Origin of the sequence: Acetobacter sp. DmW_125128 (genome assembly GCF_008704325.1) — a bacterium.
Lineage (GTDB): Bacteria > Pseudomonadota > Alphaproteobacteria > Acetobacterales > Acetobacteraceae > Acetobacter > Acetobacter oryzifermentans.
The window spans coordinates 1-57,671 of record NZ_VHOP01000013.1; the positions used below are offsets into that span (position 1 = coordinate 1).

General features: G+C 51.6%; 49 protein-coding genes, 2 tRNA genes and 1 pseudogene (1 of these 52 running past the window's edge). 25 read left to right on the forward strand and 27 right to left on the reverse strand.

Annotated features, from left to right (window positions below):
* Positions 1-328 precede the first annotated feature (328 nt).
* Genes eat through FKW19_RS05770 form a run of 3 tightly spaced genes read right to left on the reverse strand, consistent with a single transcriptional unit; the run spans position 329 to position 3,884 of the window.
* Positions 329-1,681 (reverse strand): ethanolamine permease, encoded by a 1,353-nt coding sequence (eat, locus tag FKW19_RS05760; protein WP_063353304.1) that lies wholly within the window; start codon positions 1,679-1,681, stop codon positions 329-331.
* Between the two features lie 32 nt (positions 1,682-1,713).
* Positions 1,714-2,499 carry an ethanolamine ammonia-lyase subunit EutC gene (eutC, locus tag FKW19_RS05765; RefSeq protein WP_089178374.1) on the reverse strand — a complete coding sequence of 262 codons (786 nt, stop codon included), beginning with the start codon at positions 2,497-2,499 and terminating at the stop codon, positions 1,714-1,716.
* Positions 2,496-3,884 (reverse strand): ethanolamine ammonia-lyase subunit EutB, encoded by a 1,389-nt coding sequence (locus FKW19_RS05770; protein ID WP_089178373.1) that lies wholly within the window; start codon positions 3,882-3,884, stop codon positions 2,496-2,498. The genes eutC and FKW19_RS05770 overlap by 4 nt, the downstream gene beginning before the upstream one ends.
* A gap of 92 nt (positions 3,885-3,976) precedes the next feature.
* Here FKW19_RS05770 and FKW19_RS05775 point away from each other — a divergent pair, with 92 nt between their 5' ends.
* The gene (locus FKW19_RS05775) at positions 3,977-5,122 is read left to right on the forward strand and encodes an AraC family transcriptional regulator (protein ID WP_193561082.1); all 1,146 of its coding nucleotides are present in this window, start codon (positions 3,977-3,979) and stop codon (positions 5,120-5,122) included.
* A gap of 29 nt (positions 5,123-5,151) precedes the next feature.
* Here FKW19_RS05775 and FKW19_RS05780 read toward each other — a convergent pair whose 3' ends face one another.
* The 3 genes from FKW19_RS05780 to FKW19_RS05790 form a co-directional block, all read right to left on the reverse strand.
* The gene (locus tag FKW19_RS05780; RefSeq protein ID WP_006116716.1) at positions 5,152-6,186 is read right to left on the reverse strand and encodes a sulfate ABC transporter substrate-binding protein; all 1,035 of its coding nucleotides are present in this window, start codon (positions 6,184-6,186) and stop codon (positions 5,152-5,154) included.
* A 26-nt stretch (positions 6,187-6,212) separates the two neighbouring features.
* Positions 6,213-7,880 carry an OprO/OprP family phosphate-selective porin gene (locus tag FKW19_RS05785; protein ID WP_035353879.1) on the reverse strand — a complete coding sequence of 556 codons (1,668 nt, stop codon included), beginning with the start codon at positions 7,878-7,880 and terminating at the stop codon, positions 6,213-6,215.
* A 218-nt stretch (positions 7,881-8,098) separates the two neighbouring features.
* Positions 8,099-8,308 carry a hypothetical protein gene (locus FKW19_RS05790; protein ID WP_006116714.1) on the reverse strand — a complete coding sequence of 70 codons (210 nt, stop codon included), beginning with the start codon at positions 8,306-8,308 and terminating at the stop codon, positions 8,099-8,101.
* A 550-nt stretch (positions 8,309-8,858) separates the two neighbouring features.
* On the opposite strand from FKW19_RS05790, the gene cysT reads away from it, so the two are divergent.
* The 5 genes from cysT to FKW19_RS05815 all read left to right on the forward strand — a co-directional run bounded on the left by cysT (position 8,859) and on the right by FKW19_RS05815 (position 13,952).
* Positions 8,859-9,698 carry a sulfate ABC transporter permease subunit CysT gene (gene cysT, locus FKW19_RS05795; protein WP_089179858.1) on the forward strand — a complete coding sequence of 280 codons (840 nt, stop codon included), beginning with the start codon at positions 8,859-8,861 and terminating at the stop codon, positions 9,696-9,698.
* Complete coding sequence (gene cysW, locus FKW19_RS05800; protein ID WP_063353299.1) at positions 9,695-10,513, forward strand: sulfate ABC transporter permease subunit CysW; 819 nt, start codon at positions 9,695-9,697, stop codon at positions 10,511-10,513. Before cysT ends, cysW begins: the two co-directional genes overlap by 4 nt.
* Positions 10,510-11,547 carry a sulfate/molybdate ABC transporter ATP-binding protein gene (locus FKW19_RS05805; RefSeq protein ID WP_089178371.1) on the forward strand — a complete coding sequence of 346 codons (1,038 nt, stop codon included), beginning with the start codon at positions 10,510-10,512 and terminating at the stop codon, positions 11,545-11,547. Before cysW ends, FKW19_RS05805 begins: the two co-directional genes overlap by 4 nt.
* Before the next feature lie 170 nt (positions 11,548-11,717).
* Positions 11,718-13,199 (forward strand): amino acid permease, encoded by a 1,482-nt coding sequence (locus FKW19_RS05810; RefSeq protein ID WP_089178370.1) that lies wholly within the window; start codon positions 11,718-11,720, stop codon positions 13,197-13,199.
* A gap of 147 nt (positions 13,200-13,346) precedes the next feature.
* Positions 13,347-13,952, forward strand: a complete 606-nt coding sequence (locus FKW19_RS05815; protein ID WP_006116709.1) for a GcrA family cell cycle regulator — start codon at positions 13,347-13,349, stop codon at positions 13,950-13,952.
* 85 nt (positions 13,953-14,037) lie between these two features.
* Here FKW19_RS05815 and FKW19_RS05820 read toward each other — a convergent pair whose 3' ends face one another.
* A complete protein-coding gene (locus FKW19_RS05820; protein ID WP_089178369.1) occupies positions 14,038-14,781 on the reverse strand; it encodes a polymer-forming cytoskeletal protein in 744 nt (247 codons plus the stop codon).
* A 157-nt stretch (positions 14,782-14,938) separates the two neighbouring features.
* Here FKW19_RS05820 and FKW19_RS05825 point away from each other — a divergent pair, with 157 nt between their 5' ends.
* Entirely contained in the window at positions 14,939-15,937 is a 999-nt protein-coding gene (locus tag FKW19_RS05825) for an adenosine kinase (RefSeq protein WP_006116707.1), read from the forward strand.
* Between the two features lie 30 nt (positions 15,938-15,967).
* Here FKW19_RS05825 and rnd read toward each other — a convergent pair whose 3' ends face one another.
* Positions 15,968-17,176, reverse strand: coding sequence for a ribonuclease D (rnd, locus tag FKW19_RS05830; protein WP_035353888.1), 1,209 nt, complete (start codon positions 17,174-17,176; stop codon positions 15,968-15,970).
* Between the two features lie 119 nt (positions 17,177-17,295).
* Here rnd and queF point away from each other — a divergent pair, with 119 nt between their 5' ends.
* Positions 17,296-17,766, forward strand: coding sequence for a preQ(1) synthase (gene queF / locus FKW19_RS05835; protein WP_035353890.1), 471 nt, complete (start codon positions 17,296-17,298; stop codon positions 17,764-17,766).
* Between the two features lie 57 nt (positions 17,767-17,823).
* Here the strand turns inward: queF and atpC are convergent, their stop codons facing one another.
* From atpC to FKW19_RS05870, 6 genes are all read right to left on the reverse strand, one after another.
* Positions 17,824-18,234 carry an ATP synthase F1 subunit epsilon gene (atpC, locus tag FKW19_RS05840; protein WP_006116704.1) on the reverse strand — a complete coding sequence of 137 codons (411 nt, stop codon included), beginning with the start codon at positions 18,232-18,234 and terminating at the stop codon, positions 17,824-17,826.
* A gap of 27 nt (positions 18,235-18,261) precedes the next feature.
* Complete coding sequence (gene atpD, locus FKW19_RS05845) at positions 18,262-19,734, reverse strand: F0F1 ATP synthase subunit beta (RefSeq protein ID WP_006116703.1); 1,473 nt, start codon at positions 19,732-19,734, stop codon at positions 18,262-18,264.
* A gap of 31 nt (positions 19,735-19,765) precedes the next feature.
* A complete protein-coding gene (locus FKW19_RS05850) occupies positions 19,766-20,656 on the reverse strand; it encodes a F0F1 ATP synthase subunit gamma (protein ID WP_006116702.1) in 891 nt (296 codons plus the stop codon).
* Positions 20,657-20,673: 17 nt separating this feature from the next.
* Entirely contained in the window at positions 20,674-22,209 is a 1,536-nt protein-coding gene (gene atpA, locus FKW19_RS05855; RefSeq protein WP_150150507.1) for a F0F1 ATP synthase subunit alpha, read from the reverse strand.
* Positions 22,209-22,832: an ATP synthase F1 subunit delta gene (gene atpH, locus FKW19_RS05860; RefSeq protein ID WP_006116700.1), complete on the reverse strand. Its 624-nt coding sequence runs from the start codon at positions 22,830-22,832 to the stop codon at positions 22,209-22,211. The genes atpA and atpH overlap by 1 nt, the downstream gene beginning before the upstream one ends.
* Positions 22,833-23,119: 287 nt before the next feature.
* Positions 23,120-23,193: transfer RNA gene (locus tag FKW19_RS05870), tRNA-Gly, on the reverse strand.
* A gap of 224 nt (positions 23,194-23,417) precedes the next feature.
* Between FKW19_RS05870 and FKW19_RS05875 the strand changes: the two genes are divergently transcribed.
* From FKW19_RS05875 to FKW19_RS05890, 4 genes are all read left to right on the forward strand, one after another.
* Positions 23,418-23,494 (forward strand) — tRNA-Trp (locus FKW19_RS05875).
* 143 nt (positions 23,495-23,637) lie between these two features.
* Positions 23,638-23,832 carry a preprotein translocase subunit SecE gene (gene secE, locus FKW19_RS05880; RefSeq protein WP_003629800.1) on the forward strand — a complete coding sequence of 65 codons (195 nt, stop codon included), beginning with the start codon at positions 23,638-23,640 and terminating at the stop codon, positions 23,830-23,832.
* Positions 23,833-23,836: 4 nt separating this feature from the next.
* Positions 23,837-24,367, forward strand: a complete 531-nt coding sequence (nusG, locus tag FKW19_RS05885) for a transcription termination/antitermination protein NusG (protein ID WP_003629802.1) — start codon at positions 23,837-23,839, stop codon at positions 24,365-24,367.
* A gap of 148 nt (positions 24,368-24,515) precedes the next feature.
* The gene (locus FKW19_RS05890) at positions 24,516-26,150 is read left to right on the forward strand and encodes an NAD-dependent malic enzyme (protein WP_063353292.1); all 1,635 of its coding nucleotides are present in this window, start codon (positions 24,516-24,518) and stop codon (positions 26,148-26,150) included.
* A gap of 56 nt (positions 26,151-26,206) precedes the next feature.
* Here the strand turns inward: FKW19_RS05890 and FKW19_RS05895 are convergent.
* A pseudogene (locus FKW19_RS05895) lies at positions 26,207-28,233 on the reverse strand (prolyl oligopeptidase family serine peptidase).
* A gap of 110 nt (positions 28,234-28,343) precedes the next feature.
* Here FKW19_RS05895 and FKW19_RS05900 point away from each other — a divergent pair.
* Both FKW19_RS05900 and FKW19_RS05905 read left to right on the forward strand, forming a co-directional pair.
* The gene (locus tag FKW19_RS05900; RefSeq protein ID WP_089178366.1) at positions 28,344-29,006 is read left to right on the forward strand and encodes a DedA family protein; all 663 of its coding nucleotides are present in this window, start codon (positions 28,344-28,346) and stop codon (positions 29,004-29,006) included.
* A complete protein-coding gene (locus FKW19_RS05905) occupies positions 29,003-29,953 on the forward strand; it encodes an SDR family oxidoreductase (RefSeq protein ID WP_089178365.1) in 951 nt (316 codons plus the stop codon). Before FKW19_RS05900 ends, FKW19_RS05905 begins: the two co-directional genes overlap by 4 nt.
* Positions 29,954-30,006: 53 nt before the next feature.
* On the opposite strand, the gene FKW19_RS05910 is transcribed toward FKW19_RS05905, so the two are convergent.
* Positions 30,007-32,355, reverse strand: a complete 2,349-nt coding sequence (locus FKW19_RS05910) for a helicase-related protein (RefSeq protein ID WP_089178364.1) — start codon at positions 32,353-32,355, stop codon at positions 30,007-30,009.
* A 318-nt stretch (positions 32,356-32,673) separates the two neighbouring features.
* On the opposite strand from FKW19_RS05910, the gene FKW19_RS05920 reads away from it, so the two are divergent.
* From FKW19_RS05920 to FKW19_RS05930, 3 genes are read left to right on the forward strand one after another with little or no spacing between them, the layout of a single operon-like run.
* Complete coding sequence (locus FKW19_RS05920) at positions 32,674-33,570, forward strand: ferredoxin--NADP reductase (protein WP_052013458.1); 897 nt, start codon at positions 32,674-32,676, stop codon at positions 33,568-33,570.
* Between the two features lie 60 nt (positions 33,571-33,630).
* A complete protein-coding gene (gene gorA / locus FKW19_RS05925; RefSeq protein ID WP_089178363.1) occupies positions 33,631-35,028 on the forward strand; it encodes a glutathione-disulfide reductase in 1,398 nt (465 codons plus the stop codon).
* A 6-nt stretch (positions 35,029-35,034) separates the two neighbouring features.
* Positions 35,035-36,399, forward strand: a complete 1,365-nt coding sequence (locus FKW19_RS05930; RefSeq protein ID WP_006116690.1) for a dihydroorotase — start codon at positions 35,035-35,037, stop codon at positions 36,397-36,399.
* Between the two features lie 95 nt (positions 36,400-36,494).
* On the opposite strand, the gene FKW19_RS05935 is transcribed toward FKW19_RS05930, so the two are convergent.
* The 3 genes from FKW19_RS05935 to FKW19_RS05945 are packed head-to-tail and all read right to left on the reverse strand — an operon-like array spanning position 36,495 to position 40,139.
* Positions 36,495-36,959: a hypothetical protein gene (locus FKW19_RS05935; RefSeq protein WP_003629813.1), complete on the reverse strand. Its 465-nt coding sequence runs from the start codon at positions 36,957-36,959 to the stop codon at positions 36,495-36,497.
* 16 nt (positions 36,960-36,975) lie between these two features.
* Positions 36,976-38,112, reverse strand: coding sequence for a DegT/DnrJ/EryC1/StrS aminotransferase family protein (locus tag FKW19_RS05940; protein WP_089178362.1), 1,137 nt, complete (start codon positions 38,110-38,112; stop codon positions 36,976-36,978).
* Positions 38,109-40,139, reverse strand: a complete 2,031-nt coding sequence (locus tag FKW19_RS05945) for a nucleoside-diphosphate sugar epimerase/dehydratase (protein WP_089178361.1) — start codon at positions 40,137-40,139, stop codon at positions 38,109-38,111. Before FKW19_RS05945 ends, FKW19_RS05940 begins: the two co-directional genes overlap by 4 nt.
* Between FKW19_RS05945 and FKW19_RS05950 the strand changes: the two genes are divergently transcribed.
* On the forward strand, positions 40,133-41,230 hold the full coding sequence (locus tag FKW19_RS05950) for a UDP-phosphate alpha-N-acetylglucosaminephosphotransferase (protein ID WP_089178360.1): 1,098 nt from the start codon (positions 40,133-40,135) through the stop codon (positions 41,228-41,230). The genes FKW19_RS05945 and FKW19_RS05950 overlap by 7 nt on opposite strands.
* Before the next feature lie 10 nt (positions 41,231-41,240).
* Here FKW19_RS05950 and FKW19_RS05955 read toward each other — a convergent pair whose 3' ends face one another.
* Positions 41,241-41,687 (reverse strand): hypothetical protein, encoded by a 447-nt coding sequence (locus FKW19_RS05955; RefSeq protein ID WP_063353283.1) that lies wholly within the window; start codon positions 41,685-41,687, stop codon positions 41,241-41,243.
* Between FKW19_RS05955 and FKW19_RS15395 the strand changes: the two genes are divergently transcribed.
* Positions 41,672-41,833 carry a hypothetical protein gene (locus FKW19_RS15395; RefSeq protein ID WP_162870728.1) on the forward strand — a complete coding sequence of 54 codons (162 nt, stop codon included), beginning with the start codon at positions 41,672-41,674 and terminating at the stop codon, positions 41,831-41,833. The two genes, FKW19_RS05955 and FKW19_RS15395, sit on opposite strands and share 16 nt — an antisense overlap.
* Here FKW19_RS15395 and FKW19_RS05960 read toward each other — a convergent pair.
* Together FKW19_RS05960 and FKW19_RS05965 are read right to left on the reverse strand one after the other, a co-directional pair.
* Positions 41,830-42,246 carry a MarR family transcriptional regulator gene (locus FKW19_RS05960; protein ID WP_035353907.1) on the reverse strand — a complete coding sequence of 139 codons (417 nt, stop codon included), beginning with the start codon at positions 42,244-42,246 and terminating at the stop codon, positions 41,830-41,832. The genes FKW19_RS15395 and FKW19_RS05960 overlap by 4 nt on opposite strands.
* 156 nt (positions 42,247-42,402) lie before the next feature.
* Positions 42,403-43,989: a M17 family metallopeptidase gene (locus tag FKW19_RS05965; protein WP_089179857.1), complete on the reverse strand. Its 1,587-nt coding sequence runs from the start codon at positions 43,987-43,989 to the stop codon at positions 42,403-42,405.
* 9 nt (positions 43,990-43,998) lie between these two features.
* On the opposite strand from FKW19_RS05965, the gene FKW19_RS05970 reads away from it, so the two are divergent.
* Positions 43,999-46,539: a helicase-related protein gene (locus tag FKW19_RS05970; protein WP_193561083.1), complete on the forward strand. Its 2,541-nt coding sequence runs from the start codon at positions 43,999-44,001 to the stop codon at positions 46,537-46,539.
* Positions 46,540-46,709: 170 nt separating this feature from the next.
* A complete protein-coding gene (gene fdxA, locus FKW19_RS05975; RefSeq protein ID WP_035353955.1) occupies positions 46,710-47,042 on the forward strand; it encodes a ferredoxin FdxA in 333 nt (110 codons plus the stop codon).
* Between the two features lie 258 nt (positions 47,043-47,300).
* On the opposite strand, the gene cyoD is transcribed toward fdxA, so the two are convergent.
* The 5 genes from cyoD to FKW19_RS06000 all read right to left on the reverse strand — a co-directional run bounded on the left by cyoD (position 47,301) and on the right by FKW19_RS06000 (position 52,552).
* Positions 47,301-47,633, reverse strand: coding sequence for a cytochrome o ubiquinol oxidase subunit IV (gene cyoD, locus FKW19_RS05980; protein WP_003629825.1), 333 nt, complete (start codon positions 47,631-47,633; stop codon positions 47,301-47,303).
* Positions 47,633-48,238, reverse strand: a complete 606-nt coding sequence (cyoC, locus tag FKW19_RS05985; RefSeq protein ID WP_089178358.1) for a cytochrome o ubiquinol oxidase subunit III — start codon at positions 48,236-48,238, stop codon at positions 47,633-47,635. The genes cyoD and cyoC overlap by 1 nt, the downstream gene beginning before the upstream one ends.
* Before the next feature lies 1 nt (position 48,239).
* A complete protein-coding gene (gene cyoB / locus FKW19_RS05990; RefSeq protein WP_006116680.1) occupies positions 48,240-50,231 on the reverse strand; it encodes a cytochrome o ubiquinol oxidase subunit I in 1,992 nt (663 codons plus the stop codon).
* Positions 50,232-50,236: 5 nt separating this feature from the next.
* Complete coding sequence (gene cyoA, locus FKW19_RS05995) at positions 50,237-51,163, reverse strand: ubiquinol oxidase subunit II (protein ID WP_006116679.1); 927 nt, start codon at positions 51,161-51,163, stop codon at positions 50,237-50,239.
* Positions 51,164-51,775: 612 nt separating this feature from the next.
* Positions 51,776-52,552: a Bax inhibitor-1/YccA family protein gene (locus FKW19_RS06000; RefSeq protein WP_006116678.1), complete on the reverse strand. Its 777-nt coding sequence runs from the start codon at positions 52,550-52,552 to the stop codon at positions 51,776-51,778.
* A gap of 189 nt (positions 52,553-52,741) precedes the next feature.
* Between FKW19_RS06000 and FKW19_RS06005 the strand changes: the two genes are divergently transcribed.
* The 4 genes from FKW19_RS06005 to FKW19_RS06020 form a co-directional block, all read left to right on the forward strand.
* A complete protein-coding gene (locus FKW19_RS06005) occupies positions 52,742-53,305 on the forward strand; it encodes a hypothetical protein (RefSeq protein ID WP_089178357.1) in 564 nt (187 codons plus the stop codon).
* A gap of 208 nt (positions 53,306-53,513) precedes the next feature.
* Positions 53,514-55,742, forward strand: a complete 2,229-nt coding sequence (locus FKW19_RS06010) for a PQQ-dependent dehydrogenase, methanol/ethanol family (RefSeq protein ID WP_006116676.1) — start codon at positions 53,514-53,516, stop codon at positions 55,740-55,742.
* Positions 55,743-55,794: 52 nt separating this feature from the next.
* Positions 55,795-57,213 carry a cytochrome c gene (locus tag FKW19_RS06015; protein WP_035353914.1) on the forward strand — a complete coding sequence of 473 codons (1,419 nt, stop codon included), beginning with the start codon at positions 55,795-55,797 and terminating at the stop codon, positions 57,211-57,213.
* 129 nt (positions 57,214-57,342) lie between these two features.
* Positions 57,343-57,671, forward strand: partial view of a uracil-DNA glycosylase family protein gene (locus FKW19_RS06020; protein WP_193561080.1) — the 5' portion only. Its footprint extends 313 nt past the window's final position; only the first 329 of its 642 coding nucleotides appear in the window; it begins with the start codon at positions 57,343-57,345; its stop codon lies off the right edge, out of view.

Genomic DNA, 57,671 nt, shown 5'->3' on the forward strand with positions numbered 1-57,671 from the left:
AAAACGGGAAAAACAGTCAGCACACGCAGACACAAAGTACAACCCTCACGTGCCACTCTCAGGGCTTAACTGACGACACGCCCTAGGAACTTCCAGCATAGCAGTCTGTATCTTGTCGTGTCATGATCACTTTTGCGTGATTATATGCCTTTGCATGACACCACATGCAAGGCTTGAGATGCATTTACATTCTCAATTTACGCAAGGATAAAGTGATTAAAAATAAAATGTGTTATAACGCCTGAGCATACTCAAACGTTATAACACAACAGTAAAGGGCTAATAAAATCTAATCCAGCAATGCTTTATTATATAATCTCTAGCAGCATTAAATATCTGATTGTGATTTGCGCGAAAACGCCATGAAAAAACATGTAATAACCGCGATAAACCCAACATATATGAAAAATATCGTAAGATTATAATAAATAACCGCTACAAGCGAAATAATGGCACCAAGCAACGCGATAGCTGGCAAAACCGGATACAACGGTGCCCGATAGGGGCGAGACAAAGCAGGTTCTTTCAGGCGCAAACGAAACAAGCTGATCATACTCAGCAGATACATAGTCAAAGCGCCAAACACAGACATCGTAACCAATGTGGCCGTTAAAGACTGCCCATTGATAGAGATAATGTCATCCGAAAAGATAGCTGCAATCCCGATACTGCCACCAGCCAGCGTGGCCGTATAAGGCGTTTTGAAACGTGGATGCAACTTGCCCAACACAGCAGGCAAGAACCCTGCACGCGCCAATGCAAATATCTGCCGACCATACCCCATGATAATACCATGCAAGGAGGCAACCAAACCAAACAGCCCCAGCCACACCAACATGTGCAACCATCCGCTGTTGCTGCCCACAACGGCCTTCATGGCTTGTGGCAAAGGATCATTCAAATTGGCAAGCGTATGCCAATCCCCCACACCACCAGCAAAAAGCATGACACCAAATGCCAATGAAACAAGCGTAAGCACACCTGCAATATAAGCGATGGGAATGGAACGGCGCGGATCTTTTGCTTCTTCTGCTGCCATAGCCACGCCTTCAATGGCCAGAAAAAACCAGATAGCAAATGGAATGGCTGCAAAAATACCGCCCATAGCTGTCCAGCCAAAATGCGGTGCAACGCCCCAGCCATTCTGCAGAAAGTTATGCCATGAAAAGGCTGGTGCCACGACCCCCATAAACACAAGAAGCTCTATAATGGCAGCTATTGTTACAAACAGTTCAAATGTAGCAGCAATATGCACCCCCACAATATTTAGTGTCATGAACACCAAATACGCTCCCAACGCCGCAACTTTAGGGGAAAGGTTTGGAAACTGCACATTCAGGTACGCGCCAATAGCCAACGCAATGGCTGGGGGGGCAAAAATAAATTCAACCAGCGTGGCAAGCCCTGCTAACAAACCACCCCAACGCCCCAATGCACGAAAACTATAAGCAAATGGGCCACCAGCATGCGGGATGGCACAGGTGAGTTCTGTAAAACTGAAGATAAAAGCCGTGTACATAATCGCCACAAAAACTGTGGCTACCAAAAACCCTAAAGTTCCAGCGGTACCCCAGCCATAGCTCCAGCCAAAATACTCCCCGGAAATAACCAGACCAACAGCAATACCCCATAGATGGAACGTGCTTAGAGATTTGTTGAGATGCGTTGAACCCTCACCCATGCTTCAGTACATCCTTTTGTGTCAGAGAATTATCAAGAAATCTTCGGTGTATTTTCGATTATTCCATTCTCTGGGGAAGAATCTTTCAAACCAATTCCTGTTTCTTTCAAACGCATGGCTTCCTGCATCAACCATGTGAGTTTGTCAGCCGCAGCAGACGTAGAAAGGCCATATGTATGAATATTTGAGAGACAGTTTCTGGAAGAATCTGGGCAGCCTACATAAGGCGCATATGTCAGATACACCCCCATACTGTCGGCAACACTTAAGCCGGGGCGCTCCCCAATCATCATGACAACAATTTTTGCGCCCATTGTCTGGGCAATTTCATCACCCAAAGCTACTCTGCTTTGCGTTGCCACAACCAAAGGTGCAATACGCCACCCCAGCAACCGTTTGCACATTGCCCGATACAGCGGCAGGGCTTCTTTCTGTATTGCAATAGAAGACAGTCCATCCGCTGCAACAAAGACAACATCCCAGTCTGCATGAGGCAAAACCTCAAGTGATGCGCCGTTCAGCTTGCGCCCCAGACCTGGACGGCGCAAATAAGTTTGCCGATCTGGTGCTTGGCTGGAAACGCAGATAATTGGCGCATCTCCCATTTCTGCTTGTAAATAGGCAATATCCAAAGGAATATGCACAGCATCCCGAGCCTTGGAATGTGATTCCTGAAACGCCAAAACATCTTTTGTGCATTGTGCATTTCCTGAACGACTCAAGCCAATTCTAGCCCGTGTAAACTGGCGTAAATCTTGCCAGTCATCACGGTTTTCTGGCATGGATGGTCCCGTAGAAAGCAGTTTTTTATCTATCATACTGCACCAACCAACTGCCCAAGGCGGGTTTGCCCCGGCGCCAGTTCCCGCATGCGGTTGTGCTTGCCGTCATACAGTTCCATTTGCTCTAACCATGTCGCAAATTCTGGAGCGGGCTTTAGCCCTAGTAAGTTGCGTAATGTCAGAATGTCATGAAACGAAAGACTCTGATAATTCAGCATCACATCATCAGCGCCTGGCACACCTATCAGAAAGGTAATACCCGCTGCGCCAAGCAGTACCATCAGGTTATCCATATCATCCTGATCCGCTTCAGCATGGTTAGTGTAACAGGCATCACACCCCATTGGCACACCTAACAGCTTGGCACAGAAATGGTCTTCCAAACCGGCACGGATAATCTGCTTACCATCATACAAATATTCAGGGCCAATAAATCCAACAACTGTGTTTACCAGTAAGGGATTATACGCACGCGCAACAGCATAAGCCCGCGCCTCTGCTGTTTGCTGATCCATACCATGATGCGCATTGGCTGAAAGAGCCGCCCCTTGGCCCGTCTCAAAATACATGACATTCTGGCCAACCGTGCCACGTTTAAGCCCTATCGCAGCATCTTGCGCTTCTGCCAGAATAGAAAGGTTAATTCCAAATCCTTCATTGGCCTTTTGTGTACCTGCAATAGATTGAAAAACCAGATCTACTGCTCCGCCCTTATTCATGATTTCCAATGTATTGGTTACATGCGTGAGCACACAGGTCTGTGTCGGAATATCATAGCGCTGGCGCGCATGATCCAACATATCCAGTAAAGCCATGCCATTTGCTACACTATCTGTCGCTGGGTTAATGCCAATAACAGCATCACCCATACCGTACAACAAACCATCTAGTGTTGACGCAGCAATTCCCTTAAGATCATCCGTAGGGTGATTAGGTTGCAAGCGAGAGGACAAACATCCTTCTAAACCAATGGTATTTCTAAAACCCGTGATCACACGAATTTTGCGCGTTACGCTCATTAAATCCTGATTACGCATCAACTTGCTAACTGCCGCAGCCATTTCTGGCGTGATACCCGGTGCAACAGCAGCAAGTGTTGCGGTATCAGCTTCGTGCGAGAGCAGCCAATCCCGAAACTGACCGACTGTCATATGTGCAAGCGGTGCAAAGGCAGCCTTATCATGCGTATCCATAATAAGGCGCGTCACCTCATCTTCCTCATACGGAACGAGCGCAACGTCCAAAAATGTCTGCAATGGTAGATCCGCCAAGGCATAACGTGCAGCTATGCGCTGTACATCCGACTGCGCCGCAACACCGGCCAACTGGTCTCCCGAGCGTTCGGATGATGCAACTGCCAGCAACGTTTTCAGATCATCGAAGCTGTATGTCTCACCTCCCAGAATGCAACGATACACCATTGAAGGAACTCCTTAGCTACACGCGAAAGAGATAGGACTCACTTTCTGCATGCATTAAAATCATATCTACTTCGGAATGATATCATATGGAAATGATTTGCGACTTGACTGCTCGCTACATATTTTTAACATTTCATAACAAAGCAGGCTGCAGATCACACTCTCGCTTTAAACAAAGGATAGCAATGTCTCCCCTGCCCGCCTTTTCTGCCTCTGGTGTTATGGCCGCCGCTGCTTCTGGCGCAGAAGGCTTTATTACAAGCCATGGGGGGGATATCGACCGCATTGCTGGCCGCGCTGGGTTGGCTCCGGGCAAATTAGCCTTGCCCACGGATATGCTAAACCTGAACGCGTATTGCCGCCTGTTTACTGAAGCCGCGAAGGAAACCCAGAACGGTAATCTGGGGCTATGGTTTGGGCAGCAGTTTCAACCACAAACATTGGGGTTAATCGGGTTTGTGGCGCTTCTTTCACCCACGGTAAAAGACGCCATTCATAACCTTGCAACGCATTTCATTTACCATCAAAGCTGCACGCACACACGCCTTGTGCGCCAAGGCAACCTATTGCAGCTTGAATACGCTATTACAGACCCAACCATTACAGAACGACGGCAAGATGCAGAACTTACACTAGGCATGTTTTGCAATGTGCTACGCTATGCTTTAGGGCCTGCGTGGCAACCAGAAGAAGTGCATTTTGCACATGCGCAACCTGAACAGGCGCATGAGCACCAAGATGCCTTTCAGGCTGCTATCTACTTTGACCGCCCAACCAATGCTCTTATTTTCCGTGATGTTGGTTTGGAATGCGCGATGCCAGACGCACAACCGCATACGCTGGAAATTGTAAAAGCGTCTCTTATCTCACTCTCTCGCAACGGATACAGCACACCTCATCCGCACATATCTTTTAAAGAGCATGTTTTGTTAGCACTTGAAGAAATTTTACCAGAAGGCGGCCATCTAACCCAATTATCTGCGCGCTTGAACATGCCGGTTTGGACTTTGCAGAGAAGACTTGCATATCTTGGAATATCTTATTCTGATCTGGTAGAAACCACGCGCTATAAACAGGCATGTGTGTTTCTACAACAACCAGAAAATGATATCAGCCAAATTGCCAGACTACTGGGATATTCAGAAACGAGTGCGTTCAGCAGAGCATTCCGCAAATGGAGCGGTGTTTCCCCACGAACATGGCGCCAGCAATACATGCCAGCGCCATCTTTCATCTAATATCAAAAAAATACTTTATAGATAGATATCTATCTATAAAGGCTGTCAAAAATACCACCGTTTGAGAAATGGTCTTTTTGTAGCTTTGTCCATCCCCCCAGACTAGCGACATCAAATGTTTCGACCTTTGGAAACACCTGCCCATAGTCCGCCAACACTGCCGGATCTACCGGACGAAAATAATGTTTGGCACCAATTTTTTGTCCTTCCGGACTAAACAAAAACTCCAAATATGCTTTGGCAACAGCTTCTGTACCATGTGCCTTCACATTTTTATCCACCAAAGAAACAGGAGGTTCTGCAAGAATAGTTTGTGAGGGTACGACAATATCAAACTGATCTGGCCCGATATCACGTGCTGCCATCAATGCTTCATCTTCCCACGCCAGCAAAACATCACCTAAATGGCGTTGTACGAAACTGTTTGTTGCGCCACGTGCTCCAGTATCCAAAACGGGAACATGCTTGAATAAGCTTTTAAGATAAGTTTTTGCTGCATCTTCTGAACCATTATTCTGATGCAACGCCCATCCCCACGCAGCCAGATAATTCCAACGTGCTCCCCCAGAAGTTTTAGGGTTGGGGGTAATAACCTGCACACCATCACGCACAAGATCTGGCCAATCCTTAATGTTTTTCGGATTTCCCTTGCGCACAAGAAAAACAATTGTGCTGGTATAAGGCGTAGAATTATGCGGCAAACGTGTTTGCCAATCTGTGGCAATCAGGCCTTTTTGTGCAAGTAAATCAATATCATAAGCTAAACCTAATGTGACCACATCTGCTGGCACACCTTCCAGAACAGAACGCGCCTGCGCGCCAGATCCCCCATGTGCTGTTTTTACAGTTACATTATCTTCTGGATGTGTCTGATGCCATGTATTTGCAAAAGCCTTGTCCACTTCAGCATATAATTCACGCGTTGGATCGTAGGATACATTCAGAAGGTTAAAAGAAGCAGCCTGCGCCTGTTTTACATGTACACCCAAGAAGGCACCACCCCCTAAAGCTGCAGCCCCAACAAGCAAGTGACGACGAGAAAAAGAAAAGGTTGTATTTTTCATGATTATGAGACCTTCAAACCAGTTTTTCAGAATGCCGCCTGCACGCGGCCAACAACTGCATTTCCATCGCGCCCAAACAGATTAACGCCACCAGATACGCCCTTGGAGCGTGATACAATAAAGTGTGCGTAATCCAACATCACCTTGATATGCCTATTAGGATACCAGTTAAATCCACCCTGCCAGACTGTTTGCTGGTTTCCGTTAATACCTGCTCCGCCTTGATTTTCCGTACCGTACAAGTCTGTTACACTCCAACGCCCGCTAACTTCCAGCGCGCCCCAATGGCCGGTTGCCGGATCAAAGTCATACGTTACGCCGGGTGTAGTAAATGCTGCCGTTTTCTCACTATAAGATCTTGGTGTTCCCAAAATTGTATAGTTTGCCGCCACATACCAACCATCAAAACCCAAAGACGGTAAATGAACAGTTTGCGCCTGATGGTCACGCTGTACGCCAATATGATAATATTCACCTTTCAGCAAAAAGCGCTTCCAACGCAAAGCCAACTGTGGCCCAGCGGCCCAGATTTGCGCAACATCTGTAAGGGCTCCTGATGTTAGCAAACTGGTTTCCCCCAAAGGCACTTCCATGTTGTCTGACAATTTCAACTGGCGTCCACTACTGTTTTCATTAACCTTGAATACAGAAGTTGCTCCAGCTCCCACATGCACATCTATATCCTTTGAGACATAAGGACGACCCGCTGCACGGATAACTGCGCCTGTCTGACTATCAACAATTGTGGTATCCTTGGAGCGATCCCCAAACTTCTGCCCCGTGAAATAGCCCGAAACAAGCCAGCGTTTTTCGTAATGCTCACCACCAACACTAAAGCGTGCCACACCACCAGCAAGGTTACGTACCAGATCCACAATAGTTGGACGTTCCAAAAATTCGAAAGCGCCTGAACGCTCCGCACTTTCTTCTTCCATACGCGGCTGAAAATACCCAACTGTAAGCGTTGTGTTCCGCAATCCTGTGTAGTTTAGGTTTGCTTCAAACAAGCCCACTGTTCCATCAACACTGCTAGACCCAAAATCTGGCGTTACGTTCACAACCCAGTCTTTATACCGCCATGAAAGATAGAGCCGCAGACGACGCGCATTTTGTGTTAATGAATTGAAATTCCCTTTGGTTTCTCCATTTCGTGGAGACATTCCAAAAAACCCACCCACATCTTCCTGAGCTAACAAGCCAATGGAAAATGCGTAGGCTTTATCATCCGAAGCAATAGTTGGGCGTCCTTTTGGAAAACCAACTTGAATGCCACCAATATGGACCGTTTCTTCCTTTGCAGAAGCAGCCTTAAACTCTGCCCAAGAAGCAACTGGGCCTTCCGGCAAAGCAGGATGCGCTTCCGAACCTGTGCGGGGGCCATGATGCACAGGATGAGAAGGTTCTTCTGCAAATACTGGCTGGGGCTCTTCTGGCCCAGCCGCCACAAGATGTGGATGCGAAGCACCAGATGCCACCTTGGCGGCATTTCCCTTACCCTGCGCAACATGCTCATAGCGCGCAACACGCATTTGCAAGCGATGAATTTCACCCTGCATATCACGGCGCATCATGGCCATTTCACGCCGCAAGGCTGCAACTTCAGACTCCGATGTTTCTGCATGCAATACGCATGGAAAAAACAGACCAGATATGGCTGTTGTCAGCAAAAAACCAGAGCGAACGGAACCAGTCATTAAGCGCCCCCAACAACCTTTTTGGTTGTTTTTATCCCACACGGGAAATACTTGTTGCTTTACTTGAATACAATTTTACGTATATTATTTCGAACCAAGAACTATTTAGCTTGCAGTATCCCTTCCTGTCAAAACATAAAACACTGTTTGGAAAGGTTTTTATTTCTGCATACACACAATAAATAGGCTTGGCTGTTGCAATACACGAAAACCTGTTTTTAGGCGCGCATTCCACCCCGCCCTTGGCCTACACGGCGAAACACACATGTAACAGACAATATTGGATTATCTGCCTGCGTAAATCTGCTGTTATGTAAAGATTTTACGCTTTCATGCGCCGCATAAAAACGACGCGTAGAACGGTCTGCTTCTAAAATAACAGTACCCAAAAAAGTACCGTTTACTTCGACAATCTGAGATTCCAGCATTTTAATGCCTCTGGATAAAGAAACACCCAGCCGGCAAACTGATTATCCGGCCAGATCAGAAAAAGAAAACAAGTGTATCTTCAGACACCTTGGCGGCACGACATCGAACCGCACAGCACATTCGTAAACAAACCGGATACATGCATATCACCCTTTGTGATTCTGCCGCGTTGTAACTTGAAAAGACATTATGTGCAAACACACAACTACGCAATAATAAACCATGAAAAATGGTTATTTTTTTTAACAACAAAATTTTTTGCATGTTAATTTTTTCTTTTTAATCAATGCATTAATAAAATTTCTCCGCTTAGAAAAATTTTTAGCTCACTGAGCATTTCCCTAAAGAATCGCGGAAAACCCTTAGCACGTATATTTTTCGTATTTTGTTATTTCCTGCGATAGGATAGGTTTTAATAACATTCAGCGTAAGGAAAGGCTCTGAAGACCCAGCATGGTTTGACCCCTAGAGTATGCTGCATGGCATATTCCATTTTCAAAACAAATCATATGTATAATGCGCCTCCACGATGGATTTATCTGCTTGCCCATGTTTTTTCTGCGCCGCCATACTCTACCCGGCTTTCCGCTTACCTTTGGCATCACGCTTTTATGGGTAGGATTGCTTGTTATTCTGCCCTTGTTGGCCCTTATATTACGCCCGTGGCAGGATGGTACAACGGCTATCTTGCAAACCCTGCATGATACCCGGGTATTTGCCGCCTTTCGTGTTAGCTTTGGTTGTGCGCTTTTTGCAGCTTTGCTTGATTTACCGTTAGGCATTCTGTTGGCGTGGACATTGGTGCGGCTTCGTCCGCCGGGTTATAAAATTATCAACGCCTGCATTGATCTGCCTTTTGCTATCCCCACAGCTGTAACTGGCATTACTCTTGCAACTTTGTACGGGCCTAATGGCTGGATGGGAAAGCTGCTAGCACATGCTGGTTTACAAGTGGCTTTTACACCAACTGGTATTGTTATTGCCCTGATGTTTGTGGGCCTACCATTTTTGGTACGCACCATTGAACCCGTATTACAAAATTTTCCATCAGAGATAGAAGAAGCAGCCTTCTTGCTTGGGGCAACGCCTTTTCAGAAATTTTATCGTGTTATTCTACCCGCCATTCTTCCTGCAACATTAAGCGGTTTTGGGTTGGCCTTTGCGCGCTGTATTGGTGAATATGGCTCCGTTATCTTTATTGCAGGCAATCAACCTTTCCGCAGTGAAATCGCCCCCCTGCTCATTGTAATGCGTCTACAGGAATTCGATTATTCTGGCGCAACAACTATTGCTGTTCTGCTTCTACTCACCGCTTTGGTTTGCTTGGGAGGTGTGAGTTTCTTACGCCTACGTGTTTCACGCGGACTTGTTATGGAAGAGGTAAAATGACAACCGCACGCTTTTCCATAAACCGCTTTATTCTTTGCGGGTGCAGTTACGCTGTTGTGCTGCTGATGCTTCTGCTGCCACTTGTGCTCATTTTTACAGAAGCACTCAGGCAAGGGTTTCATGCCGCCCTGTCTGCCTTGCTGGAACCGGATGCCCTCTCTGCTATTCGGTTAACCGTGTTTGTTACCGTAATTGTGACCGTAACAAACACACTTGGCGGCATTGCGGCAGCTTGGTGCCTGACAAAATATTCTTTTGTAGGCAAACGCTTTCTCATCATGTTGATAGAACTTCCTATCAGTGTATCCCCCGTCATTGCCGGTCTCATATGGCTATTGTTGTTTGGGCAGGAAGGTTGGTGGGGTAATTGGTTAGCTGCCCATAATATGCAAATTGCCTTTGCCGTGCCCGGCATCGTGCTGGCCACCCTGTTTGTAACGTTTCCTTACGTCACGCGTACTCTTATGCCCTATATGGAACAGCAAGGCCGCGATGCAGAAGAAGCCGCATTTTTGCTGGGTGCAAATTTCTGGCAAACCTTGTGGCAAGTCACCCTGCCAGATGCACGCTGGGCCCTGCTTTCTGGCATCCTGCTTACTACCGCCCGCGCCATTGGTGAATTTGGTGCTGTTTCCGTTGTTTCAGGCCATATCCCAGGTGTTACAGAAACCATGCCCTTACATATCGAAACACTTTACAATGGATATCAAACCGTAGCCGCCTTCAGCATGGCGGCACTTCTGGCCTTGTGTGCCATGAGCACAGTTTTGCTTCGCACAATATTTGAGCATTCTTTTAGGAAACAGCCTTCATGAGCGTTAACCTGCACTCTTTTACTCAATATGCTCCTGGTTCCACCCGTAAGATTTTGGATAATATCAATCTGACAGTTGAAGACGGCGCCTTTATTGCATTGGTTGGCCCTTCTGGCGCAGGCAAAACATCTTTACTACGCGCTATTGGTGGCCTGTCTCCGGTATATGAAGGGCAGTTGCTGATTGATAACCTCCCCATTGGTCATTCTGATCTTCCAAAACGCAAAACTGGCTTTGTTTTCCAGAACTATGCGTTGTTCAGGCATATGAGCGTGGCGCGCAATATTTCTTTTGGGCTTGATGTTCTGCCACGTAAGCAGCGCCCAGATCGCACAGCTATTGCGGCCCGCGTGCAAGACTTGCTTGAACTTATACAGCTTCCGCATTTGGCTGATGCCCGCCCAGATCAACTTTCTGGTGGACAACGGCAACGTGTTGCTCTGGCGCGCGCCCTTGCAACAGAACCCAAGCTGCTTTTGTTAGATGAACCCTTTGGAGCGTTAGACCCGATTGTACGCCGTACCATCCGCCGATGGTTACGAGAACTCCATGATAAGCTGGGGCTTACAACTATTCTGGTTACGCATGATCATGAAGAGGCCTTGGATATCGCTGATAGGCTTGTGGTTATGCAGGATGGTCGTATTGTGCAAGATGCTGACGCTGACACCCTGAATACCTCTCCGCAAACACCGTTTGTCATGCAGTTTCTGGGGGAAACACTCGAATTTGCAGGAGAAATACGAAAGGGAGAGTTTATCCCTGAAGATACAGATGCTCTGCCATTTCCGGTAACTGCAAAAAACGGAAAAACAACCGCATTTATCCGCCCCTGCGATGTGCAGTTTATAAGCGGCCAAGGTGCTGCGCGCATCCTTTCTCGTAGCCGCAACCCCAATGGGCTGTATCATTATACCGTGCAGACCACCGAAAGAACACTTGATATTACAACACCAATGCCAACAGAAATTTCTGAAGGTGAACAGTTCGGGTTGGGCATTTCACACGGCAAAATCTTCTCAAACCTTCTGTAAGATCAAGCTCTACCCACAAGCTGGATTGACAGCACTTATTTTATATGTTGCGTTAAAATAACGGTTGATATGCAAGAACTTAGATAACCTTTTGCATTTCTGTATAAATTGATTCTGTATTTTCAATTTATTGTGAAAATACAGAATTTCTATCTGCATGGAATGTTTGTATGCCAGACAAAACATCTACTCCGCACGCAACACCATCACATACATCAGAAGGTTATCACCGCGCCCTTAACAAACGGCAGATCCAGATGATCTCCATTGGTGGCGCTATTGGTACTGGCCTGTTTTTAGGCGCGGGTGGGCGCTTGCAGGCTGTGGGGCCTTCATTAGCTCTTATTTATCTGGTGTGCGGGATTTTTTGTTTTCTGATGCTGCGCGCTTTGGGTGAGTTGGTTATGTATCGCCCCACCAGCGGCAGCTTTGTTTCCTATACTTTAGAATTCCTGGGCCCCAAGGCGTCTTACATTGCTGGCGCCATGTCTTTTTTCAACTGGGCCATGACAGGCATTGTCGATATCACCGCCGTAGCACTTTACATGCATTTCTGGGGAACTTTTGCGCACATGCCCCAATGGGTATTTGCCATGCTGGCGCTCTTGCTCATAACCGGCATGAACCTGATTGGCGTGAAATGGTTTGGGGAAATGGAGTTCTGGTTTTCCCTTATCAAAATTGTCGCTCTGGTTCTCTTTCTTGTGATCGGAAGTGCCATTTTGGGCCTACGTGTGCCTGTAGATCACCACACAACAGGCTTGAACCTGATTACACAGCATGGCGGCTGGTTTCCCCATGGCATTCTGCCTGCGTTAGCACTCACGCAAGGGGTGATTTTTGCCTATTCAGGCATAGAAATGATCGGCACTGCCGCTGGTGAATGCCAAGATGTACGCACCGTTCTACCCACCGCCATCAATAATGTAATGTGGCGCATTGCCATTTTTTATGTTGGCACTGTTACTCTGCTGGTTCTTCTGCTGCCTTGGTCTGCCTATCAGGCTGGCACCAGCCCATTTGTAACATTTTTCTCACATCTGGGTATATCGGGCGTGGATACCATTATGAATATTGTGGTGCTTACGGCAGCACTTTCCAGCTTGAACTCTGGCTTGTATTCCACGGGCCGCGTTTTACGCGCTCTGGCACTTAATGGCTCAGCCCCGCGTTATCTGACGCATATGAGTAAGCAATCCGTTCCTTCGGCCGCCATTTTGACAACCGTGGGCATTTACCTTGTTGGCGTTTTTCTGAACTATCTGCTGCCTTCGCAAATCTTTGAAATTGTTCTTAATCTGGCCTCTCTGGGTATTATCAGCACATGGTGCTTTATCCTGCTTAGCCAGATCAAGCTGCGGCAAGCCATTAATGCTGGCCGTATTGCCCCCACCGGATTTGCCATGCCAGGCGCACCCTTTACATCTTGGGCAACTATTTTGTTTTTTTGCAGCATCATTGTGCTTATGGCGTTTGATTACCCAACAGGATCATTCTCTGTAGCCTGTATTCCTATCTTGGCCATCATCCTGTTTGTGGGCTGGAAAACTTTTAATCATAAACCCATTCATCCTGTTCCACCCACACAATCTTCCATCACGCTGACAGATGATTTACTGGGAACATCAGATATCCCAAGCAAGCCGGATTAACCCCCATACCCAACTTATTCTTGTGGTGTATCCTGTCTTGCAGGCTTTCTTCTTGAGATGAAACGGGCATCACCGTAATATATCCGCGACTGAAAGCGTGGTATTTTACCCGCGAACGATGCAATATTTATAGTAAGGTGGCCGTAAATGGAGTGGACCGAAGAAATTATCGCCCAGCTCAAGGCATTATGGGCGGAAGGTCTTTCAACGGCAGAAATTGGTAGGCGTCTTTCCATCACCAAAAATGCGGTTGTCGGAAAGGCGCATCGTTTGGGATTGCCACCACGGCCATCCCCCATTCGGCGCAATGCCAAACCCAAAACAGCAGAGAAAGCTGAAACCCCGGCAGCAGCCACTCCTGCTACGGCACAAACGGCAACGCCTGCCCAGCCTGTAAAACAGGCCGAAGCAGCCCCGGTAGGTGAAACAGAAAAACAGACAGCCACACCGCCTACGCCTGCCCGTTCAACTCCACCGGCTGCAACTGCCGCCCCTGTGGCAGAAGAAAAACCTGCAAAAAAGGAAAAGTCTGCGGCTTCTAGCAAAAGCAAGCCCAAGGCCCCTTTGCGCAGCATTTCTGATCCAGAACCCCAAAAGCGCCGCGGCCCATCTTGCTGCTGGCCGATCGGAGACCCCGGCACGCCGGGCTTCCATTTTTGTGGCGCCACCCCAATACCGGGCAAACCGTATTGTGAGGAACATGCGCAAATTGCCTATGTAAGGCTGCGTGACAGGCGCGATAACGTCGCCTAAATCTTGTTTTTCTAAAATAATAAACCCTATCCCCTGAAGGCCTTATACAACCGGCCTTCAGGGGCAAGTCAGGGGCGTTGTAATATCAGCCTTCGGCTGCTGCTGCGGGCTTTTCTGGAGCCGACGTTGCAGAAGCTGGCTTGGAAGCGGAATCACCGCTCAGCATTTCCAGCTGACCAGTAATCTGGCCGCCATCTTCAACCTTCAGACGATGGCAGGCAGCCTTACCCAACAAACGGCCACTACCCTGCAATGTCAGGCTACCACGCGCCGTCAGCGTGCCATCAACGGTGCCTGCAATTTCTGCATTTTCCACTTCCACACCACCGCGGAACAGGCCACCGGGCTTAACCACCAGTTCCTTGGCTGTAATCATGCTGGATTCAACAGTGCCTTCAACCACAAGGCGTTCTGCATCCTGCACGGTTCCCTGCACGCTAATGCCACGCCCAACCACCAAGGTGCGCTGTTCCGGCTCATCCTTTTTAGGCTGCTGAGGTTGCTGCGGCATACCACGCGCTGCGGCCGCACCAGGAAATGGCGGCATGCCCGCACCAGAAGGAAGAGGGGAACCGGAAGGAAGAGGCGCACGACCCATGGATGAGGTCTCCTTTACTGTATCAGGGCGGGGCGCAGGTTTTGCTGGCGTTCCCGCTGGATTAGAAGAAAAAATGGAACCAAACCCGCCAGCGGAACGCTGCGCGCCCGCCTGACTGGCGGAACCGGACTGCTCAGATGGCCGATTATCTTCGGGCTTACGTCTTTTAAACAAGAAAATCCCCCGCCTTGCTGGCTGTTCACTATTGGACGGGCCCCACTGCTCAGGCACCCGCCCGCATCAAACCGTCTCGCCATGTGCTCATTTTCTTATACAGCCAGGCGGTTCTGCGGCAAGCATTCCATACGCCCTAGTGTTGCCCTTTTTATGGCAGCACTGTAGCGAAACAGTTGGTATGTGAAATTTTTCAGGAAAATCTTCCGCTATCATGACTGTTTCAGATGTAAAATATGACATCCTCGGCATTGGTAATGCCATTACGGATATTCTTGCCCGCGTAGAACCCACTTTTCTACAAAAACAAGGCCTAACCCCTGGCAGCATGACGCTGATTGATGCAGACCGGGCCAATACATTGCAGGCTCTCCTTACTCCAGAGCAAATTATGGGTGGCGGTTCCGTGGCAAATAGCTGCGTTGTGGCAGCCCAGTTTGGCGCGCGTGTTGCTTATCTGGGTAAAGTTGCGCGGGATGATGCCGGTAAGCAGTTTACCGAAGATATGCGTGGCAATGGCATTACCTTTCCATCTGCGCCGTTGAACACCCAGGTTTTTGATAACCTGCCAACAGCACGTTGCATTGTTATGGTTACGCCAGATGGGCAGCGCACAATGGCAACCTATCTGGGTGCATGCACCTGCTTTACGCCAGAAGATGTGCTGCCAGACATGATTGCAGATTCCAGCATTGTGTATCTGGAAGGGTATCTGTTTGACCCACCGCATGCGCAGGAAGCATTCCGCCGCGCCGCAGCTCTGGCGCACGCAGCCGGGCGCAAAGTGGCTCTTTCTCTTTCAGACCCGTTCTGCGTTGGCCGTCACCGTCAGGCTTTTCTGGATCTTGTGAAGGGCCATGTAGACATTCTTTTTGCAAATGAGGATGAAATCTGCGCTCTGTACGAAACAGAAAACTTTGACGTTGCCGCACGCCATACCGCGCAAGACACAACCTTTGCAGCACTCACACGTTCCGGCTTAGGAAGTGTTGTGCTGCACGATGGACAGATGACCAAAGTTGCCCCCGTGCCAACCCAGGTTGTGGATACAACAGGTGCTGGAGATGCCTACGCCGCTGGCTTTATGGCGGGTCTGACATCTGGCCGCACATTGCCTGAATGTGGCCGTCTGGCTTCCGTTGCTGCTTCTGAAATTATCTCACACTACGGCGCGCGCCCACTTTCCAACCTGTGGGAAGAAATGGGCTTCTAAGCCTAACAGCTTTGTGCCTTCTGCTTTTATTTAAGCGGAAGGCACATCCATATTCTGCGGAATAGCCACAACGCGGCCAGACTTTACGCATAAGGCTATTTTCCCTTCGCACAAAGCCTGCGCTGTTTCACCAAACACCTTGCGTCGCCACCCGGCCAACACGGCATGAGGCTGAGAAGGATCTAACGCCAAGGCATCCAGATCATCAGCAGAGGCCACCAAACGCGGGGCAACATCGTGCTTTTCACAGCAAGATGTTAAAAGCACCTTCAACAATGCCACCAACGATGCAGAAGGCCGTGGCGTATCTTTGCTTTTGCCACGCGGAGAACGCGGCAGCTCCGAGTCTGGCAAAGCCTGTGCCTGCTTGATAGCTTGCAACAAGGCGTGCCCTGTACGCCCTTCTGCCAACCCGCGAGAAACACCCCGAACACGGGTTAAAGCTTCGGGAGTTGAAGGAGTCGTTGCAGCAATTTCCAGCAGACTCTCATCTTTCACAAGCCGTTGGCGCGGAACATTTACCCGTTGCGCTTCCCGCTCACGCAAAGCTGCAATGGCACGCAAAACAGCAAGCATACGCCGGTTATTGGTGCGGGCGCGTAAACGCTCCCACTGTTTTTCAGGATCGGGACGAAATGTGGCTGGATCTTCCAGCTCGGCCATTTCTGCCGCAACCCAATCCAAACGCTGTTCCTGCTCCAGTTTTTTAACAAGCCGTTCATAAACCAAGCGCAGCCACGTTACATCGCCTGCAGCATATGTAAGCTGAGCAGGAGACAGGGGGCGTACAGACCAATCTGTAAAACGGTGGCTTTTATCAATCATATGCCCAGTAAGAGAGCCAACCAGACTGTCATACCCAACCTGATCTCCAAACCCGGCCACCATTGCCGCCACTTGCGTATCAAAAAGCGGAGTCGGTAAGGCATCAAACAGATGCAGAAAAATTTCCAGATCCTGCCGGGCAGCATGAAACACCTTGAGCACCGCTGTATCTGCAAAAAGATTTTTCAGCGGGGTAAGGTCAATACCTTCAGCCAGCGCATCTATCAACACGATATCATGAGTTGCGCCAATCTGAACCAGGCAGAGTTCCGGCCAGTATGTCTGCTCCCGCATAAACTCCGTATCAACCGTTACGAAGCTTTCATTATGGAAAGGTGCAAGAGCCGCCTCTAACTCCTGAGTAGAGGAAATAAGACGCGCGGGAGGAAATGCAGGTGTTGCTGATCTGGCCATGTTTTTCTTCATACATCCAGACCGTTAGAAAAAGAAGTGACCAAACGTTACACGTGAAACTTGACGAAAGAGCCGACTCACGGAACATCTGCAAAAAACCACATGTGCAGGAGCACAAAATGAACCCACCAGACGATGGCCGCAACCAGCTAACCCAACTTGGCAAACAAGTTGCTGCCCCACAAAGTCCAGAAGAAGCCATTCTGGAACGTGTGCCAGCTCCTTATCCAGACAAACACTATCTGGTGCGATTCACTGCACCAGAATTCACTTCGCTTTGCCCCATTACCGGCCAGCCTGATTTTGCACACATTGTGATTGATTATGTGCCGGATCAATGGATTGTAGAAAGCAAATCACTCAAACTATACCTGACCAGCTTTCGTAACCATGGTGCTTTCCATGAAGCCTGCTCAATCCAGATTGCGAATACCCTTGTTGAAAGGTTAGCACCACGCTGGCTGAGAATAGGTGCCTACTGGTACCCCCGCGGCGGTATTCCCATTGATGTATTCTGGCAAACGGGTGAACCACCCGCTGGTGTATGGGTACCTGCACAAGATGTACCTACTTATCGAGGCCGCGGCTAAAAGGCATAAAAAAAGCCACCATATAGGTGGCTTTTTTTTATGATACTTGCACCAACCTCAGTTAGCTGGAGAGCCGGCTTCGATTTCAGCACGTACGGCCTGAATCTGATCCTGCAGAACGCTAAGGCGGGTTGTATCCGTCTTATCTGCCTGATCCCAAGCTTCAGACAATGCTTCTAGCTGAGCTGTTGCATTATCGATAGAAATTTCGCTTACCGGCACAGCCTTATCAGCCAATACGGTACAACGTGTTGGGGTAATGTCTGCAAAGCCACCGCCAACAAAGTAGCGATCCTTCACCGTATCCCCGTCATACAGGGCAACAATACCACCACGCAGAAGAAGCATCATGGGTGCCCGTTCTGGCATGGCGGCAATATCACCTTCCATGCCAGGCAGGACAGCCATATCTACTTCACGCGACACCAGAACCTTTTCAGGACTGATTATCTCAATCTGGATCGGCATGAATGCGCTCCTTCCCGAAGCCGGCTGTTAGGCCGACTCCCTCAGTTTTTCGGCCTTGGCAATAACATCTTCAATAGAACCCACCATGTAGAAGGCGGCTTCTGGCAGATCGTCATATTCGCCAGCACAGATGGCTTTAAAGGAACGTACGGTATCAGCCACGGAAACCAGCTTACCCGGCGCACCCGTAAACACTTCTGCCACATGGAACGGCTGAGACAGGAAGCGCTGAATACGACGGGCACGTGCCACAATCAGTTTATCGTCTTCAGACAGTTCATCCATACCCAGAATGGCGATGATGTCCTGCAAAGATTTGTAGGTCTGCAGAATACGCTGCACTTCACAGGCCACATCATAATGTTCCTGACCAACAATCTGCGGGTCCAGAGCACGTGATGTAGAATCCAGCGGATCCACTGCTGGGTAAATACCCATTTCTGCAATTGAACGGTTAAGAACCGTGGTTGCGTCCAAGTGGGCAAAGGTCGCGGCCGGAGCAGGGTCAGTCAAGTCATCCGCTGGCACGTACACGGCCTGCACAGATGTAATAGAGCCCTTTTTGGTGGACGTAATACGTTCCTGCAGGGCGCCCATTTCTGTAGCCAGCGTAGGCTGATAACCCACAGCAGAAGGAATACGGCCCAGCAGAGCGGACACTTCCGAACCAGCCTGTGTGAAGCGGAAGATGTTATCAACGAAGAACAGAACGTCCTGATTTTCTTCGTCACGGAAGTATTCAGCCAGTGTCAGACCGGTAAGAGCAACACGGGCACGGGCACCCGGCGGTTCGTTCATCTGCCCGAATACAAGCGCCACTTTGGAGCCTTCGGTAGAACCGTTTTCACCCAGCTTGATAACGCCAGCATCCTGCATTTCGTAATACAGGTCGTTCCCTTCACGGGTACGTTCACCAACACCAGCAAACACGGACACACCACCATGCGCCTTTGCGATGTTATTGATCAGTTCCTGAATAATAACGGTTTTGCCCACACCGGCACCACCGAACAGGCCAATCTTACCACCTTTAAGGTAAGGGCAGAGCAGATCAACAACCTTAATACCGGTCATCAGAATTTCTGATGCGGCAGCCTGATCTTCGAAAGAAGGTGCCTGACGGTGAATAGGCGCACGACGAGAGGTCGGGATAGGACCTTTTTCGTCAATCGGCTCACCAATAACGTTTAGGATACGGCCAAGTGTTTCTGGGCCAACTGGCACAGTAATCTGTGCGCCTGTATCAGCCACTTCTGCACCACGGACCAAACCGTCTGTGCTGTCCATGGCAATGCAGCGCACTTCGTGCTCACCAATTTCCTGAGCAACTTCCAGCACCAGTGTCTGATCACCCAGCTTGACGTGCAAGGCATTCAGAATTTTAGGCAGTTCACCTTCGAACTGTACGTCAACAACCGGGCCCTTAATCTCGGTAATGCGGCCAACTGCATTGGTCTTCGTGGCCGCAGGGGCCTGGGTCTGGGTTGTGGTATCCGACATGGGTCAGCTCCTGCGGGGCAAACGAGCGGGCTCAGACAGCCTGTGCGCCCGAAATGATTTCGATCAATTCGTTAGTAATGTTTGTCTGGCGGGTTCTGTTATAAACCTTGCTCAGACTATCAATGGAACGGCCAGCATTACGCGTAGCGTTATCCATTGCCGTCATACGGGCACCGTTCTCGCCCGCTGCGGTTTCAAGCAGCGAAGCATAAATTTGAACCTGCAGATTACGCGGCAGCAGCATTTCCAGCAGCGTTGCTTCATCTGGTTCAAATTCATACAGAGCCACATCATTAGATGCCGCAGCAGGTTTTTCTTCTGCCTCATCCATAACCATGGGCACCAGCTGCTGACATGTCGGTACCTGTGTCATCGCGTTTTTAAACTTGTTGAACACTAGGGTACAAACATCAATTTCTCCTGCTTCCAGCAGGGTGTTGATTTTTTCACCCAGATTGCTAGCAGCAGAAAAAGGTACTTCCTTACCGCTGACACCGATAACCTTATCAATGATAAGATCAGCATAATCACGCGAGAAGAAGTTAAATGCACGACGGCCAACAGGGAGCAGTTTAACCGTTTTACCTTCAGACTGAAGGCGACGAATTGTCTGCACTGTTAAGCGATGTACATTGGAATTAAAACCGCCACAAAGCCCACGATCACTGGTCAGAGGCACTAACAAATGCACCTTATCCTGACCTGTGCCTGCCAAAAGGCGTGGACCACCGTCCTCACCTTTTGTAGCGGCAGCAAGCTCACCTAGCATACGGCGCATGGCCGCTGCATAGGGAGCTGCGGCTTCCGCACTGGCCTGAGCCCGCCGCAGCTTAGCAGCCGCCACCATTTTCATGGCGCTCGTGATCTTCCGTGTCGATTTGATACTTCCGATACGCGCGCGGAGTTCCTTCAGGGAAGCCATTGGACGATTCTACCCTCTTAGCCGGCAAAGTTGCGGTTGAAGGTTGTCAGGTATTCTGTCAGGCGCGCTTCCAGATCTTTGGAAATGGCCTTTTCCTTTTTAATGGTATCCAGAATATCTTTACCTGCGCTACGCACATCGTTCAGCAGCGCACGCTCCCAACCCACAACCTTATCGACAGCAATACCATCAACAAAACCACGGGTGCCGGCAAAGAGCACAACAACCTGTTCTTCAACAGTAAGCGGAGAAGACTGACTCTGCTTCAGCAACTCAACCAGACGGGCACCACGTGCCAGCATCTTCTGAGTTGCCGGATCAAGATCAGATGCAAACTGAGAGAACGCAGCCATTTCACGATACTGCGCCAGTTCTAGCTTAATCTTACCCGCAACCTGCTTCATGGCCTTGATCTGTGCAGCAGAACCCACACGAGACACTGAGCCACCCACATTTACCGCAGGACGAATGCCGCGATAGAACAGGTCGGTTTCAAGGAAGATCTGACCATCTGTAATGGAAATAACATTTGTCGGAATATAGGCAGAAACGTCACCAGCCTGCGTTTCAATAACAGGCAGAGCCGTAAGAGAACCAGCGCCATATTCGTCAGACATCTTCGCAGCGCGTTCCAGCAAACGGGAATGCAGGAAGAACACGTCACCCGGATAAGCTTCACGGCCTGGCGGACGACGCAGCAGCAGGGACATCTGACGATAAGCCACAGCCTGCTTGGAAAGGTCATCGTAGCAGATCAGGGCATGCATACCGTTGTCACGGAAGTATTCACCCATTGCGCAAGCAACATAAGGCGCCAGATACTGCAACGGAGCCGGGTCAGATGCAGTGGCCGCAACGACGATGGAATATTTCATCGCGCCTTTTTCTTCCAGCAGACGCACAAGCTGCGCAACTGTGGAACGCTTCTGGCCGATGGCAACGTAAATGCAGTACAGTGACTTTTTATCGTCACCTTCATCATTCACTGTTTTCTGGGCAAGAATAGTGTCTGTCAGAATGGTGGTTTTACCAGTCTGACGGTCACCAATCACCAGTTCACGCTGACCGCGACCAACTGGCACGAGGGCATCAATAGCCTTAATACCGGTCTGCATAGGTTCATGCACGGACTGACGCGGCATAATGCCCGGCGCTTTTACTTCGGCGCGGCGCAACTCAACGTCCGTCAGTGGGCCTTTGCCGTCGATCGGGTTACCCAGACCATCAACAACACGGCCAAGAAGTCCCTTACCGACAGGGACGCTCACCACCATACCGGAACGTGTGACCGTGTCACCTTCACGGATGTTGGTGTCATCACCAAAAATAACGATACCGACGTTATCGCTTTCCAGGTTCAGGGCCATGCCCTTCTGACCGGCGGTCGGAAAGTCCACCAGTTCGCCTGACATTACATTCTGCAGGCCGAACACACGGGCAATACCGTCTCCAACAGACAGAATCGTGCCGGTTTCGACAACATCAGATTCCTTGTCGAACGAGGCAATCTGCTGCTTGAGGATATCCGAAATCTCTGCGGGACGGATTTCCATCACGCGGCTCCCTTCATGGCGTAATGCAAACGAAACAGGCGAGTCTTAAGGCTGGCGTCATAAAGCTTTGCCCCCACCCGCACGACCAAACCGCCGAGGAGGGAGGAATCGACACGCTCGCGAATATTAATACGGGAGTATCCGGCTTCTGCCAGCCGTGCCTGCACTTGGGCACGCTGCTCAGGCGTAAGCGGATAAGCGCTGGCAACTTCTGCCACCACTTCACCCCGGCGGGAAACAGCCAACGCATCAAGCGCAGCCAGAATCCGGCGCAAAACAGGCAGGCGGCGGTTATCAGCCACAACGCCTACAAAATTACGAAGAGTCTGCCCGAACCCCTGCGCCTCAAGCACAGCCAAAACGGCTTTGCGAGATACAAGGACATCAAGACGCCTGTCTTCCAGGACTGTGCGCAAAGGCGCACTTTCATCAATCAGGCGCGCAAGTGCGGCACCTTCATCAAGCACTGCATCCAACTGGCGCTGTTCGGCTGCAAGATCATAAAGCGCCGTTGCATAACGGCCTTCAAGACCATTGGAAGCAAAAGCAACCGGTTGTGCTGTCGTTACGCCCGAGGCCACCACTCTTTTGGTTCTTTCCTTCTGTGCGCGCCGGCATTCCACACTAACAAACTCTGACGGTGCCGCAGCTTATCCGTTAAAGGCCTTACAGCACGCAACCATCGGCGCGGCCTCTAGCATGCTCATCAGCCCCACGCAACATCCCTGACGCGCCATTTTTATTTCCGCACCTGTTTACACCACCAAAAGCGTGCAAAAACAGGCTATAAACCACCACAAACCACGAAACACAAAAAGACGCCAGACACGTAATAAAAAACTCACCCTCAACATCTACGAGATGCCACGGCGAGAATTTTTGAACTGCCAAATTTTTGGGAAATGTAAGATGGAGCGGACAGAGGGAATCGAACCCTCCTCAGTAGCTTGGAAGGCTACTGCATTACCACTATGCTATGCCCGCATATTTCTTGTGTTTTTGCCACTAACCCCAAAGACAACATTTTGCAAGTTTGAAGAGAAAATTTTTGATCACACGCTAAAAAAGAGCGGGCACTTGTTGTTTCCCTCTTGACTTTAAGCCCACAACATATTTTCTTCCGCCACCTGCAAAGGCTGCTGTTAAGTGGCTGGTCAGGCTGGCGGTTATCCGTTATAGCTTTGATCCAGCTACGGCAGACAGGCTGTAGGGGTGTAGCTCAATTGGCTAGAGCGCCGGTCTCCAAAACCGGAGGTTGTGGGTTCGAGACCCTCCACCCCTGCCAGGTTTAAGATTGCAGGTTCTGCGCCGTAGTTCCGCCTCGTTTTTCTAAGTTTCAACGCGGAAATCCTGTGTGGAATGTGTGGTGTATTCAGGACTGCCACCGGAAAAATATCCGGTTTCCGTGCAGTGTAGAAAGGGTGGTTCGTGTCGTTCAGTCCCGGTAAGTTCCTGCATGATGTGCGTGCCGAGGCGGAACGGGTCACATGGCCCACCCGCCGTGCTACCTTGGTTACCACGGGCGCCGTTCTGGCCATGGCAGGCATGGCATCCATTTTCTTCTTTTTTGTTGACCAGCTGATCGGTCTCGGTGTGCGTCAACTTTTCGGGCTGGGAGGCTAACGACATGGCCAAGCGCTGGTATGTGGTTCACGTCTATTCGGGCTTCGAAAAGAAAATTGCCCAGCACATTCGCGAAGAAGCGGAACAGAAGGGCCTGAGCGACCATATTGATGAAATTCTGGTGCCTTCCGAGGAAGTCATTGAAGTGCGTCGTGGCCAGAAGGTGAATACTGAACGCAAGTTCTTCCCCGGCTATGTGCTCGTCAAAATGGAAATGACTGACGAAACGTGGCACTTGGTAAAAGACACGCCAAAGGTTACGGGCTTTCTGGGAACCAGAAATCGCCCTACCCCTATTTCTGCGGCTGAAGCTGAACGCATTATCAAGCAGACAGAAGAAGGTGTGCAGCATCCTCGTTCTGCCGTATCGTTTGAAGTGGGTGAGCAGATTCGTGTGGCAGATGGTCCGTTCACATCCTTCAATGGTGTAATTGAGGAAGTGGACGAAGAAAAAGGCCGCTTGAAAGTAAGTGTCTCCATTTTTGGGCGCTCCACACCAGTGGATCTGGAATACAATCAGGTGGAAAAGCTGTAAAATCAGCTTTCCCATTTGCAAGAACTCAAGGCGGCCTTGGTGCCGCCTTTTTTATTGTCTTAACCCAGACCTGCTGTTTTGCACCCTTCCCCTCTGCATAAAAAACCGCTGTAATCTTGCCCTTGGCCTCACAATTCATGGAGTTATCATGCCATCTGCTTCCACGCCCCAACTGCGAGGAATGGCCCTTCTTAATAATGCGCACCTGAACAAGGGCACGGCGTTTACCGAGGAAGAGCGCCGCCTTTATGGGCTGGAAGGACTGTTACCCACACAAGTTGAAAACCTAGACAGACAGGTAGAGCGTATCCACCGCCATCTTGAGGCCAAACCCAGCAATCTGGAACGCTACATCTATCTGAGTGGCCTGCGCGACCAGAACGAAACCCTGTTTTACAAGGTTTTAATGTCTAACCCGGCCCGATTCGTACCAATTGTGTACGCACCCACGCTGGCCGCCGTATGCCAACAGTTCAGCCATATCTATCGCCGTCCGCGCGGCATGTATATCAGCTTGGATATGCGTGGCCGCATTAAAGACGTGCTGCGCAACTGGCCTATGGAAAATGTTCGTTTTATGTGCGTGACCACAGGTGGCCGTATTCTGGGGCTTGGAGATATTGGCGTAAACGGCATGGGTATCCCCATTGGTAAGCTGGATCTGTATACGGCTTGCGGTGCAGTACCTCCCGATTCGCTTTTGCCTGTGCAGCTTGATATTGGTACCACAAACAGCGCCCTAAGAGCCGATCCTCTGTATCTGGGCCTACGGCGTGAACCACCGCCGATAGAAGAGCTGGATTCTTTTGTGGAAGAATTCATTCAGGCCGTGCAGGAAGTTTTCCCGCAAAGCTGTATCCATTTTGAGGATTGGAAGGGCACAGATGCCCTACGCTACCTCAAAAAATATCATGATCGTGTGCTGTGCTATAATGATGATATTCAGGGCACAGCTGCCGTTACGCTGGCTGGCCTGATTACAGCCCTGAAAATCAAGAACGAATCGCTGGCCCAACAACGCTTCTTGTTCTTGGGAGCGGGTTCCTCTGGCATCGGCACTGCCGATATGCTGGTTTCCGCCTTGAAACAGGAAGGGCTATCTGAACAGGAAGCCATTGACCGCATTACATTGATGGATGTGAACGGTCTTTTAGAAACATCCCGCTCTGATCTGCTGCCTGAGCAGGAACGTTTTGCCAAAAATCTTCCGCCATCACGTGATCTGCTGGGCACGATCAAAACTGTTAAACCCACAGTGCTGATTGGTGTTTCCACTGCTGGCGGTTCTTTCACCCAAGAGGTGGTGGAAGAAATGAGCAAACTGAATGAACGCCCCATTATTTTCCCGCTTTCTCTGCCACAGAAAAATGGGGAATGCACGGCTGAGCAAGCCTATGAATGGTCTAAAGGCCGCGCACTTTTTGCAGCAGGCCTACAGTATCCGGAAGTGACGTATAATGATCGTACGTTCTATCCGGGCCAGGCTAATAATTTCTACATCTTTCCGGCTTTAGGGCTGGCCGTATATGCTACGCGCCCCAAGCTGATTACAGATGAAATGGTGATTGAAGCCGCACAGGCTCTGGCAGATCAGGTAGATCCGGCAGCGCGTGAACGGGGCCGTTTGTTCCCGCCACAAAGCGATATTCTGGAAGTGTCCATCACCTCCGCCACACGTATTGCGGAGTTTATTTTTGATAAAGATGCCGCAACCGTTGAACGCCCCACAGACATTCGGGCGTGGATTGAAAATCTGACTTACAAGCCACGCTATACAGACTGACCACGAACAATGGCTGAAGGAACAACCGTCCTTCAGCCATTTTCCATTTCTACAGGTTAGTTTTGCGTAGCAAATCCAAACACACGGGCATAAAAAGCCAACTCTTCCGCAAAAGCGGCACGAATAGTCGCCTCCTTACGGAAGCCATGCCCTTCTCCTTCAAATTCTCGTAAAGTTACCGGAGTGCCTGCTGCTTTTAAGGCATCCGCCATAGAATAGGCCTGTTCTGGCGGCACCACTTTATCGTCCATACCCTGCAACAGCAGCACCGGTGCACGAATCTGATCGGCAACGGAGATTGGAGAGCGCTGTAGATAAAGTGCCTCAGCTTCTGGCCACGGGCCAATCAGACCATCTAGGTAGCGTGCTTCAAATTTATGTGTTTCCTGCGCCAAGGCTCGCAGATCGGTTACGCCATACAGACTCACACCTGCTGCAAATATATCTGAAACAGCCAACGCTACCAGTACGGTCATGCCCCCTGCACTGGAACCACGAATAGCTATGCGATTCGGATCTACTCGCCCCGATTCCACAACGGCACGGCAAGCAGACAGACAATCTGCCACATCCACCACACCCCACTGGCCTTTCAGACGATTCCGCCATGCGCGCCCGAATCCGGTAGAGCCACCATAATTCACATCTAACACAGCAAAGCCGCGAGACGTCCACCACTGGATTTTAAAAGATAGTCCTTCCTGCGCCCGAGCTGTGGGGCCTCCGTGCACCTGCACAACCATGGGGGGTAACTCATCCTTTGGCACAGATGCATGCTGGTTGGTAGGAGGGTAAAAGAAGGCATGGCCACATAGGCCATTTTCTCCGTCCACCGAAAAACGAATCGATTCGGGAATGGAAATATCTGCCGCATCCAGCCGTTCTGTTGATGAACGCTGCAAAATAATCTCTGCCCCATTCTCTGGCATACCCACCACAACAGAAGGCAGCGCATCTGGCGGCGCTTGCAACCAGGCAAAACGACCATCTGCCAAGGGAACGGGGCATTGATCCGGTTTGGCATGGAAGATGCGGTAATCAGAGGCTCGATCCGGTTTTATCCAGCATGTTGCCTGCCCCTGCGTAACTGCCAAAATCAGACAGCCCTCATTTTTAAGCAGTTGATAACTACTCTGCCCAAATACCCATGCAGGCTGCCCTATCTCGCCTTCTGGGGCATGATAGCGGGATAAAGTTGGGTTGTTTTCCTGCCAATGGACGTTCCATATAGTCCAGCTTCCTGAACGATCAGACAGAACCAATAATCGCCCATCAGATGCCCATCGCGGCTCTATAAGCGATTCGCTTGTTTGTTCACCTGCCAACACACGGGCATCTGCAATGCCGCAGATTTCGCCTGAAGCATTTCGCTGAACACGGGCAAGACACAGGCGCGTAGCATCCCACGGCATGTTGGGGTGATCCCACTCAACCCACGTCACCCATTTCCCATCTAGTGAAAAAGCCGGGGCCGCATAAAAATCTGCTCCAGCTTTAAGCACGACACCGGCTTTGTTGCCCTGCACGTGTAACGCCACCAGTGCCGTTTTGGCTTCTCCCGCTTTTTGGTGATCTTCCCGCACGGCCAGCACTGCTTCAGAATTCACATCAAACCGCAGATCTGCAAACCGAAGCCCTGCCTCTCCGGCCATAAAAACCGCTTCGGTTTCTGATTCCCTACGCAGCCACACATTTCCTGTGCGTTTATCAGAATAGGCAATGCTCCCGCTTTTAACTGCATAAGCTCCGCCACCATACTCGTGCACGCGGGTTGCTACATCTGTATCTGGCGCCAGTGCCTCAGAGGCCCCTTCTGCCTGAGTCCACCGCATCAGCACAGAGCGACCTGCCTCTGCAGGGCGCCGTTCCAGCCAGAAAACTGTATTTTCTACGGCCCGAACCTCGGAAAAGGACAGTGTCTTTCCTGCCACCAGATCCGGCGTAACAGGAGAAGGCCATGTGCCACACGGCATTGGCTGTACAGAAGAAGAAAAAGGAGGTGTGTTATTCATGCAGATATTTTTACCATTCCGACTGTTGCATCCAGAAAAACATGCGCCCAGACACTGCACGTGTTAAGCAGTCCGACATACACTCTTACGCAGAATGCTTGACATAACAGAACCTGAACGGTTTCTGCCGTGAGCAGTCTCGTGCTCTGTCTAAATTGGATGTTCTGTTCTGTTACACTCTTTGCACAATTTCTTTTCGGTAGATTACCTAAGCAGCCTTTTCGCCCATTACGGTTATGGGGTGGTAGGGGTTGTGGTAATGCTAGAAAGCATGGGCTTTCCGCTGCCAGCAGAAAGCCTGCTTATTACCGGAGCGCTGTTTTGTGCCACAACGCACAAACTGCATATTGAGGGCGTAGCACTGGCCGGAGTGCTGGGCGCCATTATGGGCGACAATTTTGGCTATCTGATTGGCCATCTTGTTGGGCTAAGAGTGTTACAAAAATACGGGCCTAAAATTGGCCTCACATCTCAGCGCCTTTTGCTAGGGCGCTACGTTTTTCTTAAACATGGCGGCCCGGTTGTATTTTTTGGGCGGTTTATTGCCGTGCTACGTATGTTTGTGGCCCTGTTGGCTGGGGCGAACCATATGCCGTGGCATACGTTTCTGCTCCATAACGCACTTGGTGGCATATTCTGGGCGGGAGGCTACACGCTTATTGCCTATCTGCTGGGCAATGAGATCCTCCGGCTTTCCGGCCCTCTGGCTATCGCCTTTGGAGCGGTGGCCTGTATTGTGATTGGGTCTTTGTTCATATTCATCAAGCGCAATGAAAAACGTCTGACGGAGGAAGCCATGAAAGCAGCCGAGCAGGATGAACGCCTGAAAGTTCTTCCCTCATGACAGGGCGCAGAGCATGGCGCGTTAACCACAGCCAGCCTGACCTAAAAGGGCAGGTTGCTCTTGTAACCGGTGGCAATAGTGGGCTGGGGTTTCAGGTTGCTTTGGGGCTCGCGCATAGGGGCGCACGTTTATTGTTGCCTGTAAGGCATGCAGAGCGTGGGCGTGAGGCCATATCCCGCATCAAAGCGGAATGTCCAAATGCACAGATTATCCCATTGTCTCTGGATCTTTCTTCGCTCCAGTCTGTCGCAGAATGTGCAGCCGCTGTTACAAAATATACGGATAGGCTGAACCTGCTGGTCAACAATGCGGGCGTTATGGCCCCAACACGCCGTAGGGAAACCAAAAACGGGTTTGAGCTTCAGTTTGGAGTGAATCATTTAGGACATTTTGCCCTGACAGCCCATTTGCGACATTTGTTGGAAAGTGCTCCGGGCGGAGGTGTTGTTGTAAGTGTTGCCAGTTTGGCAGCCTGCAAAGGCCACATTCGCTTTGATGATCTGCAATCCCGTTATCGCTACAGCCCTTTTGGGGCATATCAGCAAAGCAAGCTGGCCAACCTACTTTTTGCCATGGAATTGGCACGCCGAGCAGGTGAGCAAGGGTGGAATGTGCATGCACGCGCAGCACATCCTGGCTGGGCCAGCACATCCATTATTGCTAATGGGCAAGCGGCTAGTCTGCCCGCCCCTCTCGGTCGTATTGAACAATTTCTGGGCAGCATCGTTCTGCGCGCTATGGGGCAATCCGCTGCGCATGGGGCTGAGCCTATTTTGTACGCAGCACTGTCCCCCACCGCGCGAGATGGGGATTATTACGGCCCACAAGGATATCAGGAAAGACGCGGCCCACCCGGCCCGGCCCATATTCCTCCCACTGCGCGCAAAGGCAGCACAGCCGCACGCCTATGGGATGTTTCTGAAAGGCTGACCGGCACAAGCTGGTAATATCTTACAAAAAGGGTGGTGTCTCATGAAACCAGACACCACCCTTTTTGTATTCAAAATCGGGTCGAACGGCGTGTGCGGCTCTGCTGCCGTAATACGCTTTCAATCCAATCATTCAGCCTGCGCGTGGTATCCTCCGCTTCTTCCCGATCTGGGTAGATTTCGGGGAAGCGTAGCGCCAACCAACGCCATGCCACCAAACGCTTGTGCCGTTTTTCGGCCCGTTCCAGCTCTTCACGCCCTGCCCGCTCACTTGGGGGTAAACGGCCTGTGCCCGGTGGCAATACGCGCCGCCCCGCCGCATGATCTGCCGCCCAACCCACCAAACGGCGAATACCATTATCTCGGTCATCCACCGGGCACATGGCGTAAGACCAGCGCGTTGTCAGATCCAGCCCTTCTACCCCTTCCAGAGCAGATGCAATGGCAAAAGCCTGTTCCATATCTGACAAGCGATAATTCGGATCATCTTTACGCAACACGGCACGGTGAATCCGTGAGAGAACGCCATACAAGCTTTGAGAGCCAATTTCCGTTGCCACAGCTTTCACAATATCAGCATCGGGCTGTACATATGGTCTCAAATCATCGGGCTGTTCTGGGTCTGCTTCCAACTGCCGCCGAATAAAGGTTGGGCTGCCCGCACCAGCAAGAACCGTAACAACACCGGTTTCATGCTTGCCAAAACGGCCCGCACGCCCGCCAATCTGCTTCACTTCCTGCACGGTTAAATCTCGCGTCTGGCGGCCATCGTATTTTTTCAGGGCCGCAAATACCACACGCTTGATAGAAAGATTAAGCCCCATGCCAATGGCATCTGTGGCCACCAGAATATCGGCCTCTCCATCATTAAAACGCTGTGCTTCGGCACGCCGCACCTCTGGGCTTAACGCTCCATACACCACGGCCACACGTTTGCCGTGCTGAAGCAAGGCTGCGCGTAAATCCAGAACTTCACGGCGGGAAAATGCAATCAGCGCATCCCCTGCCCCCAGATCCGCCAATCGCACAGGGTGCGATGCCGCACGCAGCGGGCTTTTGCGCTCCAGAGAAATTTCATCCAGCGGATCACCGCACAGTTCGGCAATACGCCGCACCATGGGAATACAATCTGGTGCCCCCAATACATAGAGATGGCGCGCGGGTGCCCCCATAATGGCGGCTGTCCATGCTGCACCGCGGTCTGTATCAAACAGCATCTGGGCTTCATCAATAACAGCTACATCTACGGGGCTGTAAAACGGGCACATTTCTACGGTTGCAGCCAGATGCTTGCTGCCCGGCACCACAATCCGTTCTTCACCCGTGGAAAGAGACGCCTCAACACCTCTAGAAGCCAGCGCTTCACGAAATTCATGAGCCAACAATCGCAACGGGGCTAAGGCCAGACCACTTTCGGCCTGTGCCAATGCGTTCAAAGCCGTGTAGGATTTACCGCTATTGGTTGGCCCTGTAACAAGCGTAATCTGCCGGTTGAGCGCACGTGCTGTACGAAAATGCGCGGCATAGCGATCTAACGCCGCCACGCGGGCAATAACGGAATTGGCCACCTTGCGGCCCATATCCGGTGCCGTTTTGGAACCACCAATTTCTGCCCCACGGCCATTATCTTTCCGCCAATCTCCCACCTTACCACGCAAGGCGACCAAAGCAGCCGGATCAAACTCCCACCGTTCACGCCCGCCGGATTCGCGCACCTTTCTGGCAACCGGCAAACGGTTTTCTGCAATCCAGCGCAAAGCCTCACGTTGGGAGCAGCGCAGCAGGCGTGGCACTTCAGCAAACGGAACAAGACTTTCTTCCCATTCCCGCAACTGCGCTTCTTCCTTGTTGCGCTTTTGGCGGGCTGTCTGTTCTATTTTACTGGCGGCCTGCTGCCTGCGGGCTTCATCCCGCCGGGCCGTTTCAAGAAACGGGTCTCCCTCTGGCAGGCCAAATGCCACGGCAATAGCCATAAGCAGCAAATCTGTCTGATCTGGAGAGAGCACGCGCCCTGTATCCACCAGATCAGCCTGCACCGTTTCAAACACTGCTCTGGGTGTTGGTGCATACCCACGTAGGCGAGACTCGGCCACGGGCGCAAGCGCACGCTCTAGTGCCTTATCATCGGCCTGCGGGTCTGTAATACCAGAAACCGCTTCTTCTATTTCTTCCCGACTAATCCATATTCGCCCACTGCGACGTGTTTTATCCAGCAAGCGGGAAATCCAGCGCTTGCGCCGCACCTGGCACAAAACCTGCAGGTAGGTTTCATTCGGCACCTCATGAGCACCCGGCTCAAGATTGCGGGCAAGGCGACGAAGAACTTCGTGTTCTTCCTTGGCCTCTGGGGCAATGGTGGTGTGGGCTACAGCGCAGGCAAGAGCCTGACGGGCTGGAGAAGCAGAGCTGTCTGACGTCATGCCTTCTCTCTTGCGTCATCCTGCGGGCCGGAACAATGCCTTGGCGGCATACTTCATGCAAAATAAATCAAAAATCTGCCTTGCCCCCATGGCCTGATTTGGCCATTGTGACGCCCCCAACCCACCCAGCAGACAGAAGCGGCAGGCGGTTTTCAGCCAGTTACGTGTTGCGCGAACACGTTGTGTGATGAATTTACACTGGCATTAGACGCCTCACCCTTCTAAAAACGCCGCCAGCAAGAAATTCACGGTGCTTTTGTATCTACTACGCAAAAGCATATTGTTCTGATCTGCTACAAGCGGAGTACATAGCGGTCCATGTCTGAAACCATGCTTGAAAACGATATCCTGCCACGGATGTCCGCCTCTGAAGTGCCCAGCGGCCTGCTGCCTGTTGATGGACAGGAAGGCGTATGGCATCTCGCCCCGCCAACCAAAGAATACGGGCACCTTTACCCTGCCAAGGTTCTGACCGTTCATCACTGGACGGACCGCCTGTTCAGCTTCACCACCACCCGTGACCCCGGCCTGCGCTTTGAAAACGGCCAGTTTGCCATGATCGGGATTGAAGTAGACGGCAAGCCCCTGCTGCGTGCCTATTCCATTGCATCCCCCAATTATGCGGATGAAATGGAATTTCTTTCCATTGCTGTGCCCAACGGCCCGCTGACATCCCGCCTGCGCCACGTAAAGGTGGGTGATACGGTGCTGATCGGCCGCAAACCAACCGGCACATTGCTGCTAGATAACCTGCGCCCCGGCCGTAACCTGTATTTCCTTTCTACAGGCACAGGGCTGGCCCCGTTCATGAGCCTGATCAAGGATCCGGAATGCTACGAACGGTATGACCACGTTATTCTGACACACACTGTACGTCTGTCTGGTGAGCTGGCATATTCCAACCATATCCGCCACGAACTGCCACAGCACGAGTTCCTTGGAGAAGAAATCAAGGAAAAGCTGCTATATTACCCAGCCGTTACGCGTGAAGACTTTGCCGTAACAGAACGCATCACCAAGCTGATTGAATCGGGCAAGATCTTCAAGGATCTGAACATTCCTGAGCTTGACCCGGAACATGACCGCGTCATGATCTGCGGTTCTCCAGAAATGCTGGCTGATACAGAAGCCCTGCTGCGTGCGCGTGGGTTTGATGAAGGCAACATGTCCACCCCAGGTGCATACGTGGTGGAAAAAGCGTTTGCTGAAAGATAAGGCACACGTTTTTATGCCCAATACCGCCGCTTAAAACACATTATTAAAGGAGCGCTCCCCATGAGCTATGATTTTGATCTTCTGGTTATTGGGGCGGGCTCCGGCGGCGTACGGTGCGCGCGCATTGCAGCCAGCCACGGTGCGCGCGTTGCCATTGCAGAAAGCCGACATTGGGGCGGCACCTGTGTAAATTTGGGCTGCGTGCCCAAAAAGCTGATGGTGCAGGCCAGTGAATACGGCGATATGGTAGAGGACAGCCACGGTTTTGGCTGGACATCCACCCGCGGCACGCATGACTGGGGCAAGCTCATGGCCGCCAAGGATCGGGAAATTACCCGCCTGAACGGCATTTACGTCTCTATGCTGGAAAAAGCCGGTATTACGCTCTTAACCGGCCATGCCCGGTTTGTAGATGGACACACCATCTGCATTGAACCTTCTTCCCTTGCGCCGGACGAAGCCCCCCGCACTGTTACGGCAGAACGCATTGTTATTGCCACTGGCTCCACCCCCGTAAAACCTGATATCCCCGGCAAGGAACTGGCAATTACCTCTGATGAGGCTTTCCACCTGCCTCAGCGGCCAGAACGAGTGGTTATTATTGGCAGTGGATATATCGGGATTGAATTTGCTGGTATCTTTGCAGGCTTGGGTTCTCAGGTAGATCTGGTGTACAGGCGTGATTTGCCCTTGCGCTGTTTTGATGAAGAAATGCGCAGCGCCATGGCAGAAGCCATTGATGCACGCGGCATTACCCAGCACCGCCACACCTGCCCCACCGCCATTACCAAAGATGGCACAGACCTTGTGGTTACGCTGGATAATGGCCAGCACCTGCGCGCAGATTGCGTTTTTATGGCAACAGGCCGTCGGCCCAAAATTGATGCGCTGGGACTGGAAAATACAGCCATCACCACAGCAGATAATGGGCGCATCAAAGTTGATACCAATAGTGCAACAGCCCAGCCGGATGTTTACGCTATTGGCGATGTAACAGACCGCATCAACCTGACCCCCGTTGCCATTGCAGAAGGCCATCATCTGGCTGACCACCTGTTTGGCAAAGGCCCTGCCCGCCAATGGTGCTACGCCACAACCCCCAAAGCTGTTTTCTTTTCTCCCCCATTGGCAACCGTTGGGCTGACAGAGCAGGAAGCCGCCCGTAATGGCGCGGTGGACATTTATTTTACCCGCTTTACCCCCATGCGGCACACCCTGACCGGCCGCACACGTAAAACAGTTATGAAACTGGTTGTGGACCAAAAAAGCCAAAAGGTTGTGGGGGTGCATATTCTAGGGGATGACGCACCAGAAATGCTGCAAGGGGTAGCCATTGCTGTAACGGCCGAACTGACAAAAGCAGATTTTGACCGCACAATTGGTATTCACCCCACATCGGCTGAAGAGCTGGTGACCATGCGTACCCGCACGCGGGAAACCCCGAAAGCTGAAGGATAATTCCCTATGGCACCTTCTGCCCCTTTTATTGGCGACCAGCGCGGCCCTTTTGATCTGGCACTGAAGGGTGGCTCCGTTGTACTGCCTGATGGCACAGTGGAAACCACAGTTTACGTTAAAGGTGGCACCATTGCCGCCATTGGCGGACAAGCTGATGCCGCCCGCACCATAGACTGCACGGGCCTGACCATTCTGCCCGGCGTAATAGATACGCAGGTTCATTTCCGTGAACCCGGCGCCGAGGAAAATGAAAACCTCGAATCCGGCAGCCGTGCAGCCGTGCTGGGTGGGGTAACGGGCGTGTTTGAAATGCCCAACACAAAACCCACCACCTCTACGCCAGAAGCTGTGGCAGACAAGCTGGCCCGCGCAAAAGGCCGCATGTGGTGCGAACATGCCTTTTACGTAGGGGCCACGGTTGATAATGCCGACCAATGTGGTGAGCTTGAAAAATTGCCGGGCACTGCTGGCATTAAGGTGTTTATGGGCTCTTCCACCGGCAGCCTGCTGGTTTCAGAAGACAGTATGTTGGAACGTGTGCTGAAATCTGGACGCCGCCGCGTTGCAATTCATGCCGAAGATGAAACCCGCCTAAAAGAACGTATGGGAGAACGGGTTGAAGGCGACCCATCATCCCACCCTGTTTGGCGGGATGATGAAACAGCCCTACGGGCCACCACCCGTGTGCTGCATCTAGCACGCAAAACCGGGCGGCGTGTGCATGTGCTGCATATTACCACCCCGGCAGAACTGGCCCTGATTGCCCAGCACCGCGATGTAGCAAGCTGTGAACTCACCCCTCAGCATCTCACACTTGCGGGAGAAGACGCTTACGCCCGCCTTGGCACATTCGCGCAGATGAACCCACCTATCCGCTCCGGCGCACACCGTGACGGCCTGTGGTATTGGGTTTCTCAGGGCTTGCCAGATGTCATTGGGTCTGACCACGCTCCCCACAGCAAGGAAGCAAAGGCCCGTACCTATCCTGCTTCTCCCTCCGGCATGCCGGGCGTGCAAACACTTCTGCCTTTGATGCTCAACCACGTTGCGCACCACCGGCTGACACTGCGCCGCTTGGTAGATCTCACATCCGCAGGGCCACAGCGTTTGTTCGGTTTGGTGCGTAAAGGGCGCATTGCCGTTGGGTATGATGCAGACTTTACAATTGTGGATCTGAAAGCTCAGTGGACGATCAAGGAAGAATGGCTGGCTTCACGCTGCGGGTGGTCTCCTTTTACCGGCAACACCATTACAGGCCGCCCTGTTGGCACCATTATCCGTGGTCATCAGGTTATGTGGGAAGGCACTCTGGCAGACAAAGCCATTGGCGAGCCTTTCCGTTTTGATGCAACAGACAGGCCTGCTGGCTAGCCCTCCGGCACAGCTATTCAGCTCACAGCAAAAAACCCCTTCCACCGCATAAGTGGAAGGGGTTTTGTTTTTGTGGCACTCTACACTTTTAAAAATCAGGGGAAGCTGGATCGTTTATAGGGGTAACGGTCAACCATCATCCGCAGAGGTGCAAATTCCTTGTTGGAAAACGATCTGTAATGCACCTGTGAGCCATCCGGGTTTTCAACAAACACGGTGGAGTTCCAATCTGCGGCACTAATACCTGTCCAGAGCGTAAGCACCAAGGCTTCTTTACCCTGAGCATCGTTCAGCACCATGCGGGCATCGCCTGATGATGGCGGCGTGCGCGTTAACGGCCCCCAGCCACCTTTGTTATCCTTAAACCAGTCATTCACCGCCTTTACTTCATCCGGGCTTAAAGCGCGTGTGCGGTGCATGGGGCCAACATCCAAAGTACCACTTGCCACTTGCGGAAAGGAAACCGGCTTGAGGTTAGGCAGAGCCACTTTCCAGATCAGGGCTGCCGTACTGAGCGTAAAAATAAAAAAGCCAATAATAAAAGCCGTCTCTTTCCGCATTATCTGTATCTTTCTCTTACCCGCGCACCGCAGCAATAACGCGGGCTACTTCTTCATCTGTCAGTTCCGGATGGATTGGCAACGCCAGAATGCGTTGCGCCAAATCTTCTGAAACAGGCAACGCCGTACCATCATGATGATCCCGGTAGGCTGGTTGTTTATGCAGCGGCAGCGGGTAGTAAATTGCTGATGGCACCCCCTGTTCTTTCAGGCGGGCCTGCATCTGCTCACGCTCGGCACTGTTTTTCAGCAACACGGAATAAATGGCCCATGCGCTCTGGCTATCTGGCACGCGTGCAGGCACCTGCACCACATCTTTCAGGCCTGCATCATACTGGCAGGCAATTTCCTCACGCCGCGTCAGTTCTCGCGCAAAGTCATCCAACTTGGCGAGCAGTACAGCGGCTTGCAGAGTATCCAGCCGTCCGTTCATACCGGTACGCAACACCTCATACCGGGTTGTGCCTTCGCCATGTGTACGCAAGGAACGATAAAGGGCTGCGCGCTCCGGGTCATCCGTCAGAATAGCACCGCCATCCCCATAACCACCCAAAGGCTTGGATGGAAAAAAGGATAGCGTTGTTGCTGTGGCTTCCCGCCCCAAAGGCGCACCATTCAGCTTTGCTCCAAAGGATTGTGCACAATCAGCCAGCAGGAAAAGGTCTTCTTCCTGCGCAATGGCCCGTAACTCTGCCCACGGCGCAGGCTGGCCAAACAGATCCACCCCAACAATGGCGCGTGGTTTCAGTTTACCAGTTTCCCGCACGGCACGAATGCGCTTGCGCAGGTGCTCTGGATCAATCTGGAAGGTCTGTGGGTCAACATCCACAAAAACAGGCGTGGCACCCAACACTAAGGGCACTTCTGCCGTGGCGGTATAGGTAAACGCGGGCAGGAACACAGCGTCATCCCGGCCAATCTGTTCCCCCATCATCACAATCTGCAAAGCATCTGTGCCAGAGGAAACACCCACGCACTCTTGCGCGCCACACCACTGGGCCAAGCGCTGCTCCAGCTCCAGAACCTCTGGCCCCATTACAAAGCGACAATGCGCCAGAACGGCTTCCAACCGTTGCCGCAATGCGGGTTCCAGCCGTTTTTGCTGGGCTGCGAGATCAAGAAAAGCGATAGGCCTGTTTTGTGAACTGTTCATAATGCCACCTGCTCATTGCCATCGGCCTGCGCCTGTCCGCTGTGTACAACACCCGCCGCCATAGCACCAGACACCGCAGATTCTGGCGCCAGGGCACGCACCTCTCCTGCTGGGTTATGATCGAATTCCGGCACCAGCAATGCCAGAATACGCAAAGCAGCCTGCACATCACCTTCTCGCGCATAGGCCGTAATCTGATCCACCTCTTGGCGTATCTGCTCCAGATCAACCAGCCGGGGCGTTGCCATTAGCAGGCCGGGTTCATCGGTTGGCACTGGGGCTTCCCGGCCATGAAACAGTTCCTCATACAGTTTTTCACCGGGCCTTAAGCCCGTAAAACGGATAGTTACATCTTCATCAGGGCGCAAACCGGCCATACGGATCATCTGCCGGGCCAGATCTACAATGCGGACAGGTTCTCCCATATCCAGCACAAAAATACCGCCGTGCCGCAGTAAGTCATCGGTGCCAGAGCCATCTGTATGGCGCATGCCGCGCACACTGGCTTGCAACACAAGCCCCACCGCTTCTGGCACTGTCATGAAATATCGGCGCATTTCAGGGTGTGTGACGGTAAGTGGGCCACCACGTTCCAACTGGCGGCGGAACAATGGCACAACAGAACCAGTAGACCCTAAAACATTCCCAAAGCGCACGGTAACACACCGCATGGCATTTGCCTTGCCCGATGCACGGGCACGCACGTCCAACGCCTGACAGTACATTTCTGCCGCTCGCTTGGATGCGCCCATCAGGCTGGAGGGATTCACCGCCTTGTCTGTTGAAATCACCACCATGGCCTGCGCCCCGTGGCGAGATGCCGTATCGGCTACAACACGCGTACCATGCACATTGGTTAGCAATCCTTCAGCCGGGTTTGCCTCTACAATAGGCACATGCTTCAGCGCTGCGGCATGAAACACCAATTCCGGACGGAAACGCGCCATCACATCATCAAGCCGCGCTTCATCCCGCACATCGGCCACCACCACTTCTCGCGGCACATGAGGGGCACAATCTGCAAGTTCCACATCTATCTGCCACAGCTCGAACTCGCCATGGTCAAGCAGAATCAGGCGTTTAGGGCCAAGGAGAGCAATCTGCCGCACCAGTTCAGAACCAATAGTGCCCCCTGCCCCCGTAACCAGAACGGTGCGGTTGCCCACCAGCCGTTCCATACCTTCCCGATCCAGTGGCACCTGGGGGCGGTTGAGCAAGTCTTCCAATGGTACAGGCCGTAGTTGCACACGCTCTGCGGGGGTAAGATCTGTTAAAGCCGGCGTGCGCAATACTGAGATACCATGCACCGCTGCCGCATCCAGCACATTGGTAAGAGCACGACCTCGGAAGGAAGGATCTGTCACCACCAAGGATTCGGGCAGCATATTGTTTTTGGCCAACCGATCTAAAACGGCCCCAATATCTTCCACATGCCCCAAAATGGGAACGTTGTGGATGCGTCGGCCTGCTTGATGCGTGCCCAAGGCCACAAGCCCTACAACACGAATCCCTGCCTCTGGGTTACGCTCCAGCGCACGCAGATACAGATCTGCAACCGTATCTGCCCCTATCAACACTACTCGCCGTAGGTTGGCCCGACGAAGGGCTATTCTGTGCGCCAGACGATACCCCACACGCAACCCGCCCAGCATAACCAGCAGAACCAACGCATAAATAATGGGAAAGGTCAGGCTAGGTAACGGAAAGCCCACTGCCACAAGCCCGCATGAAAACAGCACGGAACTGGCAATGGAGGCTCCAGCAATACCTAGAAGGTCTGAAACACCGGAAAACCGCCAATATTGCTGTGGCATACGGAATGGCAACCCGCTGACAAGCAGCGTGATAGCCCCCCCAGCCAGAAACCAGAGTGGATGCAGCAATCCATCTTGCGGGGCCGCCAGCCACCGCGCCAGAGGTGCAGCAAGTGCCGCCAATACGCCATCCAGCACGATATTTACGGCTATCCTGTTTACAGGGCGCAGACGCGGATTACGGTGTAGGGGCTGAGAGTGTTGTGATGCCATTATCTTGCACCTATAGCGTAGCACCTGCCATCCTAGAAGCGGCTCAACCGGACGACTGTCTTTTCATGTCTTTTTCTTTTTCCTGTGTGGCAATTTTCTGCCTTTTAGGTGCCTGCATTCTTTCCGCCTGTATTGTGCTGGGCATGATCGGGCTTGCCGTTATGGATACGCCGGGGCATCGCAGTGCCCACGATACCCCCACCCCCAAAGGGGGCGGCATAGGTGTAATGCTTGCTTTTGCGGCTGTTTTGCCGATGCTTATGTATGTTACCGGCCAGCAGTTTCTTTCCCTCCCCGCCTGCACGCTGGCTACGGCTACCCTTTTGCTATGTGCCGTTTCATGGCTTGATGACGTTTATCAGTGGCCCCCCACCATTAAGTTTGCAGCGCAATGCGCCGCTGCCTGCATCATTGTGGTCGGAGGCATTACTCTGCCTTGGCCCACACCGCTTTTTGGGGCCATTCTTTCCGTATTATGGCTGATATTTATAACGAACGCCGTTAATTTCATGGATGGATTAAACGGGCTGATTTCTGGCTGTTTATGTCTTGCAGCACTATGTATAGCCGGCGCAGCTACTTATCTGGGCGTACCAACTTTACGTTGGCCAGCATTGCTTATGGCTTTTTGTTTGGCAGGTTTTCTGCCTTTTAATTTCCCCAATGCCCGCATTTTTCTGGGAGACGTAGGAAGCCAAGGATGTGGGCTACTGGCTGGTGCTGCCGCCCTGTATACCGCAGCACATTCTGCACTTCCCTCTGGGTGGGTTGTGGGGCCTGCGCTGCTGTTTCCGTTGATTTATGATGTTATTTTCACGCTGATTCGCCGCAAACTGGCCGGACATTCCTTGGTACAGGCGCATCGTGGGCATTTGTATCAGGTGCTCCACCGAAGCGGCATATATGCTCCCGCCATTTCTTGCATGGAATGGGCCTTCACACTTTGGGGGATAATGGTAGCCTGTTTTGTGGCCCCTATGCCTATAACAGCAGGAAGCATAACGGCTTTTATACTTGTATGCGTGCCGCAACTTATATGGACAGGCTTTGCAATTTTACGCACGCGCCAACACCCTGTTGGCGCGTGGTAACTGCAATCTTTTATTTTTCCAGCGTCAAGGTCAGCCCCTGTGCAGAACCTGCAAGCCGTGCGCCCTGAGAAATGGTTTCAATCTTGATACGCACGCCATTCTTGTTTTCCAGAACAGCGCCACCCAAGCCTTGCCCCAGCGTTGCTTCACCATGAGCAGCGCCATAAGTGCCATTAAAATCTGACAAACGATGCAGATTATAAACGGTGCCTTTTCCTTCAATTTTAGAATAACCAACAGCCGCAATTGTGCCGCCGGTAATAGAAAACTTGTACGTTTTACCGCCGTAACGCAGCCTGCCGCCACCCCATGTATAGCCTACTCCCAGATCGGCTGACCGCGCTGTAATAGTAACCGTAGCAGTGGGTGACCCCATGGCATCTTCAGCATGGGCGACAGGAATAAAACTGGCCGATGCCGCAAGCGCAGCTGCGGCAAAAAATGAAGAAAACCGCATGGAACGTTCCTTTCTTCTTGTTGGTCTGGCCGAAAAATCAGCCTGCTGCTTTAGAATACAAAACAGCAGGCTTTTCAGAAAACCGTGAAGAAAAAACGCTTACTTCCTACAAAAGTTTCAAACTGGTTGAACCAGCAAAAACTTAGGCAGCCATCACACGGCGCACACGCCGAGCTGCTGGCTCACGCTCTGCGGAACGTTGAGCCTTGCGTGCTGCATTTTCTACAGTTTCGCCCATAATGGTGCGAATTTCCTTTAGGTAAGCAGCACCTTTAGGCGTACGCTGCACCAGTACGGAACGACGATCCAACGGATCTACCTTACGGCGGGCCAGATCCAGTTCACTCAACCGATCCAAAGCGCGGGTAATAGCCGGTTTGGAAACGTTCAGGCTGGCAGCTAGACCACGTACGGTATGGCCGGTTTCATCCAGATAACATGTCAAAAACACTGCCAGTTGGCGAGCGGACAGATCTGGAGCATCTCCACGCACCAAGGATACAATCGTATCCCGCAGGGTTTTGGCCAGATCCTCTGTTTTTTCTGCTGCCTGAGGCATAAGCTTCACTTTCCTTTTGCTGCACGCTTTATCTTGGTCTCTCAAGATAAAGCGACATATTCCCGCTTCCTGTTACGGAACGAATCCCCTTGAGATTTCATATAGGAGGCGAAACGACTCTTTTAAAGTATTAATAAGAACACATTCTCCCTTCTTTTATGACAGCTTTATGGCAGCGGTATCCTGCTCTTCACAAAAAAGCTGCGTAATAGCTTTAAAAACGGCCCGAACCCCAGGAGAATCGCCACCTTTTGGCCGTCCGGGGCGGGAACTGTCATTCCATGCATAACTGTCGATATGCACCCAACGCTGATCTGGATTTACAAATCGTTCAAGAAATAATCCGGCAGTAATCGCACCCGCCGTAGGTCTTGATGAAATATTACTGATATCTGCAACAGAACTTCCCAACCATTCCCGATACCCTTGCCACAAAGGCAAGCGCCACATGGGGTCTGCTTCCTGCTGCCCTGCTTCCAAAAATACCTTGGAAATGGCCTCATCATTACAGAACAAGGCGGGCAGGTCTGGCCCCAGAGCCACACGGGCAGCCCCTGTTAAGGTTGCAACATCCAACAGCAGATCGGGGTTCTGCTCTCCTGCTTCATGCAACAAATCACACAAAACCAGACGGCCTTCTGCATCTGTATTGCCAATCTCTACTGTAAGGCCAGAACGGCTACGCACCACATCCAACGGGCGCATGGCATGCCCGGAAACGCTGTTTTCCACACAGCCAAGCCGCAGTTCCAGCCTTACAGGCAAATCCTGCGTCATAATCAGGCGGGCAAGCGCCAGAACTGTTGCGGCCCCGCCCATATCCTTTTTCATGCGCAGCATACCGCTGGAGGGTTTAAGATCGTACCCGCCGCTATCAAAACACACACCTTTACCGACCAAAGAAATCAGCGGTGCTTTTTTATCTGCCGTGCTGCCATGCCATTGCGCTACCACCACACGTGGGCCGCGGTCTGACCCATTGCCCACATGCGCCAGCAAAGGGTAGGCTTTATCCAGCGCAGCTCCTTTTATAACATCCACATCAGCACCAAATTCCTTAAGCACTGTTTTAGCTGCTCGTGCCAGATCAGACGGGCCCAACAGATTGGCTGGTGTATTAATCAGATCACGCGCAAGCCAGATGGAACGTGCCATTTCCGATGCCACGCTTGCACGTTCCTGCGCTGTGACCACCAATCGTGTTGTTGGTTTTTTGGCGGATGCAGATTTCAAACCATAATGATATGCTCCAAGGCAGAAGCCTAAAATCACATCATGCCGCGCAATGTCATCCGGCGTTTCCACCCGCCAGTCTCCGTCCGGCAATTCTTGCGCCAAAGCCCCAAAAATAAATGGGTCAACCACACCCTTTTCTGGCACGCCAAATAGCGCTGTTGGCACCCCGTTTGTATCCGGCACCATAACCAGTTGGCCGGGAAGAGCTTTAAAGCCACAACTTTCTGCAAAAGCCGCTGCCTGTTCCCCTACCCATGTCTCTAAAACTGCCTGCTCCGATGGGCGAACAGCATGAACAGTGCGCACCTTACTTCCTCGGCGGGACACAACCAGACAATCGGCTTCACGAACAGGCATGATATTTCTCCCTTCGCTTTCAGGCGAATTACCCGTCAGCATATTTCCTTCTGCAAGGATAATGGCATCTGATGGCTTGCTTTTCCACACGCGGCGGCAGACGATGTTTGCATGATGGTTTCTTCCCGCCGTATGGCTGCTGCCGCTCATCACGCATCTATGCCGGACGATGCGCCCGTGCGGGCCATTTTGGGCCCCACCAACACCGGAAAAACACATCTGGCGCTAGAACGCATGCTAGCCCATTCCTCTGGCATGATCGGTTTTCCGCTCCGTTTGCTGGCGCGTGAAAATTACGAACGCATGGTTAAACTTAAAGGCGTGCGCTCCGTTGGGCTGATTACCGGTGAAGAAAAAATTATCCCGCCTCAGGCACGTTGGTTTTCCTGCACGGTAGAGGCCATGCCATCTGACCGTAAGGTAGAGTTTGTAGCCGTAGATGAAATTCAGCTATGCGCTGACCCCGAACGCGGCCATGTTTTTACAGATCGGCTTTTAAATGCGCGCGGACGATCTGAGACCCTTTTTTTGGGTGCAGAAACCATCGCACCTCTGCTCAAAACCTTGATTCGTGACATAGAAATAGACACACGCCCCCGCCTTTCCAACCTGACATATACGGGGCACATGCGCCTATCCCGCCTGCCAGCGCGCACGGCCATTGTGGCTTTTTCCATAGCTGAAGTTTACGCCATTGCAGAACTTATCCGCCGTAAACGAGGGGGGTGTGCTGTGGTAATGGGCCAGCTTTCACCCCGCACCCGCAATGCGCAGGTTGCCCTCTACCAGAACCGGGAAGTGGATTATCTGGTTGCAACCGATGCTATCGGCATGGGGCTGAACATGGATATCCGGCACATTGCCTTTGCCAATATCTGCAAGTTTGATGGATACAGAAACCGACTGCTAACCCCAGCAGAAGCGGCCCAAATTGCGGGCCGCGCAGGCCGAGGCACACAGGATGGCACTTTTGGCACAACCGGAGAATGTCCACCTTTTCCGGAAGGAATGGTAGAGGCCATTGAAACCCACCATTTCGAGCCGCTGCCGTTTTTGTGGTGGCGTAACAGCAAGCTCAATTTTACCTCTCCCAGCACGCTTTACGCCAGCTTATGCCAAAAGCCTCCTGACCGATGCCTGAAATCTGCCGCCCCAGCATCCGACTTACTGGCGCTGTCTGCACTGATGCAGAATGCTACAGTGCAAAAATTAGCCCATACGCCTGCCCGCACCCAGTTGTTGTGGGAGGTGTGCCAGATTCCGGATTTTCGCAAACTGGGGGAAGACAGCCATATCCGGCTGTGTGAGCAGATTTTCATCCTGCTTGCCCAAAAAGGACACCTGCCTTCCGCATGGATGAAATCTCGCCTTGCCAATCTGGAACAGTTGGAGGGGGATATTGATGTCCTGATGCAGCGCCTTATGGGTATTCGCACGTGGTCCTACGTTTCAGCCAGACCAGATTGGGTCGAAAACGCTGCGCACTGGCGGAACCATACCCTAAGGCTGGAAGATGCTCTTTCCGACGCATTACATGAACGCCTGACCACACGCTTTGTAGATAAACGCGCAGCTAGTTTGGCACGGCGCTTGGAAGAAGCAGACACCACCCCTTTGCTTTCTGCCATTACCCGCACGGGTGAAGTAAGTGTAGAAGGGCATGCAGTAGGCCATATGCGGGGCTTTAGCTTTACCCCAGACCCTGAAGCCGCACAGTCTGACCAGAAACTTATTCTCAAAGCGGCACGTCGGGCGGCACGTAACCAGATACCCTATCGTGTTTCCCAGTTTTTGCAGGCACCAGACACGGAAATAACGCTGAACCTGCAAAATGGCGTACTCAGCTGGCAGAAAGATACCATTGCGCGCTTGCAAGCCGGAGCAGATGTGCTGCACCCGGTTATTGAAGTGCGTGAGGCAGAATTTCTGGAACCTGGACAGAAAGAAAAAATCCGGCAACGACTGGCTACCTTTGTTGATGCACATATCCGCAAAGAGTTGGCACCCTTATTTCATGCAGAAAAAGCAGTGGCTGATCAGCCATTGCTCCGCGGTATGGTGCATATGCTGGTCGAAAACGGAGGTGTGGCCGAGGTGTCGCACCTTTCCGCCTTGCCAGTACGTGCCAGACACATGCTAAAGCGCCTTCATATTGCCCAACAAAAAAACACTGTTTTTTGTAGTAAAATAATGCGCCCTAGCTCCATGGCTTTGCGGGCCCTTTTGTTAAGCTTACATTCTGGCATTGTTTTACCAGAACTGCCCCGCACAGGTGCTGTTTCAGCCCCTTTACCCGCTTTGCTCACACCGCCGCAGAAATCTCTCCTGATGCAGCTTGGATGGATTATTTCTGGGGGCACCTTGATCCGACTCGATATTGCTGCTGCACTATATGCTGAATCTATAGCTCTGATTTCACACGGATCACGGCAGATTCCGAATTTCTTTGCCTCTCGGCTAGGTGTAAAAAAGGCTATTCTTCCGGGTATTTTGCGTAGCCTTGGGCTGCATGTACAAAAACCCCAGATTTTACCGGATACACATGCTGGCCCACCTGCTCCTTTTCTGATTATCCCCCAGAAAACTGTAAAAAATCGGAAACACTCAAAAAAGCGTACAGGTAGAGTTCAGCCAGAAAAATATAATCACAACAGCCCCTTTGCTGTGCTGGCAACGCTTCGGCAACACTATCAACCTTAGCCTTGTTGTAAAAAGAAAGCTGCCCTCCTTACACAGGCGGGTTGCCATTAGGGCAAAAGCACCTCATATCTGCGCCATCCTTGGTGGCAGGCTTCTATATAAAGGTACTGCCATCTGACCCCACGCGGTGAGAGCCCCTCCTCCACCGCCAGATATTTTCGGAGATGGCAATGACCTACGTGGTCACTGAAAACTGCATCCGCTGCAAATTCATGGACTGTGTGGAAGTCTGCCCCGTTGACTGCTTCTACGCTGGTGAAAACTTTCTGGTCATCAACCCAGATGAATGCATTGACTGCGGCGTGTGTGAGCCTGAATGCCCCGCCGAAGCCATTTTCCCTGATAGCGACGACCGTGCAGCAGCGTGGGCAGAAATCAACGCAAAATATGCTACCCAGTGGCCAAACATTACGCGCAAGGGCACGCCCCCGGCTGATGCAGAAGAATGGAAAGACAAGCCTAACAAAACAGAGCTGCTTTCCCCCGATCCGCAGAAAGACTGAGAACCTTTATTTACTAAGGTTTGGAGAAATGGTGTTAGCCTGAGGCTGGCACCATTTTTTTGTACCCAGCCCCTAACACCTCACCTTGGGTTGCCTCTGCTTTCCCCAGAGACTGCATAATGTGCTGGCACGAGATGCTCCGCATGCCCTGCCAAGAAAATACCCAATAAAAAAGCCCCTGTAGCCATAATAGCTACAGGGGCTTTTTTCAGCTTGCTCTCTACCGCCACTTAACGCGGCGGTAGAAACATCACCATATTAGCGGGACATCATGTGCAGTGCGGTGTTGTTCATGATGAACACCGAACCAACAATCAGGATGGCCACAAAAGCAACGGTGAAAACAAAGCACATGTTGTTCCAGCGCTGTTCGGAATCTCCTCCCATGTGCAGGAAGTAGTGCAGATGCACCAGAACCTGAACCAGAGCGAGAGCTGAAACAGCAGCCAGAGTGCCTGCTGGCGAGAGGCTATGGCTCATCACCACACCAAACGACAGCACCGTTAGAACGACGGCAAGAACAAACCCGATAATGTAAGAAGATACGCTACCGTGGCTCTCGCCTGAGGAGGATGTATGCGGATTGCTCATCAGATCATGCTCGCCAGATAGACATAGGTGAAAACGCAGATCCAGACGATATCCAGAAAGTGCCAGAACAGGCTCAAGCAGGTGAGCTTATTCATCATACGTTCCGGAATTTCAGTCGTACCCATCAGCTGAACGATCAGGGTAATAATCCAGATCAGACCACACGTGACATGCAGACCGTGAGTAGACACCAGCGTAAAGAACGCAGACAGGAATGCACTGCGATCCGGACCGGCGCCTTCTGCGATCATGTGCGCAAATTCACGCAGTTCCAGCCCCACAAAGCCAAGGCCCAGCAGGAAGGTAACGCCAAGCCAAAGGATAACCTTGGAAACCTGGCTCTTATGGGCGGCAATCATGCCGAACCCATAAGTGATGGACGAAACCAGCAGGAGGGCTGTTTCCAGCCCAAGCCCACCAAATTCGAACAGTTCGTGGCCGGTTGGGCCACCGTTAAACTGGTTACGCAGAACTGCAAACACGGCAAAAAGCGTGCCAAAGATGATGCAGTCCGTCATCAGATAGACCCAGAACCCGAACACCACCGGAGATTCGTGGTGATGTTCGTCGTGGCCTGCGGTCTGAACAGTTGTGTTCTGTGCCATATTATTCAGCTGCCTGTGCCATCAGTTTACGGGTGTGCTCGTTTTCAATCCGGGCAACCTCATCGGCAGGGATATAGTAGTCGATATCCTTATCAGCGCTGCGGGCAATTACCGAACCGATAACACCAACAAGACCAATAGCAGCCAGCCACCAGATGTACCAAACCGCAGCAAAACCGAAGATCAGGGAGAAGATACCACAAGCCAGCCCCAAAGAGGTGTTCTTGGGCATGTGGATTGCTTCGTACTGAGCACCAGCCTGACGGGTATCAATACCATTTTCCTTATCATGCATGAACGCATCAAGTTCGTGCACATGAGGAACGATAGCAAAGTTGTATACCGGCGGCGGGGAAGACGTGGACCATTCCAGCGTACGGCCATTCCATGGGTCACCTGTCACGTCGCGGTTCTGCGGCAGGTTACGGTCACGGATGGAAACATACAGCTGTGTAAGCTGGCAAGCGATACCAAGCATAACCAGCACTGCACCAACTTCAGCAACCAGCAGCCACGGATGCCATGCCGGATTGTCGTAGTGGTTCAAACGACGGGTCATGCCTTCGAAACCGACAATGTAGAGCGGTACGAATGCACAATAGAAGCCAACAAACCAGAACCAGAAAGCGCGCTTGCCCCAGGTTTCATCCAGCTTGAAGCCCATCACCTTCGGGAACCAGAAGTTCATGCCACAGATGTAACCGAAATACACACCACCAATAATGGTATTATGGAAGTGGGCAATCAGGAACAGGGAGTTATGCAGAACAAAGTCAGCACCCGGGATAGCCAGCATAACGCCAGTCATACCACCGATGGTGAAGGTGATCATGAAGCCAACAGCCCAGTACATGCAGGCATGGAACTGGATGCGGCCCTTATACATGGTGAACAGCCAGTTAAACAGCTTAACACCAGTAGGAATGGAGATGATCATGGTCGCGATACCAAAGAAGGCATTCACGTCCGGACCAGCGCCCATTGTGAAGAAGTGATGAACCCATACCAGGAAGGACAGAACCATGATGGAGCAGGTTGCATAAACCATGGTGCTGTAACCAAACAGCGGCTTGCCGGAAAATGCAGGAACAACTTCCGAAAACACACCGAAGGCAGGAATAACAAGAATGTAAACTTCCGGATGGCCCCAAGCCCAGATCAGGTTCAGGTACAGCATCTGGTTGCCCCCACCATCATTGGTGAAGAAGTGCATCCCGAAGTAACGATCCAGACCCAGCAGAGCAACAGCAACCGTCAGAACAGGGAAGGCCACCATGATCAGGATGGAAGCGCAGAAAGCTGTCCATGTGAAAACAGGCATTTTCATCCAGGTCATGCCCGGAGCGCGCATCTTCACGATGGTTACAAAGAAGTTCACACCGGTCAGCAGCGTGCCAACACCGGAAATCTGAACGGCCCAGATGTAGTAATCAACACCAACGCCAGGGCTGAACTGATTTTCGGACAAAGGCGGATATGCCAGCCAGCCGCACTGCGAGAATTCACCAATGAACAGAGAAACGTTCACCAGGATAAACGCAACAGCCGTCATCCAGAAGCTCAGGTTGTTCAGGAACGGGAAAGCAACGTCACGCGCACCAATTTGCAGAGGCACGATGAAGTTGAACAGACCGGTCATGAACGCCATGGCCAGGAAGAAGATCATGATCGTTCCGTGAGCGGAGAAGATCTGATCATAGTGATGTGGTGGTAGGTAGCCTGGGTTACCTGCATACGCCAGCGCGAGCTGAGTACGCATCATGATAGCGTCAGCAAAACCACGGAAAAGAGCGACCAGTGCCAGGATGATGTACATCACGGCTAGACGCTTGTGATCGACAGAAGTGAACCACTCTTTCCAGAGGTAGCCCCACTTACCGTAATACGTAATAAGTCCCAGTACCGCGACACCGACAATGACAACGCCGATGAACGTCCCTACCAGGATCGGCACATCCAACGGGATGGCCGAGAGCGATAGTCTCCCTAGCATAGATCCTATTCCTTCATATTCATGTCGGACATCGCAGACTGCTGCACCTGGATCATCTTGCCAGTGCTTTTGTCCATGACCATGCCATTGTTGTACTTGGCAACGATCGTGTTGAACATGCCGGGTTCAACATGCGCGAAATACTCGACGGGGTTCGCTTCGCTTGGGGCAGCAAGTTTCGGATAGGTCTGGCTATCCAGCTGCTCGGAAGAAGACTTCACCTTTTCAACCCAGGCATTGAATTCATCACCGCTTACAGCAAGCGTGTGGAATTTCATGTCAGAAAAGCCACGGCCACTGTAGTTGGCAGACTCACCCAGATAGTCGCCTGGTTCGCTCGCCAGCAGATGAAGCTGGGTCTGCATGCCTGCCATTGCGTAGATCATGGAACCAAGACGCGGGATGAAGAAGGAGTTCATCACGGAATCAGAGGTGATGTTGAAGTCAATCGGGGTGTTGACCGGAATGGCCAGCTGATTGACCGTTGCAATACCCTGTTCTGGGTAGATGAACAGCCATTTCCAGTCCAGAGCCACCACTTCAACGTGCAGAGGCTTGGTATTTGCTTCTGCTTCAAGTGGCTTATACGGATCCAGAGAATGACAGGTCTGATAGGTAATCACTGCCAGGAAGAGGATAATCAGGGAAGGCACGCCCCAAATAATCACTTCAATTTTGTTGGAGTGGCACCACTTCGGCAGATACTCGGCGCTCGTGTTAGACTGGCGATACTGCCAGGCAAACAGAAGCGTCAGCAGGATGGTCGGAATCACAACAATCAGCATTGCGACTGTGGAGGTGGCAATTAGGGTTTTAACCCCTTCACCAACCGGGCCTTTCGGGTCGAGAACATCAAGTTCACACCCGGCAAGCAGCAATGCTGACGATAGGCCGCCCAATCGCGCCACTCTCGCCAGTAACTTGTTTTTCATCGCACGCCTCTTGGTTCTGACATCAAATTAGCCTCACTAAGACTCTTTGTTCTGCTGCCATAGAAGCCTGACAACAGCAAGAAAAACCGCGTTTCAACATTCCCCATCTACCACAAACACATATCAGACCGTTGTTTCCTTCATAAACACAAGGAACACGGCATATCGTGCTGGTGACAGAATGAACGGAGCGCGAAAACACCTTGCGCGCACTTTATTCCTAAAGCGCAGATTCTCAAATGTCGGAAAAGTTCCATCAGCCTTTCGTCATAATCAGGTTAGCTGATATGGCGGTGCGGCATGGGTACTCTGGTGCGATAAAAACAGAGGCAAACAACTTCACGAAATATTTCAAAATATTTCTGTATTTTTCTGGAAAATACAATTTCGCTTTCGATTTCATGCCGTTATGCGAAAATATTTTATCTCACATTTTCGTTACAAAATCTTGAATCAAGATAACGGCCTATTTTGGTACGCATTCCGGGCAAACATGCCGCCATTCATTCAGGGCATACCTTCCCATACAAAAAAACCCAGCCCTCTGAGAGGCTGGGTTTTCTTTTCGAGCATACCGGTGGAGCGCACGCCCCATGCCGACTCCTGTATAAATTAATCGTTGGAGTTTCTTACGCCCATAAACTGTAGAAGAAACTGAAAAAGGTTGATGAAGTTCAGGTACAGGCTCAACGCATCATATACGCTGCGCTTAGCTGTCATTTCCGGGCCTTCATACGCAGCAAGCTGCGGATAAGTAACCCGAATACGCTGCGCATCAAATGCACTGAACGCTGTAAAGATGAAAACACCTACAATGCTGTACACATAGTACAAAGCCGGGCTCTTCAGAAACAGGTTCACCAAGCCAGCAATCAGCAGCCCAAACAGCCCCATCATCAGGAAAGAACTAAAGCGCAATAGATTGGCTTTGGTAACGTATCCCCACAAAGACGTTGCAGCGAACATGCAGGCCGTTACCAGAAACACCCGGACAATAGATGTATCTGTATAAATAACGAATATATTGGCCATGCTAGCGCCCATGGTGGCACAAAACGCCCAAAACAGCGCTTGCGCCCCCTGTAGGGAAAGCCTGTTCAAACCAAAGGACATAACAAGCACAAATGCCAATGGCGAAAGCATAGCCACATCACCCAACAATGTTGGGCGCGGCACCAAGCCACCCGGTACCTGTACCACCTGAAAAAACAGATGGCTCAAACTTGTGTTGGCAATAACATATGCCACTATACCGGTAAGCAGCAGGCCAGATGCCATCCAGTTATAAACGCGTAGCATATAGGCCCGCAGCCCAGCATCCAGATTGGCTGCCTGAGCATTCCAGTCTGTGGGCGTAGCGGGGGATCGGTAGTCGTGACTAAACGACATGGTGTTTAACTCTCCTTGTCCGGACAGGCCGGCTTTGCTTAATACTTGTGGCTGCCCTGCCCTGTCGTCAAGGGTTACAAAGAATCAGGTCAAAAACAGGGCGCTTTATTCCTGCCTGGTTTTTATCTCTTCATATAACGCGCTCCCCCACAAATCGGCCATCACAAGCCAAGGAATAAAGTACCAGCTATGTTTTTGATTGCCGGAATTCGCCTTCCCGCCCCCATGCTGGAATTCTTTCAGCAAATTCAGACCTTCTTCCCCAATCGGGAATGGGAGCCCGAACCCTTCCTGTTTCTTCCACTGGTGATCATGGGAGAAACCTCTGATCCAGACATTATGGAGAATCTGGATGCGGGGCTGCTTTCTATCCAGACATCAACTCCGGCAACACTTGTCCACTCCGGGTTGGACGTTGTGCAACAAGGCGAGCGAATCATTCTTACGGCCAAGATTCTATCTGCCGTATGCGATCACCTTTCCGTGAAAATCAGGCGTCAGACTCAGCAAGCAGGCCTGAAGGTAAAGCGTATCTGCCACCCACTCAGCGTGCCACTAGGCACAATCTCAACTGTTCCACCAGAAGACGTCCATAACTGGTTGCGCATCCACCACAGTCTGCGTGCCCCAGAGGACGAGGTTTATGAATTCACCCTGTTCAGTTCTTGGAAAAATCGTGAAACGACAGATATGGAACTTCTGGCCGATTATGCGTTTACATCAGGTTGCATAGAACCCACACACTTGTTATAACAAGATTTGTAAGCGCCTTTCATAATCTGATTGTGAGCATAATTTCCGGCTCTACAGGCCTGTAAGCACGGGAAATTATCCCGCAGAATGGAAGCTGCTATTCCTTCCCCGTGATTGACAGACAGCGTTCCCCTTGGCTGTTGTGTGAGAAACCGGCCTGCCGGCTATCTTTTTCCTCACCGTATATAATAGTCGAGGACATGAACGCATGACCCGCCCCGCCTCCGCCAAGAGACGTTCACTGCTAGGAATTCTCGCGGCCGGAACAATCTGTGCCGCTGCTTTGCCTTACGCGGCAGTCCCTGCCCGCGCTGACGGTCAGGGTAATACGGGGGAAGCTATCATCCATGCAGATGATCACCCCGAAAACTGGCTTTCTTATGGTCGCACTTACAGCGAACAGCGCTATAGCCCCCTAGATCAGATCAACCGCTCCAACGTGGGTGATCTTAAGCTGGCTTGGTACTACACGCTGGATACCAACCGCGGGCAGGAAGCAACCCCGCTGGTGGTAGATGGCATTATGTATGCCACAACCAACTGGTCTAAAATGGAAGCGCTGGACGCTGCCACAGGTAAGCTGCTTTGGCAGTATGACCCCAAAGTGCCCGGCAACATTGCTGATAAAGGCTGCTGTGATACGGTTAACCGTGGTGCAGGCTATTGGAACGGCAAGGTTTTCTGGGGCACGTTTGACGGCCGTCTGGTCGCTGCCGATGCAAAAACCGGTAAAAAGGTTTGGGAAGTTAACACCATCCCAGCCGATGCCTCCTTGGGCAAGCAGCGCTCCTACACAGTGGATGGCGCGGTACGCGTAGCAAAAGGCCTGGTGCTGATTGGTAACGGTGGTGCTGAATTTGGTGCCCGTGGCTTTGTTTCCGCTTTTGATGCCGAAACCGGCAAGCTGAAATGGCGCTTCTACACCGTTCCGAACAACAAGAACGAACCTGATCACGCTGCATCAGACAATATTCTGATGAGCAAAGCCTACAAAACCTGGGGCCCCAAAGGCGCTTGGGTACGTCAGGGCGGCGGCGGCACTGTATGGGATTCTCTGGTTTATGATCCGGTCAGTGACCTGATCTACCTGGCTGTTGGTAACGGCTCTCCCTGGAACTATAAATACCGTTCTGAAGGCATTGGTTCCAACCTGTTCCTGGGCAGCATTGTCGCCCTGAAGCCTGAAACGGGTGAATATGTCTGGCACTTCCAGGCAACCCCAATGGATCAGTGGGATTACACCTCTGTTCAGCAGATCATGACACTGGACATGCCAGTGAATGGCGAAATGCGCCACGTGATCGTGCATGCTCCTAAAAATGGCTTCTTCTACGTTCTGGATGCCAAGACTGGTGAATTCCTGTCTGGCAAAAACTACGTTTACCAGAATTGGGCCAACGGTCTGGACCCGCTGACAGGTCGCCCGATCTACAACCCAGATGGTCTGTACACCCTGAACGGCAAGTTCTGGTACGGTATTCCTGGCCCACTGGGTGCACATAACTTTATGGGCATGGCTTACAGCCCCAAAACACATCTGGTCTATATCCCAGCTCATCAGATTCCGTTTGGTTATAAAAACCAGGTTGGTGGCTTTAAGCCGCATGCGGATTCCTGGAACGTTGGTCTGGACATGACCAAGAATGGTCTGCCTGACACCCCAGAAGCACGTACCGCTTATATTAAGGATCTGCACGGCTGGCTGCTGGCATGGGATCCGGTCAAAATGGAAACGGTCTGGAAGATTGACCACAAAGGTCCGTGGAACGGCGGCGTTCTGGCCACCGGCGGTGATCTTCTGTTCCAGGGCTTGGCCAATGGTGAATTCCACGCCTATGACGCCACAAACGGTAGCGATCTTTACAAGTTTGACGCACAGAGCGGCATTATCGCTCCGCCTATGACCTATAGCGTCAACGGCAAGCAGTATGTTGCTGTTGAAGTGGGCTGGGGCGGCATCTACCCGATTTCCATGGGTGGCGTAGGCCGTACTTCTGGCTGGACAGTTAACCACTCCTACATTGCTGCGTTCTCTCTGGATGGCAAAGCCAAACTACCGGCTCTGAACAACCGTGGCTTCCTGCCCGTAAAACCACCTGCACAGTATGACCAGAAGGTCGTTGATAATGGTTACTTCCAGTATCAGACCTACTGCCAGACCTGTCATGGTGATAACGGCGAAGGCGCAGGTATGCTGCCTGATCTGCGTTGGGCCGGTGCTATCCGCCACCAGGATGCTTTCTACAACGTAGTTGGTCGCGGTGCGCTGACGGCTTACGGGATGGATCGCTTTGACACCAGCATGACGCCGGATGAAATTGAAGCTATCCGTCAGTATCTGATCAAACGAGCAAACGACACGTATCAGCGTGAAGTGGATGCTCGGAAGAATGACAAGAACATTCCCGAAAACCCGACACTTGGCATTAACCCCTAATGCCTCGGCAGAGTTACGACGTCATTCAGCACACAGGCGATAAGTGGTAAAAATGATGATTAACAGGCTAAAAGCTGCCCTGGGGGCAGTCGCTGTCGGGCTTCTTGCGGGAACGTCCCTAGCGCATGCACAGAACGCTGATGAAGATCTGATCAAGAAGGGCGAGTACGTTGCTCGTCTGGGGGACTGTGTGGCTTGCCACACATCCCTAAATGGTCAGAAATATGCTGGTGGTCTTTCCATCAAGACCCCCATCGGCACAATTTACTCCACCAACATCACGCCAGACCCTACTTACGGGATTGGCACCTACACATTTAAAGAGTTTGATGAAGCCGTGCGCCATGGCGTGCGTAAGGATGGCGCTACGCTGTATCCAGCAATGCCCTACCCATCCTTCGCCCGCATGACGCAGGATGACATGAAGGCTCTGTATGCATATTTCATGCATGGTGTGCAGCCGATTGCGCAGAAAAATCACGCAACTGATATTTCTTGGCCAATGTCCATGCGTTGGCCGCTGTCCATCTGGCGCTCTGTATTTGCACCGGCTCCGAAGGATTTCACTCCGGCACCCGGCACAGATGCTGAAACAGCACGTGGTGAATACCTTGTAACCGGCCCTGGCCACTGTGGTGCATGTCATACACCGCGCGGCTTTGGTATGCAGGAAAAAGCGCTGGATGCATCTGGTGGGCCAGACTTCCTTGGCGGCGGTGGCGTAATCGACAACTGGATTGCCCCAAGCCTGCGCAACGATCCGGTTCTGGGCCTCGGTCGCTGGTCTGATGAAGATCTGTTCCTGTTCCTGAAATCCGGTCGTACTGATCACTCCGCAGCCTTTGGTGGCATGGCTGACGTGGTTGGCTGGAGCACCCAGTACTTCACCGATGCAGATCTGCACGCCATGGTGAAATACATTAAATCCCTGCCGCCGGTTCCGCCTGCACGTGGTGATTACAGCTACGATGCCTCTACGGCTCAGATGCTGGATTCCAACAACTTCTCCGGCAATGCTGGCGCCAAAACATATGTGGAACAGTGCGCTATCTGCCATCGTAATGATGGTGGTGGTGTAGCCCGTATGTTCCCGCCGCTAGCTGGTAACCCGGTTGTTGTTTCCGACAACCCGACATCTGTTGCTCATATTGTTGTTGATGGTGGCGTTCTGCCCCCCACCAACTGGGCACCTTCTGCTGTGGCCATGCCGGATTACAAAAACATCCTGTCTGACCAGCAAATTGCAGATGTTGTAAACTTCATCCGTTCTGCATGGGGTAACCGCGCACCGGCTAACACGACAGCAGCAGATATCCAGAAACTCCGTCTGGATCATACGCCGCTGCCAACACCGGGTTGGGCTAATGCAACTGAAGAATCCGCTACATGGGGCCTCTTCATGCCGCAGCCTTACGGCGCTGGCTGGACCTTCGCACCGCAGACACATGCTGGTGTGGATGAAGCACAGTAAAGCTTCTGCTTAAATAACCGGCCCTACTTTTATGGGCTGGTTACAAAGCGCCGTAGTGGCAACACTACGGCGCTTTTTTATATTGTTTGCATTGTAAGCGAACGGATCATCCCCACATATTTCAACAGAATGATCCACACTCAAACAAAATTGAAATGGCACGCGCCAAGTTCTGCGGAAAGCAGTGATGTTGAAACACAACTGAACTGTTTGGTGCAAGAAATCCGGCAATGCACAGCCTGTGCGCGTAAGTTACCGCTAGGCCCTCGGCCTGTTTTGCATGTTTCCCCTCACGCACGTTTACTTATTGCCGGGCAAGCCCCGGGCACACGTGTGCATGAAACCGGTATTTCCTTTAACGATGCCTCGGGAGATCGGCTACGGGGATGGCTCGGAATGAGCCGAGATGCTTTTTATGATTCCAACCGTGTAGCCATTTTACCTATGGCGCTTTGTTA

What these genes read in the sequence shown, in the direction of transcription:
- eat (WP_063353304.1), bottom strand. Translation starts at nt 1,681, where the DNA reads ATGGGTGAGGGTTCAACGCATCTCAACAAATCTCTAAGCACGTTCCAT.
- eutC (WP_089178374.1), bottom strand. Translation starts at nt 2,499, where the DNA reads ATGATAGATAAAAAACTGCTTTCTACGGGACCATCCATGCCAGAAAAC.
- FKW19_RS05770 (WP_089178373.1), bottom strand. Translation starts at nt 3,884, where the DNA reads ATGGTGTATCGTTGCATTCTGGGAGGTGAGACATACAGCTTCGATGAT.
- FKW19_RS05775 (WP_193561082.1), top strand. Translation starts at nt 3,977, where the DNA reads ATGATTTGCGACTTGACTGCTCGCTACATATTTTTAACATTTCATAAC.
- FKW19_RS05780 (WP_006116716.1), bottom strand. Translation starts at nt 6,186, where the DNA reads ATGAAAAATACAACCTTTTCTTTTTCTCGTCGTCACTTGCTTGTTGGG.
- FKW19_RS05785 (WP_035353879.1), bottom strand. Translation starts at nt 7,880, where the DNA reads ATGACTGGTTCCGTTCGCTCTGGTTTTTTGCTGACAACAGCCATATCT.
- FKW19_RS05790 (WP_006116714.1), bottom strand. Translation starts at nt 8,308, where the DNA reads ATGCTGGAATCTCAGATTGTCGAAGTAAACGGTACTTTTTTGGGTACT.
- cysT (WP_089179858.1), top strand. Translation starts at nt 8,859, where the DNA reads ATGTTTTTTCTGCGCCGCCATACTCTACCCGGCTTTCCGCTTACCTTT.
- cysW (WP_063353299.1), top strand. Translation starts at nt 9,695, where the DNA reads ATGACAACCGCACGCTTTTCCATAAACCGCTTTATTCTTTGCGGGTGC.
- FKW19_RS05805 (WP_089178371.1), top strand. Translation starts at nt 10,510, where the DNA reads ATGAGCGTTAACCTGCACTCTTTTACTCAATATGCTCCTGGTTCCACC.
- FKW19_RS05810 (WP_089178370.1), top strand. Translation starts at nt 11,718, where the DNA reads ATGCCAGACAAAACATCTACTCCGCACGCAACACCATCACATACATCA.
- FKW19_RS05815 (WP_006116709.1), top strand. Translation starts at nt 13,347, where the DNA reads ATGGAGTGGACCGAAGAAATTATCGCCCAGCTCAAGGCATTATGGGCG.
- FKW19_RS05825 (WP_006116707.1), top strand. Translation starts at nt 14,939, where the DNA reads ATGACTGTTTCAGATGTAAAATATGACATCCTCGGCATTGGTAATGCC.
- rnd (WP_035353888.1), bottom strand. Translation starts at nt 17,176, where the DNA reads ATGGCCAGATCAGCAACACCTGCATTTCCTCCCGCGCGTCTTATTTCC.
- queF (WP_035353890.1), top strand. Translation starts at nt 17,296, where the DNA reads ATGAACCCACCAGACGATGGCCGCAACCAGCTAACCCAACTTGGCAAA.
- atpC (WP_006116704.1), bottom strand. Translation starts at nt 18,234, where the DNA reads ATGCCGATCCAGATTGAGATAATCAGTCCTGAAAAGGTTCTGGTGTCG.
- atpD (WP_006116703.1), bottom strand. Translation starts at nt 19,734, where the DNA reads ATGTCGGATACCACAACCCAGACCCAGGCCCCTGCGGCCACGAAGACC.
- FKW19_RS05850 (WP_006116702.1), bottom strand. Translation starts at nt 20,656, where the DNA reads ATGGCTTCCCTGAAGGAACTCCGCGCGCGTATCGGAAGTATCAAATCG.
- atpA (WP_150150507.1), bottom strand. Translation starts at nt 22,209, where the DNA reads ATGGAAATCCGTCCCGCAGAGATTTCGGATATCCTCAAGCAGCAGATT.
- nusG (WP_003629802.1), top strand. Translation starts at nt 23,837, where the DNA reads ATGGCCAAGCGCTGGTATGTGGTTCACGTCTATTCGGGCTTCGAAAAG.
- FKW19_RS05890 (WP_063353292.1), top strand. Translation starts at nt 24,516, where the DNA reads ATGCCATCTGCTTCCACGCCCCAACTGCGAGGAATGGCCCTTCTTAAT.
- FKW19_RS05905 (WP_089178365.1), top strand. Translation starts at nt 29,003, where the DNA reads ATGACAGGGCGCAGAGCATGGCGCGTTAACCACAGCCAGCCTGACCTA.
- FKW19_RS05910 (WP_089178364.1), bottom strand. Translation starts at nt 32,355, where the DNA reads ATGACGTCAGACAGCTCTGCTTCTCCAGCCCGTCAGGCTCTTGCCTGC.
- FKW19_RS05920 (WP_052013458.1), top strand. Translation starts at nt 32,674, where the DNA reads ATGTCTGAAACCATGCTTGAAAACGATATCCTGCCACGGATGTCCGCC.
- gorA (WP_089178363.1), top strand. Translation starts at nt 33,631, where the DNA reads ATGAGCTATGATTTTGATCTTCTGGTTATTGGGGCGGGCTCCGGCGGC.
- FKW19_RS05930 (WP_006116690.1), top strand. Translation starts at nt 35,035, where the DNA reads ATGGCACCTTCTGCCCCTTTTATTGGCGACCAGCGCGGCCCTTTTGAT.
- FKW19_RS05935 (WP_003629813.1), bottom strand. Translation starts at nt 36,959, where the DNA reads ATGCGGAAAGAGACGGCTTTTATTATTGGCTTTTTTATTTTTACGCTC.
- FKW19_RS05940 (WP_089178362.1), bottom strand. Translation starts at nt 38,112, where the DNA reads ATGAACAGTTCACAAAACAGGCCTATCGCTTTTCTTGATCTCGCAGCC.
- FKW19_RS05950 (WP_089178360.1), top strand. Translation starts at nt 40,133, where the DNA reads ATGCCATTATCTTGCACCTATAGCGTAGCACCTGCCATCCTAGAAGCG.
- FKW19_RS05945 (WP_089178361.1), bottom strand. Translation starts at nt 40,139, where the DNA reads ATGGCATCACAACACTCTCAGCCCCTACACCGTAATCCGCGTCTGCGC.
- FKW19_RS15395 (WP_162870728.1), top strand. Translation starts at nt 41,672, where the DNA reads ATGAAGAAAACCGCATGGAACGTTCCTTTCTTCTTGTTGGTCTGGCCG.
- FKW19_RS05955 (WP_063353283.1), bottom strand. Translation starts at nt 41,687, where the DNA reads ATGCGGTTTTCTTCATTTTTTGCCGCAGCTGCGCTTGCGGCATCGGCC.
- FKW19_RS05960 (WP_035353907.1), bottom strand. Translation starts at nt 42,246, where the DNA reads ATGCCTCAGGCAGCAGAAAAAACAGAGGATCTGGCCAAAACCCTGCGG.
- FKW19_RS05965 (WP_089179857.1), bottom strand. Translation starts at nt 43,989, where the DNA reads ATGAGCGGCAGCAGCCATACGGCGGGAAGAAACCATCATGCAAACATC.
- FKW19_RS05970 (WP_193561083.1), top strand. Translation starts at nt 43,999, where the DNA reads ATGCCGGACGATGCGCCCGTGCGGGCCATTTTGGGCCCCACCAACACC.
- fdxA (WP_035353955.1), top strand. Translation starts at nt 46,710, where the DNA reads ATGACCTACGTGGTCACTGAAAACTGCATCCGCTGCAAATTCATGGAC.
- cyoD (WP_003629825.1), bottom strand. Translation starts at nt 47,633, where the DNA reads ATGAGCAATCCGCATACATCCTCCTCAGGCGAGAGCCACGGTAGCGTA.
- cyoC (WP_089178358.1), bottom strand. Translation starts at nt 48,238, where the DNA reads ATGGCACAGAACACAACTGTTCAGACCGCAGGCCACGACGAACATCAC.
- cyoB (WP_006116680.1), bottom strand. Translation starts at nt 50,231, where the DNA reads ATGCTAGGGAGACTATCGCTCTCGGCCATCCCGTTGGATGTGCCGATC.
- cyoA (WP_006116679.1), bottom strand. Translation starts at nt 51,163, where the DNA reads ATGAAAAACAAGTTACTGGCGAGAGTGGCGCGATTGGGCGGCCTATCG.
- FKW19_RS06000 (WP_006116678.1), bottom strand. Translation starts at nt 52,552, where the DNA reads ATGTCGTTTAGTCACGACTACCGATCCCCCGCTACGCCCACAGACTGG.
- FKW19_RS06005 (WP_089178357.1), top strand. Translation starts at nt 52,742, where the DNA reads ATGTTTTTGATTGCCGGAATTCGCCTTCCCGCCCCCATGCTGGAATTC.
- FKW19_RS06010 (WP_006116676.1), top strand. Translation starts at nt 53,514, where the DNA reads ATGACCCGCCCCGCCTCCGCCAAGAGACGTTCACTGCTAGGAATTCTC.
- FKW19_RS06015 (WP_035353914.1), top strand. Translation starts at nt 55,795, where the DNA reads ATGATGATTAACAGGCTAAAAGCTGCCCTGGGGGCAGTCGCTGTCGGG.